The organism is Streptomyces sp. NPDC008139 (assembly GCF_042957025.1).
In the GTDB taxonomy this organism is placed as follows: domain Bacteria; phylum Actinomycetota; class Actinomycetes; order Streptomycetales; family Streptomycetaceae; genus Actinacidiphila.
Genome location: NZ_JBIBHM010000006.1, coordinates 374,494 through 430,991, shown reverse-complemented (window position 1 = coordinate 430,991; position 56,498 = coordinate 374,494). Strand labels below are relative to the sequence as shown.

Below are 56,498 nucleotides of genomic sequence, written 5' to 3'. Positions count from 1 at the left end.
GCCCCTTCGTGCGGCCTCACCTGTCGGGCCACGGAGCACCGGGCGTCCTGATCGGTCGGCAGGAGGAGCGGGCGGCGACGCTCGCCTTCGTCCGCGCTTCAGGGTCGGACGCGCCGTCGTACCTGTGGTGGCACGCGCGCGCCAGGGTGGGGAAGACCGCGCTGCTGGCCGACTGCGTGACGAGGCCGCCGCCGAACACCGATGTTCTGAACTTCTTCGTCGTCGAGGCGCGGCGCACCGACACCCGCACCGCCTTCGTCGCCGAAACAGCCGCGCAGATCCGGGCGTTCCTGCGCCGGAGCCGGGCGGCGGCGCCAGACCCCAGTGACGCGCAGGCATGGGCAGACCTCCTCGGCGCGGCCGCCGCGAAGAGTGCCCGGCACGGGCGGAAACTCCTTCTCGTGGTCGACGGCCTCGACGAAGACCCCGCGTGGGCTCCTCAAGGGCGGACGGACGGCGAGAGCATCGCCGCGCTACTTCCCGCCCGCCCCGACGTCAACGTGCGAATCGTCGTCTCCAGCAGAGGGGTTGCACGCCTCCCCGATGATCTCCCGGCAGGCCACCCGCTACGACTGCGCGAGTGCCTGCGGGAGTTGAGGCCCCGCGAACACATCATGGAGAACGACCAGGTGCCGAGGGCGGAGGCGGACCGGCTGCGCGCGAGCGACCTGGGCAGGGCGGTCACGAATCTGCTCGCGGTGACGGGCGGGGGCCTGAGCCTGGTAGATCTCGCGGAGCTGGCCGGAGCGCCGGTTGACGAGGTGAACGGCCTCCTCTGGAGCGCGGACGGCCGGTGCGTCGTATCGAGCGAGCCGGTGACCGATCCGACGGCCGAGACGTACGCGCTGAGCCACCCGGACCTCCTCCGGTCGGTCCGGCAGGAACTCGGGGACACCGGTGTGGCGCGCCAGACCGGGCTGTTGCGCACCTGGGCCGGGCATTGGCGGGCTGCGGGCTGGCCCGACGGAACGCCGCCGTATCTGCTGACGGATTACCTCCGGCTGTTGGACGACGCCGATGCGCGTACGGAGTACGTTCTCGACGCCCGTCGACAGGTACGGCTCGCCTCGGTGGTCGGTCACGACGTCGCACTCGCGCAGATGGACGCGCTCGGCCCGGAGCAGGGTGAGGGGGGCGGGAACCCGGAACGCCTCGGCCACGCCCTGCGGTTCGCCGCCTCGCGCGCTTCGATACTGCGCGAGGCACGTCAAGTGCCGTACCGGGCCTCGGTGCTCTACGTCCGGCTCGGCGACCCGGCGCGCGCCCGCGCGTTGGCGCATTCGGCGTCGAATCCCCTGGTCAGAGCGGCGCGACTGGCCCGAGTCGCCGCGGAGTTGAGCCGTACGGGCTCGGAAGGCGCCGCCGCGACCGCGCACGAGGCGGTGGATTGGTTGGCGCGCGCCAGCCGCGGCCGCACCCGCCCGCCCGAAGAAGCCGACGCGTACACGGAGATCGCCGAGGCCGCTCAAGAACTTCACACGCGCGGAGAGACCGGCACCGCGCGCGCCCTTCTGCGGGCGGTGGTCCTGAGCGGGGCGGCCGACGTCGAGACGCTGATCGCGGCGGTGAACGCCCTGGGCGAGGAGGACGAACCGAGCTGGCCGGACGCGGTGGAGGCGCGGGCCGACGAGCTGAGTACGGGTGGCCCGAAGGCACTGGCCGCAGCCGTGGACATCCTCGCGACCATCGCCGGCACGTTTCCCGCCCGCGCTCCTGACGCCAGGAACCGGATCAACGCGATCTGCGCCGACGTTGACTCGTCGTACGGACTGATGGCGGTCGACATCCTCGCGCTCGGCGCCTCGGCGTTGAAGAGCCGCAAGAGGGAGGCGCCCCCTTTGGTGACGCGGGCGCTGGACCATCTCACCGCCGCGCTGACCGCCCCGGAAGCGCTCTCCGCCGCCGACCGGGCCCACCTGCGGCGCGAGGTCTCGACCACGCTCGTCCGCCTGCATCAGGCCGTCGTCGACAACCGGATCGACCGGGATTCCCTCGTCCGGATCGAGGAGTTGGTGGCGGAGCACCGCGAGCGACTGCGTACCGGCGTACTGGGCGACGACCTCGCGGAGCGGATGGCGGTGGACAACGCGCTGGCCAGGGAGCGCAGGGCCGCGGAAGAGGCCGCGTTCCGGGTGATGGCGGAGGAGGACCGGAAGGCGACGAGGAGGTGGAAGGACGCCGACAGGAGAGCGAGCGACGCGGAGGCGGAGAAGATCAAACGGGAGTGGGAAGAGAAGAAGGACCAGGCTCGCGGGGAGTTGAGGCGGCAGGAGCGGGCGGGGCGAACGGCCGATTCCTCGGATTGGGCCGACACCACCCGGCGAACCAACAGCGCCAAGCGGCCCGGCACGCCCAAACCCCTACGGCGTCGCCCGCGCCACTGCGACCTCCCGAAGACCCGTGACGACCAGTCCGATGACGGCATCGAGCTGCCGCGACACGTGATCCTGCTCCGCCAGGCCGAGCGGCTGCTGGCGGACGGCAACCTCGTACTCGGTCGTGAGCGTCTGGAGGAGGCGCTGCGTCGCTCGCCCCTGGCCGCGGGACAGGTCGCCCGCGACGACGGTTGGACGCTGGCCCTGGCCCAAGCGCTCGGTGTCGTGGGGGAGTCGCCTGTGGCCGACCGGTTGCTGTCGTCCCTGCCGGGGCCGGAGAGTCGGCCTCGGCATCTGGCGGCAGTGTCGCTGGGGTGCTCCCAGGGCGGGCACGACACCGCGGCGGGCGCATACGCGAAGGAGGCGGCGCGACTCGGTGGTGACCTGCACGATCCCGCGCTGCGTGGCGCGATCGCCCAGGCCCTGGCCCACGCCGGCGAGGCGACCGCCGCGGTGGAGATGGCGGAGCGGAAGGATCCTGAGGACGCCGGTCCTCGCGGACGCCGGGAACAGCAATGGGCACAGACCAGCCGGTCGCTGACCGCGGTCGCGGCCGGGCTCGCCCGGCGCGCCCCCGACACGGCCGCGGGTCTGGTCGTACGCCAGGCGGAGAGCACGGGCGGCCGCCACCCGCTCATCCGGTCGGCGGAACTCCTGCTCGGCTTCCCGGACGTGCGGCAGCCCGGACCGGAGTGGTGCGAGGCGATGCGGCAGGTCCTCGACGAATTCGCGAAAGAGCCCCGGCAGCAATGGCACGCGCCGTCGTTGGCGGTCCTGGACCTGCTCGTACGGCTCGGCTGCTGTACGGCACCGCACACCCTGACCGACGCGACGGCGTACCTGCGGAATACGCTGTCGCCGGACCAGCTCCCCTATGCGGAGCTGGCCGTCCTCGACGCGGTGGCGGGCGACGTCGCCGAGGCCAGGCGGCTCGCCGGGGCGGCGCCGGATCCGACGGTACGGGTCGGGGCGCTGGCCGCCGTCGCGACGTATCTCGCGGGCGTCCCCGTTGCGCTCTCCGTCGATCCGTCGTCGCGGGACGCCGCGGTCCGCGTCTGCCTGGCGCTCGCCCATGCGACGGGTGACGGCACCGCACCGGACGAAACGGCGGCCCGCGCGCTCGTCGCGGAGCTGGTCGCGGGCGGGAACTGGCCGTACGCGATTGCGCTGCTCCCCCGGCTGGCGCCCGAAGCGCTGGAACCGTTGGCGGAGCTGGCCGGAGCCCACAGCCTCTTCGCTGCGGGAGTGGGTGGCCAAGGTATTTGGATGGGTGCGCAAGTGAGAGCTTGAGACGCCGTTGGGGCCGAGCGGGCCGTGGCGGTGTTGAGGGCGGTGGCGGATCCGTCGCGGTATCGGCTGCTGTGGGCGCTGAGCGGGCGGGAGTTGCCGGGGAGTGCGCTCGCGGAGCTGTGGGGGCGCATGTGGCGGCGACGCCGCGGCATTTTGGCGTGGCTGCGGGCGGCGGGGCTGGTCACGTCGCGGCGGGAGGGGACCGTATGTACTACCGCGCGTCAGTCGAGGCAGAACTCGTTGCCCTCGATGTCCTGCATCACGATGCACGAGTCGCTGCCGCCGTCGTACAGCAGCCGTACGCGTACCGCGCCGAGCGGGATCAGCCGCGCGCACTCGGCCTCCAGGGCGGCCAGCCGCTCCTCCCCCGCCAGGCCGGTGCCCACCCGTACGTCGAGGTGCACCCGGTTCTTGACGGCCTTCCCTTCGGGGACGCGCTGGAAGTACAGCCGGGGCCCCGCCCCCGAGGGGTCCACGCACGCGAACCACGACCCCCGCTCCTCCGGAGGCTGCGCGGCGTCGTACTCCCCCCACGTCCCGAATCCCTCCGGCGGCGCCGGCACCACGTATCCCAATACCTCGCACCAGAACCGAGCGACCCGCTCGGGCTCCGCGCAGTCGAAGGTCACCTGGATCTGCCGAATCGCCGCCATCACCCCACCCTAGCCGGGCGGCCCCGCCCGGCCCCTGGCCGCCCACCCGGCCCGGCGCGGCAAGCCAGGGCCCTTCGGGCCAGAGCCACCCGGGGACGGGAGCCCATCCCCGCCGGACGGGGAGTTGGCCACAGCGCGGGCCACCGTCCCCGCATGTGCGGGGCGCGGCAGATACCCGCATGCGGCACTGGCCGGATGACGGGGTCTTCCCCGCGGGTGCGGGGCACAGCTGACCGCCGACACCCAACCCGCGGGCGGCCGCGGGTCTTCCCCGCGTGTGCGGGGCACAGGTTGATCGGCCTGCGGGGGTGTTCCGGGCGGTGGCGGGGTTTGGCGAGAGTGGGGGAACAGTCAGAGCGGGTTGAACGGTCCCGGCGGGCGGCCAGGGGGCTGACTGGTGGAGAGAGTACGGGGGCCGGGGCCCGACCGGGCGGGGGTGGGCCGCGCCGGGGTCGGGCCGGGGCGGAGAGGGTCAGCCGGTGGCTTTCCAGTGGGTGTAGGGGGTGAGCATCTGGAAGGTGCGGGTGGGGCAGTAGAAGGAGCCGGCGGGGGAGTCGTAGTGGGTGTCGGCGTTGGCGGTGGAGGCGGGGGACCACGTGCCGTTGGTGCGGACGGCGATGTTGGCGGACTCGAAGGTGAGGTTGGCCATGTCGGTGCAGGAGGACGCCTGCCCGGAGGTGCCGACCGTGGAGTACAGCTCTTCGATGTCCCAGCCGTCGGTACGGCCGGACTGGTTGGTGCCGGACTGGGCGAAGAGGGTGTCCCACCGGCCGGTCGAGTAGTTGTAGAGGTCCGCGGACCAGGTGTTGGAGGCGGCGGAGGTCTTGACGACGCGGCCGGTGTAAGAGCCGGTGCCGCCGGTGTAGGTGGTGAGGAAGGAGCTGTTGATGGTGACGGAGGCGGCGAAGTTGACGCTGCGGCACCAGTCCCAGGCGGAGACCGAGCGCACGGTCCGCGTGTAGACGGTGACGAGTTCGACGCAGGAGCCGCCCGCCGGGTACATCGTCGGGGTGTAGATGGTGGTGCCGCTGTCGTGCACCGTGAGCTGGGTCGAGACGGACTGGGTGGCGCACGAACCGTCCGACCCGGACAGCGACTTGAACGCCGTGCCCTGCGCCGGGTGGATGTCGAGCAGCGGCCGTACGACGGCGCCCGTGGCCGGGGAGGCCGTACCGAGCGGGCCCTTGGCCGCGATCCCGGACGGCGTCCCGTACTGCGAACGGTGCTGCTGCGTCAGGGAGTTGAGCTGGCGGTGGACTTCGGCCGCGGGCAGCGCCCCGCTGACGGTACGGCCGGAGACCGTCGCCGAGCCGCACGCGGGGGCGGCGGCGGCCACGGCTGAGGGCGCGGGGGACGAAGGGGCCGCCGCGGCCGTGCCCAGGCCGCAGCCCAGGGCCAGCGCCGCCGCGGTCACGAAAACGGTCGCCGTCGATTTCGGCTTCAGACTGCTCACGAGGCTTCTCGGACTTCTCACGCTGATGCGATCCTCTCGGAGGGCCGGGTGGTGCATGGGACTCGCGTTACGCATGAGGTCATGCCCATGACAACCTGACCCGACCCGAAAGGGCCGTCTTCGGCCGGTAGTTGACCGTACGGTGGCGGGAAAGAGCCCGCCCCCGCACGGCCGTCCCCGTACAGCCGAGCCATCGCGTGGCCGGACCCCGTACGGCCGCCGCCGTCCGGCCGGCACCGTGCGGCCGTACGCACCGCGTAGCCGGCCCCCGTACGACCGCCCCCGTACAACCACCGCCGTCCGGCCGTACCGCCCCCTCAGTCCCCCGTCGGCACCAAGTCCCGCTCCACGGACGGGGCTTCACGCCCCGGCACCGCGGTCCGCCGCAGCACCGTCAGGGCGACGGCCACGGCCGCGACCAGCAGCGCGGCGCCCAGCGTCAGCCCGAACCCGTACCCGTCGGAGAGCGCACCGAGCGTCGCGCGTCCGCCCGTGCGGTGCTGCGCGGCGGTGCCCAGGGCGGCGAGGCCGAGGGAGGCGCCGATCTGGCGGGAGCTGTTGAGCAGGCCGGAGGCGGTGCCGGTCTCGTGGGGCGCGACGCCCGCCGTGGCGGTGGAGACGACCGGGCCGAGGCAGAGTCCGAAGCCGACGCTGGCGACGATCGAGGGGCCGAGGATGTCGGCGGCGAACGACCCGTCGGCGCTGATCATGCCGAACCAGCCGAGCCCGACGGCCGTCAGGATGCCGCCGGTCACGAGCAGGGTGCGCGGCGGGAGGCGGTAGCCCAACTTGATGGCGAGCACGGAGCCGCCGATCAGGCCGAAGGTGAAGGGCAGGAACATGGCGCCGGTCAGCGCGGGCCCCTTGCCGAGGATGCCCTGGAGGTAGAGCGACACGAAGTAGAAGGACGGGGTCATGGCGGCACCGACGAGGAGGTTGAACGCGTTCGCGCCGGAGACCGAGCGGTTGGCGAACAGGCCGAGCCGGATGAGGGGTTCGCGGGCCGTGGTCCGCTCGACGTAGAGGAAGGCGGCCAGCAGGACGACGGCGACGGCGAGCGTCGAGAGGGTGGTGCCCGAGGTCCAGCCGTGCCGGTCGGTGCGGACGACGCCGAAGACCAGGAGCGTCATGCCCGCGGTGGCGAGTACGGCGCCGAGCACGTCGGGGCGGCCGGCGCGCGCGTTCGGCGCGGTCGCGGTGACCCCGCGCCAGGCAAGTGCCAGCGCACAGGCGGCCATTGGCACGTTGACCAGCATGACCCAGCGCCAACTCGCGTACTGCGTGAGGACACCGCCGATCACGACGCCGAAGGCGCCGCCCGCCGCGTTGACCGCGCTCCAGATGCCGAACGCCTTTACCCGCGCCCGGCCTTCGGGGAACGTCCCGGTCAGCAGCGCCAGCGCGGCGGGGGCGAGGGCGGCGGCGCCGATGCCCTGGATCGTGCGGGCGGCGACGAGTTGGGCGGGGGTCTGGGCGAGGCCGCCGCCGAGGGAGGCCAGACCGAACAGGGCGAGCCCGAGCAGCAGCACCCGCTTGCGGCCGTAGCGGTCGGCCGCCTTGCCGCCGAGCAGGAGCAGGCCGCCGTACGTGAGGGCGTACGCGTGGATCACCCAGGTCAGGCCGACCGGGCCGAAGCCGAGGCCGGACGCGATCTGGGGCAGTCCGACGTTCACGACGGACACGTCGAGCGACACCATGAACTGGACGACGGCGACGACCGCGAGGGTCAGCCCCGGGCGGACGGCCGCCGGGACCCCGCTCGGCGGGGCTGTCGGGGGCGCCGGGATGCCGGTGCCCCCGCCCGGCCCCCCTGCCGGACCCCCGCCCGGACCTTCGCCCGGACCCCCCGGTTCGATCGGGCTGCTGCTCGGACTCTTCCTCATCCTCTTCCGCATCGCGGACTCCCCGTTCTCGGCGCCGACGCGCGCCGCCGCTCTCTGCCGTCCCGACTTTAGGAACGTGTTCCGAAAATAGCACCGGATGTGCCGGATGGGAATCGGGAGGGGGCGGACGGGGGTACGCCGGGCGGACGGGGGCGGGCACGGCGGGCACGGCGGGCACGGCGGGCGGGCACGGCGGGCGGGCGCGGCGAGCGGGCGCGGCCGGGGCGCGCTTCAGGGGTACGGACGGACACTCGCGCAGGTCACGGCGTACGTCGTACGGCCCGCGCGCGGCGGCGCGGCATGATGGGCCCATGCCCCGACCGCCCACACAGCCCGCGTCGCCCCAGCCGTCCGAGCAGCCCACACAGCCCGCGTCGCCCCAGCCGTCCGAGCAGTCCGCGTCGCCCGCGTCGCTCCAGCCGTCCGCGCCGTCCAAGCCGTCCAAGCAGCCCGCGCCGTCCAAGCCGTCAAAGCGCGCAAGCGCCGCCGCCCCCGCGCCGAACGGCCGCACCGGCCGCCCGCCCGTGACCTCCCGCGCGGAGATCCTCACGGCGACCCGTCGGCTCATCGACCGCGACGGCTGGGAGAAGCTGACGATCCGGCGGCTGGCCGCCGAGTTGGGCATCGGGGCGACGACGCTCTACCACCACATCCGGGACAAGGAAGACCTGCTCGTCCAGTTGCTCGAACACCACATCACCCAGCTCGAACGCCCCGAACTCCCCGCCGATCCGCGCGACCGCATCGTGGCGTCCGCCACCGCGTTGCACGACGCGCTCGCCGCCTGGCCGTGGGCGGCGGAGGTGCTGACCACGGACGGTTTCGTCGGGCTGCTCGACGAATCGGCGCTGTGGATGGTCGAGGGCATCGTGTCCGGGGCGGACGAACACGGCTGTACGCAGGAGCAGTCCGTGCACGTCTTCCGCAGCATCTGGTACTACACGGTCGGCGAGATCCTGGTGCGCGCGCACTCCGTACGGTGGCCGAGCGGCGGCGAACCGCCCGTGTTCCGCGAGACGTTCGACGCGGAGAAGGTGCCGCACCTGGCGGCCGTCAGCGGCCGGTGGCACGAACTGGCCATACGGGACACGTATCGCGACGGGCTGCGGACGTTCGTGGACGGGTTGCTCGCGGCGGGCGCGCCGGGGGCTCGGGGGCCGGGCGGGGGCGCGTGACCCGTGCCCGGTGGGAGCGCGTGACAACGACGTCCTGAACCGTTCGGTGTGCTGCCGCCTCGCCACCGTGCGGTGCCTTGTTCGCGTACTGTCAGCCCCGTACGCCCCATGCTCAACGCCTTGCTCAGGCTCCCCCCACTCTGAACAGACGTAGAGGAGAGGTATATTGCGCGCTCCCCGAGGTGTCAGACGAGGTGTCAGGCGACGGGTCGGCCGACGGGTCACGCGCCGCGTCACGCCCTGGCTCGGCGCCCTGGCGGGTGCCTCCGCGCTCGTGCTGCTCGCCAACGGACCGGCCGTGGCCGCCGTGCCGATCGGGCAGCCGATGAGCGGGTCGATGACGTACTACAACGACGTCGGGTACGGCGCGTGCGGGACGCAGATCGACGCGTCCACGCAGTATCTGGTCGCGGTGTCGTACCAATGGTGGACCTCGGCCAACCCCAACAACGACCCTCTGTGCGGCGGGATTTCGGTCCAGGTCACGTACAACGGCAAGACGCTCACGGTGCCGGTGGCCGACAAGTGCCCGACGTGCGACGCGACGCACATCGACCTGAGCCAGCCCGCGTTCGCGGAGTTCGCGCCGCTCGGGACGGGTGTCGTCACCGGCATCACCTGGCAGTTCGTCTCCTCGAACGGCACTCCCCCGCCGCTCGCCGCGCCCACCGGCCTGCACGCGACCGCCACCACCGACACCTCGGTCGCCCTGTCCTGGACCGGCGTCTCCGGTGCGGCCTCGTACACCGTCTACCGCGGCGGCGCCCGGGTCGGCACCACCGGCGGCACGTCCTTCACCGACACCGGCCTCACCGCGGGCACCGCCTACACCTACACGGTCGCCGCCGCCACCGCCTCCGGCACCGTCAGCCCCACCTCGGCCCCCCTGTCCGCCACCACCACCGGAGGCGGCAGCGGCACCCCCGCCTGCCCCGCCCCCTGGAGCCCGTCCACCTCCTACGTCCCCGGCAACGCCGTCTCCTACAACGGCCACAAATTCACGGCCACTTACTACTCCACCAACGCCGTCCCCACCGACCCCTCCTCCTGGGCCGTCTGGACCGACAACGGCCCCTGCTGACCCCCCAGTTGCCCGGCCGGCCGCCGCCTCCGCGCATCCCGTCCACCGGCCCCGACGCCGTCCGCGGGAAGCGGGCGGAGAAGGCGCCCGCCGGGCCGAACTCGAAAGGCGCGCCCAGCGCGTCCCCCACGGCTGACCCCACCACGGCACCGGCCGCACGCTCACGACGATCCATGTCGGCAGCGTAGAAGGCGGGAAGAGACGGGAGCCGCCTTCCCGTACCTCCCGGCGGGGAGGCTAGCCGGGAAATCGTTCGGCGTCCGGGGGCTGGCTCCCTATGCTCGACGGATGAATTGGGGCGGGGAGTTGCTGAATGTCGTGGATGTCGAGGCGACGTGCTGGGACGGGCAGCCGCCGCCGGGGGCGGTGAGCGAGATCATCGAGATCGGGCTGACCGTGGTGGACCTGGCGGCCGGGGAGCGGGTGGGGCGGCACCGGTTGGTGGTGCGGCCGGTGCGGTCGCGGGTGAGCGCGTTCTGCACGGAGTTGACGGGGCTGACGCAGGCGGAGGTGGACCGCGGGGTGTCGTTCGCCGACGCCTGCGGGGAGTTGGCGCGGGAGCACCTGGCGGGGGCGCGGGTGTGGGCGAGTTGGGGGGACTACGACCGGCACCAGTTCACACGGCAGTGCCGGGCGACGCAGGTCACGTACCCCTTCGGGAGGGCGCATGTGAACGCGAAGGCGGTGTTCACGCAAGGGTACGGGCTGCGCAAACGGCCGGGGATGGCGGAGGCGCTGCGCGTGGCCGGGCTGCCGCTCGAAGGGCGGCACCACCGGGGCGAGGACGACGCCTGGAACATCGCCGCCCTCGTCCTCGACCTCGCGCGCGCCGACGCGTGGCCGACGCGCGAGGAAACGTACGGACCCCAACAGCCGTAGATGAAGGGCGCGTTCAAGCCGCGCCTACGCGGTGCGGACCAGGTCGCTCTCGCCGTCCGTGAGGAAGGACGCCAGGGCCCGGCCCTCGTCCATGACCGCGTCGCGCTCCGCCCGCCGCAGCGGCCGGAGCGGGGTGACGGTGACGCCCTCCGCCTCCACCGTCCACGTGGCGGCGACGCGGCCGTCGACCAGGACGACGCGCTGACCGGCGACGGACAGGCCGCGGTGGGCGTCGTCCACGATCCTGGTCCGGTCGGCGTAGCCGAGAAGGGCGTTGTCGAAGGCGGGCAGGAAGCGTACGGGCGCGGGGGTGCCGGGGTCGGGGCGCGGGGCGTCGGGGAGGTCGAGCAGTTCACGGCCCTGGGTGTCGCGGAAGGCGACGAGTTCGGGGCGTACGGCGGCGACCGCGGCGGGGAGCCCCGCGAGGCCGGACCAGGCGCGTAGATCGGCGGTGGCGGCGGGGCCGTACGCGGCGAGGTAGCGGCGTACGAGCGCCTGCCCGACGAGGTCCTCCGCCGCGTCGTCGGCGGGCGGCGGGTCGATGTCGCGGCCGAGCCAGGACGAGAGCAGGACGTTACGGACGCCCGCCTTCGTACGCCACAGGCCGCGCGGGGGCCGCTGCGCCATGGGGAGCAGGGCGGCGACGACGAGTTCGCCGAGGGCGCGCCGGGGCGGGCCCGGCCAGCGGTCCGCGAGCGCCGCGACGATCTCGGCCATCGTGCGGGCCTGGCCGTCGGCCATGACGGCGCGGCCCGCCGCCGCCAGCGAGGCCAGGTCGATCCCGGCCAACTCGTCGCGGTACGTGCCCAGGACGCGCTGCCGCAGCATCGGATCGTGGCGGGCCCGCCAGGCCAGGGCGTCCTCGGCGGTGACGAGATGGACGGTACGGCGCATCAGATGGGTGCGCACCACCTCGCGGCCGGCCAACAGGCCGTCCAGAGCGGCGGGTTGGAAGCCGCGCAGCCGTGACCAGAGTCCGGTGAACGGCTCCTGCGGTTCCTGCGCCTGGACGCCGCCGAGGTGCGCGACGGCGTCCAGGACCGGCAGGTCCGAGCGCTCCAGCAGGAGTTGGCGGGCCAGGGTCGCCCGGTTCAGGGCGCGGCTGTCGAGCGGCGGCGTCACGTACGGCGTCACATGCGGCATGACGCGGCGTCAGCCGCCGTACGGGGCGGTGACGTCCAGGACCCACACGACCCCGAAGCGGTCGGTGAGCATGCCGTACAGCGGCGCCCACTGCGCGGGCGCGAGCGGCTGCGCGACCGTCGAGCCGTCCGCCAGCTTCTCCCAGAGCGCGGTGATCTCCTCGGCGCTGTCGCCGCGCACCGAGACGAAGAAGGCGTTACGGCCCTGGTCCCAGGGCAGGTGCGACGGGACGTCGTACGCCATGACGTGGAAGCCGTCGTCGGACACGACCTCGCCCCACATGATCCAGTCGGCCTCGCTCTCGGCCTGTACGGCGTCGGCGTCCTTGTACGTGACGGCGGTGAGGCGCCCGCCGAAGACGGACTCGTAGAAGTCGAGCGCCGCGCGGGCCTCGCCCCGGAAATTCAGGTGGGTGGCGGTCGTGACGGACATGTGTGGCTCCTTGCGCTGTCGGGTTCGAACCTTCGTGATGTGCGTGACCTGCATGACGTGCGTGACCTGCGTGTTTCCCGGTCTGTGCCCCACCCTCGCACCCGTACAGGACAGTTTCTGTCCGCTACTCGGGAGAGAATCGGACGTATGCAGAAAACGTCGGCCCGGCTGCTCTCCCTCCTGTCCCTGCTCCAGACCCGCAGGGACTGGCCGGGCGGCGAGCTGGCGGAACGCCTGGACGTCAGCGCCCGTACGGTCCGCCGGGACGTGGACCGGCTGCGCGAGCTGGGCTACCCCATCGCGGCCTTCAAGGGCCCCGACGGCGGCTACCGGCTCGACGCCGGGGCGCGGCTGCCGCCGCTGCTCTTCGACGACGACCAGGCCGTGGCCCTCGCCATCGCCCTGCGGATGGCCACGGGGGCGGGCGCGGGCATCGAGGAGGCAGCCGCCCGCGCGCTGGCGACCGTACGGCAGGTGATGCCGGCGCGGCTCCGGCACCGGATCGACGCCCTGGAGGTGACGGCCGTCCCGCCGCCCGGCGCCGCGACCGCCGACAGCGACGTCCTGACCGCGCTGGGCGCCGCCGTCCACGCCCGCGAGGTGCTGCGCTTCGACTACGCGAGCCCGCCGGAGCCCGAGGCCGGAGCCCCCACCGCCCCCCGCACACACGAGCCCGATTCCCCCGCCGCCCCCCGCACACACGAGCCCGAATCCCCCGCCGCCCCCCGCCGCGTCGAGCCCCATCACCTCGTCGCGCGCGGCGGGCGCTGGTACCTCCTGGCCTGGGACCTCGACCGCGCCGACTGGCGCACCTTCCGCGCCGACCGGATTGGCCCCCGCACCCCCACGGGACCTCGCTTCACCCCCCGCGACCTGCCCGGCGGCGACGTGGCCGCCTTCGTCACCGCCCGTTTCCGCGGCACCGAGGCCCCCGCGCGGGGCGCGGCCGACTGGCCCTGCCGCGGTGCCGTCGTCCTCGACCTGCCCGCCTCCGCCGTCACCCCCTACGCCCGCGACGGCCTCGTCGAACCCCTCACCGCCGACCGCTGCCGCCTCACCCTCGGCTCCTGGTCCTGGCCCGCGCTCGCCGCGGCCCTCGCCCAGTTCGACACCGCCGTCGAGGTCATCGGCCCGCCCGCGCTCAAGGACGCCTTCGCGACCCTCGCCCGGCGCTTCGCCGCCGCCGGTCAATAGCCCCCCGGCGGCCGGAAAACCGGAGACGGACACGGGCGCGGGCGCGGGCCGCGACACTGAACGGCTGTCCGCATCCCCGCCCGCGCCCGCCGCCTGCTGGCCGCGTACGAGACGACGGCCCGCGCCGACGCCGTACGCGAAGTGCCCCTGACTTTCGGCCTGTTGGCCGGAGGGCAGCGGATCGTGCTCGGTGCGGACGAGGCGGCGTTCAGGACCGGGGACGCGTACGCGAAGGGCGGCCGGGAACGGTACGGGCTGAACTCGCGCACCGGGGCGGACTTCGCGGAGTGCCTGGCCCAAAGCGCGGACGCCGCCGTGCCGTTGGCCGCGCGCGCCGCTCGTACGTATGTGGACGTGGCCTTCTTCCACCCCTTCGCCGACGGCAACGCCCGTTTCGCGCTGCCGGCGTTGACGTATGTGCTCGCCCGCGAAGGCGTCGTCCTGCGCGAGGTTGGCCGCTCCAGATCGCGCGTTACGCGGACGACGCGGCGGGAGCGGCCGATCCCGCCGTGCTCGCCGTGCTCGCCGTGCTCGCCGTGCTCCTCGCGGTCCTCGCGCGACCGTCGGCGAGCCGGAGAACGGCCTGACCCCAGCCGTACATCTCCCGGACACCGCACGTTCGCCGCGATGACATCGCGCGGCCATCTCATCGCGGCTCCTCGTGTGTGTTGCGGCACGTTCACCCGCGCCGGCCGGGCGTCGGCGGGTGGGGTGGGAGGGACGGTCGCCGCGCAGGTCAGAGGGGGGGCGAGAGGGGGCGGAAACGCGTTCGAAACGCGGGTGGGGGCGGGGTCGCTCGGGAGGCGGCGCGGAAAGGCCGCCCGTAAGATTGGTCGGCTTGTCTTGCTTTGTACGCCATGAGCAGGGTGCCGGGCCCCCGGACGGGGGACGAGGGACGAGGAGCGCATGGATCTGAGCGTGGAGAGCGACCCGCTGCGGGATGTGGACCTGCTGCTGGGAGTGCTGGACGCGGCCGAACGGCCGAGCGTTCCGCACGCCCACTTCGCGGGAGGGACGGCCGCCGGAGCGCGGACCCTGCTGGACGTGCTCGACGCGACCGTCCTCGCGCACCCGCAGGAGCCCGCGCTGGACGACGGCCGCACCGCGCTGACGTACCGCGCGCTGGCCGCCGAGGTCGACACGCTGCGGCGCGGGCTCGCGGCGGCCGGGATCGGGCCGGGCGACCGGGTCGGCGTGCGGGTGCCCTCGGGCAGCAACGACCTGTACGTCAGCATCCTGGCCGTGCTCGCGGCGGGCGCCGCCTACGTACCGGTGGACGCCGAGGACCCGGACGAGCGGGCCGAGTTGGTCTTCGGCGAGGCGCGGGTGGCCGCCGTACTGGGCGCGGACCGCGCCCTCACCCTGACCGGCGCACCTCACGCGCCGAATGGCACCCCTCACGCCACCGCCCTCTCCGGCCCCCCTCACGCCACCACCGTGACCAGCTCCCCTCACGCCACCACCCGCACCGGCACCCCTCACGCCACCACCGTGACCGGCACCCGTCACGCGCCGAATGACACGCCCCCGTCGAAAGCCCCGCGCCGCCCCTCCCCCGACGACGACGCGTGGATCATCTTCACCTCGGGCTCGACCGGCCGTCCCAAGGGCGTCGCGGTCACGCACCGCAACGCGGCGGCGTTCGTGGACGCCGAGGCCACGCTGTTCCTCCAGGACGAGCCGATCGGTCCCGGCGACCGCGTGATGGCGAGCCTGTCGGTGGCCTTCGACGCCTCGTGCGAGGAGATGTGGCTGGCCTGGCGCAACGGCGCCTGCCTGGTCCCGGTCCCCCGCTCGCAGGTGCGCGGCGGCAGCGACCTCGGGCCGTGGCTGGCCGAGCAGGAGATCACGGTGGTCTCGACGGTGCCGACGCTGGCCGCGCTGTGGCCCGCCGAGGCGCTGAACGAGGTGCGGCTGCTGATCTTCGGCGGCGAGGCGTGCCCGCCGGAGCTGGTCGAGCGGCTGGTCACCGAGGGGCGCGAGGTCTGGAACACCTACGGCCCGACCGAGGCCACCGTCGTCGCCTGCGCGGCGCTGCTGACCGGCGAGGGCCCGGTACGGATCGGGCTGCCGCTGGACGGCTGGGAGCTGGCCGTGGTGGACGAGGCGGGCGAGCCGGTGCCGATGGGCGGCAGCGGCCAGCTCATCATCGGCGGCGTCGGCCTGGCCCGGTATCTCGACGCCGAGAAGGACGCGGAGAAGTACGCGCCGCTGGAGTCGATGGGCTGGGCGCGCGCGTACCGCAGCGGCGACCTCGTGCGCGCCGAGCCCGAGGGCCTGCTGTTCCTGGGCCGCGCCGACGAGCAGGTCAAGCTCGGCGGGCGCCGGATCGAGCTGGGCGAGGTGGACGCGGCGCTCCAGGCACTGCCGGGCGTGGCGGGGGCAGCCGCCGCCGTACGCACGACCAGGCGCGGCAATCAGCTGCTGGTCGGCTACGTGGTGGCGGGCGAGGGCTGGGACCGGGCCGCGGCCGTCGCGCAGCTGTCCACGAAGCTGCCCGCCGCCCTCGTACCGCTGCTGGCGACCGTCCCCGGCCTGCCGACCCGCACCTCGGGGAAGGTGGACAGGGCCGCGCTGCCCTGGCCGCTGCCGGAGTCGGCGGGCCCCGCGCCCGGCGAGGAGGCCGCCGAGCCGCTGCGCGGCACCGAGGCGTGGGTAGCCGAGCAGTGGACCGAAGTCCTCGGCGTGCCGGTGGTCGAGGCGCGCGACGACTTCTTCGCGATCGGCGGCGGCAGTCTGGCCGCGGCCCAGCTCACGACGCTGCTGCGGACCCGCTTCCCCTCGGTGGCCGTCGTCGACATCTACCAGGCGCCGACCGTGCGCAAGCTGGCCAGGATGCTGGACCGTTCCGTACGGGACGACCGCCCGGCCCGCGAGATCGCGCCGGTGCCCGGCCGCGCCAAGGCCGTCCAACTGCTCGCGCTGCTGCCGCTGTTCGCGCTGACCGGGCTGCGCTGGACGACCGGGCTGCTGGCGCTGGGCAACACGCTGGCCTGGACCGGCCACTACCCGTGGGCGCCCACCGCGTCCTGGTGGCTGGTCGCCGCCGGGGCCGTCCTGCTCTTCAGCCCGCCCGGCCGCCTCGCGCTGGCCGCGGCCGGTGCCCGGCTGCTGCTGCGCGGGCTGACCCCCGGCAGCTATCCGCGCGGCGGCGGCGTCCACCTGCGGCTGTGGGCGGCCGAGCGGCTGGCCGAGGCGACCGGCGCGACCTCGCTGTCCGGGGCCTGGCTGATCCGGTACGGCCGGGCGCTCGGCGCGCGGATCGGCCCGGACGTGGACCTGCACTCGCTGCCGCCGGTCACCGGCATGCTCAAGCTCGGCCGGGGCTGCGCGGTCGAGGCCGAAGTGGACCTCGCCGGTTACTGGCTGGACGGCGACCGGCTTGAGGTCGGCCCGGTGAAGGTCGGCTCCGGCGCCGTCGTCGGCACCCGCAGCACACTCCTGCCGGGCGCCAGGATCGGCAAGCGCGCGCAGATCACGGCCGGGTCCAGCGTCACCGGGCAGGTGCCGACCGGGCAGAGCTGGGCGGGCGCGCCCGCCGTCAAGGTCGGCAAGGCCGAGCGGCGCTGGCCCAAACAGCGGCCCGCGCGCCGGGCCCGCTGGGCGGCGGCGTACGGCGCGAGCGGCGTCGGCGTGACGCTGCTGCCGCTGATCGCCGGGCTCGCGGCGCTGGCCGTCGCGGCCTGCCTGGTGCCCGCCCACAGCGGTCTCGGCGCCGCCGCGAAGGGCGCGCTCATCGCGCTCGTCCCCGCCACCCTCGCCTTCGCGCTGGTGTACGCGGCCCTGCTGATCGCCGCCGTACGGCTGCTGAGCCTGGGCCTGCGGCCCGGCTGGCACCCGCTGCACAGCCGCGTCGGCTGGCAGTCCTGGACGGTCATCCAGCTCATGGACGCCGCCCGCGACAAGCTCTTCCCGCTGTACGCGGGCCTGATCACGCCCGTGTGGCTGCGGGCGCTCGGCATGAAGGTCGGCAGCGGCGCCGAGGTCTCCACGGTGCTGGCGATGCCGAGCCTCACCACCGTCGGCGACGGCGCGTTCCTCGCCGACGACGTCCTCGTCGCCCCGTACCAGCTCGGCGGCGGCTGGCTGCGGATCGGCGCGGCCGAGATCGGCGAGCGCGCGTTCCTCGGCAATTCGGGGATGACCGCGCCGGGGCGCGCCGTCCCGGACCGCGGCCTGGTCGGGGTGCTGTCGGCGACGCCGAAGAAGGCCAAGGAGGGCCGCTCGTACCTGGGCATGCCGCCGGTACGGCTGCCGCGCACGGCCGACGACGCCGACCAGAGCCTGACGTACGCGCCGCCGGTACGGCTGGTGTGGGCGCGCGGGCTGGTCGAGGTCTGCCGCCTGGTGCCGGTGCTGGCCTCCGCCGCGCTGGCCATACTCGTCCTGTCCGTGCTGGCCCGGCTGGCCCGGGACGCGGGCGTCCTGGCGGTCGCGCTGCTGTCGGGGCCGGTGCTGCTGGCCGCGGGCGGCGCCGCCGCCCTGGTGTCGATCGCAGCGAAGTGGCTGCTCGTGGGCCGCTTCCGGGCGGTCGAGCGCCCGCTGTGGAGCGGTTTCGTGTGGCGCAACGAGCTGGCCGACACCTTCGTGGAGGTGCTGGCCGTGCCGTGGCTGGTCGGCGCGGTGCCCGGCACCGCGGTGATGAGCCTGTGGCTGCGCGGGCTCGGCGCGCACATCGGCCGGGGCGTGTGGTGCGAGAGCTACTGGCTGCCCGAGGCCGACCTCGTGACCCTGGAGGACGGCGTCAGCGTCAACCGCGGCTGCGTCCTCCAGACCCACCTCTTCCACGACCGGATCATGCGCATGGATACGGTGGTGCTCCGCACGGGCGCGACCCTCGGCCCCGGTGGCATCGTGCTGCCCGGCAGCGAGATCGGCGCCCGCAGCACCCTGGGGCCCGCGTCCCTGGTGATGCGCGCCGAGTCCATCCCCGCGGACAGCCGCTGGCTGGGGAATCCGGCCGAGGTGTGGTTCGAGGAGGAGCCGCCCGCGCGGCGGGGCGAGGCGTGAGAGGTCGTCCGCGGCCGGCCGGAGGCGGACGCGGTCCGTCGGCCCGCACGCCACGTGCTGGCGCGCCGGCACGTGTGCCCGGCCCGTCCGGGGGAACGACCAGGCCGTACGGGGGTGCGGCCCGGTGGGAACGATGAGCGAGGAACCGTTGAGCCAGAAGCGAGCAGCCGGGCCGGGGGCGGCGGACCCGTACTTCCCCGTGCACGGCGACAGCCGTTACGGCGTCCACCGGTACGAACTGGCCCTGGACTACCGGCCCGCGTCCAACCGGCTGCGCGGCACGGCGCGGCTCAGCGCGGTCGCGGGCGGCGCGCCGTTGCGTGAATTCGCCCTGGACCTGGCCGACTTCAGGCTCCAGCGGGTCGTGGTCGACGGTCGGCCCGCGCACTACACGCACCGGGCGGGACGGCTGCGCGTACGGCCCGCGAAGCCGGTCGAGGCGGGCGCGGCCTTCACCGTCGAGGTGACCTACACCGGCAACCCGCAGCCCATCAACAGCCAGTGGGGCGGCCTGGGCTGGGAGGAGCTGACCGACGGCGCGCTGGTCGCGAGCCAGCCGGTCGGCGCGCCGTCCTGGTACCCGTGCAACGACCGGCCCGCGGACAAGGCGTCGTACCAGATCGCGGTCACCGCGCCGTCCGCGTACACCGTGGTCGTCGGCGGGCGGCTGCTGTCCAGGACCACCAAGGCCAGCAGCACCACGTGGGTGTACGAGCAGGCGGCGCCCACGTCCAGCTATCTGGTGACGGTGTCGATCGGCCGCTACGAGACGGTCCAACTCACCGGCGGCGCCTCACTGTTCGCACCGCGCCGCCCGGTACCGCAGACCGGTTACGTACCGGCGGGGCTGCGCGGCCAATTCGCGGTCGACTTCGAGCGGCAGACCCGCATGATGGACTTCTTCGAGGACGTCTTCGGTCCGTATCCGTTCGGCGAGTACGCGGTGGTCGTCGCCGACGAGGAGCTGGACGTGCCGGTGGAGGCGCAGGGCATGGCCACCTTCGGCACCAACCACCTGGGGGGCAGGCGGCATTCGGAACGGCTGGTCGCCCACGAACTGGCCCACCAGTGGTTCGGCAACAGCCTGTCCATCGGCGACTGGCGGCACATCTGGCTCAATGAGGGCTTCGCCAAATACGCCGAGTGGCTGTGGTCGGAGCACACCGGCGGCCCGCTCGCCGCCGCGCACGCCGCCACCGCCCACGACCGCCTCTCCCGGCTCCCGCAGGACCTGCGCCTGGGCGACCCGGGACGCCGTCTGATGTTCGACGACCGCCTCTACCAGCGCGGCGGCCTCACCGTCCACGCCCTGCGACTGGCCCTCGGCGAGGGCGCGTTCTTCCGGATGCTCAAGGCGTGGACGACCATAAACCGCCACTCGACGGTGGTCACGGCCGACCTCGCCGCGCACGCGGCGCGCTACAGCGCCGACTCGCTCGACCCGCTCTTCACGGCCTGGGTCCACCGCACGCCGCTGCCCCGGCTCTAGGGCGTGTCCGCCGGAGGGCCGGGCGCGGGCCGGGATACGGGCGCGGGATACGGGCGCGGGCCGGCAGCCGGCGCGGGCGCCGGCGCGGGCGCGGGCGGGGGCGCGGGCGGGGAGCCGTCGCGGGCGGGGATACGGAGCCGTCGCGTCCCTGTCACAGGCGGGGAACAGCGTGTCACCGCCGGACAACCCTCCACCCCGCATTACGGTCATGTCAGGCGGGGAGCACGAAAGCGCCCCTGTCACCCGGCGCGGCCGAGAGCCGCGCGGGCCACGCATCCTGGGGGGATACGTTGAACCGCACCGCACACAAGATCAGGTCGTCCGCGGCGGCCGGGGGGATCGCCCTGCTGCTGTCCGTCGCGGGCTTCGGCCTCGCACCGGCGGCGCTCGCCGACAACGCGCCGCGCCCGCTCAGCCTCTCGCTGTCCGCCCCCGCTCCGACGGAGATCGGCCTGGCGGGACAGCCGGTGGAGTACACCGACACGGTCACCAACACCGGCGCCGACGCCACCGGCGAGCTGGCGATGCGTTTCCTCCTCGACGGCGGCCTGGGCCTGCCGTCCAACGCGGCGAGCCTGGAGTACCGCGCCGAGGGCGGCAGTTGGCGACCGGTGCCGCTGCACTACGCCGACGCCGTCTTCTCCGGCACCCTGCCCGGGACCTTCACGCTCGCGCCCGGCGCCTCGCGCAGCGTCCACCTGCGCATCGGCCTGCCCATGGGCACGGCCCACCACGGCGACAGCAACGGCGGCACCGACGCCCTGAAGGTGCGTACCACGGTGTCGCGTCCGGCCGGGGGCGCCGCCGCCGTCAAGGATGACCACACCATCGAGGTGGGCGCCCCGACCTCCGCGCTGAGGGGCGTGCCCGCCTCCATGACCGCGGGCGGCGCCCCGGCCACCTTCGGCGCCGAACTGTCCAACGCCACCGCGTCGGACTACAAGAACCTCTCCCACGTCCTGGTCACCAACACCTTCGCCACCGTCGAGGTCCGCCGCTCCGGCGGCTGGGTCAAGCTGACGCCGGAGACCACCGACGGCTACGCCGTCTTCGCCCTGGGCGGCAAGGACTCCTCGGTCGGCGCGCACACCGACACGGTCACCGAGGTGCGGCTGGCCTACGACAGGAACGCGGGCGGCACCAAGACCACGGTGAGCGACTGCGTCCTGGTCGACGCGGGTGCCAACCCCCTTTCCGGCAACGCCTTCTGCAACCGGCAGATCTCGATCACCGTCAAGTCCCCGGCCACTTCGACCCCGTCCGCCACCCCGTCCTCCACCCCGTCCGCCACCGCCTCTTCGACCCCGTCCGGCGCTCCGTCCGGCACCCCTTCCGCGACCCCGACGGCGACCGCTTCGGGGGCGGGCCCCGACACCGCCGCCCAGCTCGCCAAGACCGGCGGCGACGACTCCTCGACGATGGCCGTCGGCGCCGCCGCCCTCCTCCTGGCGGGCGGCGCGGTCGTCACCGCCGCGACCCGCCGCCGCGGCAGCCGCCGCTGACGGTCACGCGCGCGGACATCCCGGCCGCGTGGGCCAGGGCCGCCAGGGAGCGGCGGTGGTGCCCTCGGGGAAGACGACCACCGACTCCCCCGAGCGCAGCAACTCCGCCAACTCCCTGACGGTGTAAGGCAGTCGGCGTGCGTTCTCGCGGTCGATGAAGCGGGTTCCGGCCCGCTGGACGAGCGTTCCGACCACCGGCCACCGGCCCACCTCGCGCTTGGCGAGCAGGGTGGCGGGCGGCGTTCCCGTACGGCGACCGGTGGTCGTACGGCTGTACGTGACCGGGCCCGGTGTACGCGACCGGGCCCGGCGTACGTGACCGCGCCCGGTGTACGCGACCGCGCCCGGCGTTCGGCCGCCCGTCGCGCGACGCGCACCCTGGACAGAAGCGGCGGGCTCGGTCACTCTTCTGCACCATGACGGTACCCAGCCCCCTGATCAGCGCGGACTCGCCGCTGTCCGTGGCCGTCCCGGCCGTCGCCGAGCGGATCGCGGCGCTGCTGCGGTCGCCCTCGGACATGGCCGTGCCGATTCCCGGCGCGCAGTGGACAGTTGGGGAGGCGGCGGCGCATCTGATGCTGGCCAACGCCCTGATGGCGGACCTCGCCGCCGGGCGCGAGCGGTCGTACGGCGACGGGACACCGGGCGGCCTGGCCGCTGCCAACACCGCGTCCCTGGAAGCCTTTACGGAGCGCGACCCGGCGATCCTGGCGGCCGGGATCGTCCGGCACGCGCGGGCGTTCACGGACACGGCGCCGTCCATGGAGCCGGGCGCCCAACTGGCCACCCCGATGGGCCCCATGGACCTCGGCCACCTCGGCGCGTATCTGCTCGCCCACATGCTCGGACACGGCTACGACATCGCCGTCGCCCTCCGCCGCCCCCACATGGTCAGCCCCCAACGGGCCCTGCTCACCGTCCCGTTCCTCATGACGGCCATGCCCCGCGTCGTCGAACCCCGCACCGCCGCCGGGCACACCGCCTGCTACGACCTCCGCCTGCGCGGCGGCCCCCGCTTCACCGCCACCTTCACCGACGGGGCCCTCGCCGTGACCGACGCCCCGCCCCGCCGCCCCGACTGCACGATCGTCACCGAGCCCGTCACCTTCCTCCTCATCGCCCTCGGCCGCCGCACCACCACGAGCGCGCTCGCGCGCGGCGCGATCCTGGCCTGGGGCCGCAGGCCCTGGCTCGCGCCGCGCTTCCCGACGCTGTTCACGGCGCCCTGAGCCGGGGCCCTCAGGCGGGGCCTTGCGCCGGAGTCTTTGGGCCGTGGCCTTTGAGCCGGGGCGCCGACTCCGTGCTCAGGTAGCGCTCAGGCCGCGCCGACGAGGCCCGACTCGTACGCGATGATGACCAGCTGGACCCGGTCGCGGGCGTCCAGCTTCCCGAGCAGGCGGGAGATGTACGTCTTGACGGTCGCGCCGCTGATGAAGAGCCCGGCGGCGATCTCGGCTTGGCGCGGCCGAGGCCGACGAGGGTGAGGATCTGGCGCGGTCATCCCCGTGTGCGCGGGGGGCAGCAACTGGGCGCCGCCCAGGCCGCGGATGAACTGGGGTCATCCCCGCGTGCGCGGGGGGCAGGGAGAAGCCCGGTCCCGATCCACTGGAAGCCGGGGGTCATCCCCGCGTGCGCGGGGGGCAGGGAGTCGCGGGCGGCGATGTCGTCCCGACGAAGGGGTCATCCCCGCGTGCGCGGGGGGGCAGAAGCAGACCCGCGCCGCGCCCGTCGGCGCCCTGGGGTCATCCCCGCGTGCGCGGGGGGGCAGTTCTCCTTGCGATGGGTTGGTTGCGAGGCGGGGGGGTCATCCCCGCGTGCGCGGGGGGCAGCCACGGTCCGGATGCTCGCGAACCATGGCCGGGGGGTCATCCCCGCGTGCGCGGGGGGCAGCACCGCCAGATCTGCCAGGGGCGGTAATTGAAGGGGTCATCCCCGCGTGCGCGGGGGGCAGCACCGCCAGATCTGCCAGGGGCGGTAATTGAAGGGGTCATCCCCGCGTGCGCGGGGGGCAGGCGACGCCGCCGAAGCCGAGGGCGGCGATGAGGGGGTCATCCCCGCGTGCGCGGGGGGCAGTTGGTCCCGGACGGTCCGGTGATCGCAGGCTGGGGGTCATCCCCGCGTGCGCGGGGGGCAGGGGACAGCCGACGAAACACGGCCGCTGCTGGCGGGGTCATCCCCGCGTGCGCGGGGGGCAGGCTTGGTGACGTGGGGGTTTGTCGGCGGGTGGGGGCGGATTTCATCAGGTGGCGGGGATCGGGCAAATGCGGCGAACCGGCGCGCGTGGAGACGGTCCGCGTACAGCGTAGAGCTGAGGCGAGTGACCCGCCCCTACTGCATGGGCGGGAGCGGCTGAGGTCGTCATGAGGTTCATGGAGCGGGCCGGGGGCCCTGGGCGACGCGCGCCTCGGCAGCCGCCGTCCCGGCTGACGCGGGGTCACGACGCGCCGTGCCGTCGCCGCGCGATGCGCGATGCGCGATGGCGCGGCCGTCAGCGGGTGACGGCGACCGCTCACAAGGCGCGCCGCATGCAGACCAGTTGCTCCCGCTCGTCCCACGAGTCGGTGACGGTGAAGCCGAGCCGTTCGTACAGCGCGATGGCCCCGGTCCGCCACTTCCACACCGAGAGCCGGACCGTATCCGCGCCGTTCTCCGCCGCCTGCGCGAACGCCGCGCCGAGCAGGGCGGACGCGACGCCCCGGCCACGGAACTCGGCTTCGGTCCAGAGCCTCTTGACCTCGGAGTGCCCGTGGTCGGGACGCGTCAGCACTACGCAGCCCACGGCGGCGTCCCCCACGAGCGCCACCAGCACGACATCGTCGGCGAACGCGCTCCGAGGGTCGGTGATCTCGGCCCGGTACCGATCCGGCAGCCCGTCCACCCCCGCGACCGGCTCCCCCTTCTCGGCCTCGGTCCGCAGGTGGTAGGCCGCCAGCAGCCCGGCCAGCCCGTCACCGGCCGAAGGTGCCTGGTCCGGCCACCGGACGACGGCGACCTCAGGTTGATCACTCATGCCGCCAGCATCACACGGGGCGCCCTTTCGTCCGCACCCACCCCGTATCGAACGTCAGCGACCTCGGCACACGCAGTCGAGCCTTCCGACGTGCCCCCGCTCCCTCCGCGACCGCAGCTCCCGCCGTTCGCCCGCGCCCCGCCCGGTCGGAGAAACGGGAGGCTCCATGTCCCGTCCAGCGTCGGTGAGTCCCGACGAGCGGTCATCCCCGCAGGCGCGGGGACCAGCCCTGGGTAACGGTGTGGTGGACGACCACCCCGGGGTCATCCCCACAGGCGCGGGGGAACAGCTCACCAGAGTGAGCGGCGGGTCGAGGCGCCCGGGACCATCCCCGCGCGTACGGGGAGCAGGCAGGGGTGTACGGCTTTCCGTTCAGGGTGGAGGGGTCATCCCCGCGTGTGCGGGGAGCAGGACGCGCGCAACTCCGGCGTGGCCCCGGACCTGGGGTCATCCCCGCGTGCGCGGGGAGCGGCTTGCTGACGTCCCGAGTTGCCAGGCGCAGAGCCCGGGTTGAGCCAGGTGCCGAGGGTCAGGCAGGGGCGGCGAACGGCGACGCGACGAGGCCGAAGGCGCCTACGTACAGGATAGGCCGAGGGTGCGGCGGGGACTCAGTGGGCGGGGCCAGGCACCGCAGAGTCGCCCCACGGCGCAGGGGCAGGGGCAGGGACGAGGGCCCAGACGACCTTGCCGGGGGCGCCGACGCGCGGGGCGACACCCCAGCGGCCGTGGGTGACGGCGTCTACGAGGAGGAGCCCGCGCCCGCGTTCGGCGGCAAGATCAGGGGTGGGGGCGTCGAGGAGGACGGGTAAGGAACCGCCGGCGGCGTCGTGGACTTCGAGGAGCAGGCCGTCGGCGAGCCGATGGGCGCTGACGCCGAACTGCTTGCCGGGAACGTGCCCGTGGCGCTGCGCGTTGGCGGCGAGTTCGGCGAGGACGAGGCAGGCGGCCTCGGCCACGTCGCGTTCGGCCCGCCACGCGGCAAGGGTTCGCATCAGCGAGTGACGGGCGCGCCGTACTCCCAACGCCGTTGGGGGCCACAGCTCTTGTGGATCGGTGTACGGCTGCGGGGGCGGCGGCGCGCCACCGCCCTTCGCCTCTACGGCAACTCCCGACATAGCGCCTTACCGTCTCTCCGTGCGTGATCGAATTCTCACTTTCCGTACACAAGCGTGAGGCGGGAGCCATACGATCGCCAGGGGTCCGCCGTTGACCCCGCGAACAGCAAGGGGTACGGGCCCGGGTACGTGGCCGCCGCCGCGAAACCCGCAGGCGGGGGCGCCAATCGGCCCTGGCCACAGGCTCGTTGCCCACGGCGGAGGCAAGGCGAAAGGAACGGGCGCTCGGATGATCGACGGAGCCGAGGACGAACTCAGCCCACGCGCGATGCTCGCGGCCGAACTCACCAGACAGCGGGAGCGCGCCGGTTGGACGCTGGCCGAACTCGCCGATCGTTCCAAGTACGACCCGTCGTATCTCCAACGGCTGGAGAAGGGCGTCCGGCTCGGCTCCCTCGACGCCATCGACGCGCTCGACCGGCTGTACGGAACCGGCGAACTCCTCAGCAAGTTGTGGCGTGCCGCCAAGCGTGAGGCGGGGCAGAGCCGTTACCAGGGCTTCAAGGACTTGGAGGCCGAGGCGACGAGCATCCAGGAGTTCGCCGTCAGCACCGTCCCAGGGCTTTTGCAGACACCGGGTTACGCCGAGGGGCTGTTGCGGACGCACGGCCCGGAGAGCGAGGAGCTGCTGGCGAAACGGGTCAGTGACCGTATCGCCCGGCAGGACCGGCTCACCAGCGCGAAACCGCTGAACTACCGAGGTTTGCTGGACGAGTCGGTCCTCCGTCGACCAGCCCGTGACGCGAGCGTCTGGAGCGAGCAGTTGGAGCGCCTGGCGGAAGCCGCCGACCAGCCGAACATCACCCTGCAAGTGGTGCCGTTCGGCGTCGGGATGCACAACCTCCTCAGCAGTTCGCTGCAACTGCTGTGGCTCCCCAGCGGGCGAACGGTCGCCTATTTCGAGAGCAGTTGGAGCGGCCACCTCGTCGAGGAAACGGAGGAGGTGGAGCACTTTCGCTTGTCCTACGATCGTCTCCGGGACTCCGCACTGTCGCCCACTGAGTCCCTCGACCTACTGCGATCCGCGCTGGAGGACCACTAGTCATGCAGAGCACCGCACTGAACCTGAACGCCGCCGAGTGGCGCAAGTCGTCCTACAGCGGCGGGGCGGACCCGGACAGTTGCGTCGAGGTCGCCGACAACTTCCCCGGCACCGTCCCCGTACGCGACTCCAAAGACCCCCACGGCCCCGCCCTCACCTTCCCCGCCACCTCCTGGTCCGCCTTCATCGACGCCCTGAAGTCCGGCCAACTCCCCGCCGTCTGAACGTCCGAGGACCAGTGATCATGCCAAGCACCGGACCGAACCTGAGCGGCGCCGCGTGGCGCAAGTCGTCCTACAGCGGTGGGGCGGAGCCGGACAGTTGCATTGAGGTCGCCGACAACTTCCCCGGCACCGTCCCCGTACGCGACTCCAAAGACCCCCACGGCCCCGCCCTCACCTTCCCCACCACCTCCTGGTCCGCCTTCATCGACGCCGTGAAGTCCGGCCAACTCCACACCGTCTAGCGGTCCGCCCCGGCGCGGGGCCGGGGCGGTGCGTCAGAGGACGGCGAGGCGGTCGACCAGCAGTTCCGTCCTGCGTTCGGTGTCCCCCGGCGGGAGCCGCCCGGCGCGGGTCAGGGTGGCGAGTCCGTGCAGGGACGCCCAGAACAGCTCGGTGAACAGCCCCGGGTGGACGCCGTCCCCGGCCACCTCGCCGAGGGTCTCCAGCAGAGCGGCGAACGCGTCCTTCAGGGGCTCCGGCGTGTCCTCGTGCGCGAAGGCGAGGCCGCCGTCGAGGTTGAACATGGCGTCGTAGACCGCCGGGTTGCGTTCGGCGAAGTCCAGGTAGGTGCGGGCGAGGGTGGTGACCCGGGCGCGCGGGTCGTCCACGGCGGAGGTCGCGGCCCGTATCGCGACGGCCATCTCGGCGGCGCCCTGGAGGGCGACGGCGCCGATGATCTCGCGCTTCCCTCGGAAGTGGCTGTAGAGGACGGGCTGGCTGTACTCGATGCGCTCGGCGAGGCGGCGCGTGGTGACCGCGTCCCAGCCCTGTTGCTCGGCGAGTTCGCGGGCCGTCGCCACGATGAGGCGTTCGCGGCCCGCCCGTTCCCGCTCCTTGCGTTCCTGTACCGACATGACTCGATTCTAGCACCGCTAGACAATCGAGCGGTAGAAGGTCTAGCGTTGCACCAACAGCTAGCAACGCTAGATCCCTGGGAGGGTCACCATGCTCAACGCACTTGAGGTCATCACCACCGTGGTCGTCGGCGTGATGGTGGGGGTGGAGTTCTCCGTCGCCTTCGTCATGAACCCGATCTTCAACGCGCTCCCCGACGACAGCGGCCAGCTCGCCCGCGCCCACGGGGGTCGCATGCTCGGCGCCGTGATGCCGTTCTGGTACATCGGCTCGCTCGTCCTCGCCGCCGTCTGGGCCGTCGCCGGACGGCACCACGACGGTGTCGGCCTCGTCATCACCGGTGCCGCGCTGCTGATCGTCAGCGTGATCATGTCGATCCTGCTGCTCGTCCCCATCAACAACCAGAGCAAGACCTGGACCCCCGAGAATCGGCCCGCCGACTGGAAGCAGCAGATGAATCGCTGGGACCGCTTTCACTACGTCCGCGTCGCCGTCATCATCGCCGCCTTCGCCTTCCTGGCCGCCGCCCTCCTCTGACCGGGCCGCCCCGCCGCCGCGCGGGCGCGCGCCGAATCCCGCCCTTCCCCGCACGCGCGGGGCACGGGACGCGGGGAGCCGTGGAGCACCGCCCTCAACCGCCCTTCCCCGCACGCGCGGGGCACGGCGACCAGTGGCCGGTGCGTCGGCCGTTCGCGCCGAGGAGGGGGGCCATCCCCGCGTGCGCGGGGAGCAGCGGATGCCGCCTTTGGCGTACGACAGACCCTTGGGGACCTCCCCGCACACACGGCGGGGCAAGCAGGCTGCGGCGCTGGGTCCTGCCGGTGGATCATCCCCGCGTGCGCGGGGAGCGGGCCTCGTCGGCCGCCCATTTTCCGTACGGGCGGGCATCCCCGCACGCGCGGGGCGGTACCTCGGCAGCCACGACGAGCGGCAGGCGCGGGGGGCATCCCCGCGAGCGCAGGGGGCGGGCGGTGCGGACCCAGCCCTCGGCGCTGAGGAGGGGGTCATCCCCGCGCGTGCGGGGGGCGGGCCCCGCGCACGCTCGGTTTCACGATGGCCGAGGGGTCATCCCCGCGCGTGCGGGGGGCGGCGGGTGGTGGACTTCGTCCGCCACTTCACCGAGGGGTCATCCCCGCGCGTGCGGGGGGGCGGATCTCCTCCCGGGTCAGCCAGGGCATCGGGTAGGGGTCATCCCCGCGCGTGCGGGGGGCGGAGGACGTCACCGGCGGCGTACACCACGCCCAGGGGGTCATCCCCGCGCGTGCGGGGGGCGGGCTTTCTTGCTCGTGATGCCCATGCTCTCGAAGGGGTCATCCCCGCGCGTGCGGGGGGCGGGGTTGGTGAGCTGGGGGTTTGTCGGCGGGTGGGGGCGGAATTTATGAGGTGGAGGGGATCGGGCAAATGGGGCACCGGGACCGGGGGGCGGGCGTACCGCCTCAGCACAGGGTAGGGCCACCCGGGGGAGCCGTAGGGCGTCGTGGGGGGCTGCTCGCAGAGGAGTCGGCGGTCAGCGAGGGGACCAGGACGGGGTGGAACCGCCTTCGGGGACGGGCGAGGGCGGCGGGAGGCGCCGGGTGATGCGGTCGAAGAGGTCGGTGAGGGGCTCGCCGATGTCGCGGCCGAAGTCGGTGAGGCCGTAGGTGACTTGGGGAGGAGTCGTCGGCTCGACCGCACGCCAGATCAAGCCGTCCTGGACCAGGGCGCGCAAGGTCTGCGCCAGCATCTTCTCGCTGATGCCCCGGATGCTGTCGCGCAGCTCGTAGAACCGGAGGTCGTTGGTCCGCAAGGAGATCAGCACCCAGATGCCCCACCGGCTGGTCACGTGGTCGACCATGTCGCGCGCGGGGCAGTCGGTGTGAAACACCTCATAGCGATGGTCCGTCGCGACCGGCTTCAGCTGCACGCCTTCCTCCATGCCCGGAGCTTACCTTGGGGTATGTCCTTACGGAAAGTAAGCCCGGCTCCTAGCGTCAATCCCCGTAGCCACAACGGATAACGCAGCAGGAACGAGGAGCCGAACATGATCGTGGTGACCGGTGCGACCGGAAATGTGGGACGACCTTTGACGCAGGCACTGGCCGAGGCGGGCGAGCAGGTGACGGCGGTGTCGCGGCGACCCCCGACCGAAGCGGCGCAACTTCCGGACGGCGTAAGCCACTTGTCGGCCGACCTGACCGAACCGGCGAGCCTCGCAGCGGCGTTGGACGGAGCGAAGGCGCTGTTCCTGCTCCTGTCCGGCGACTTGCACGCCCCCGAAGCCAGGCCCGCCGACCTCATCGGCCTCGCCGCGGCCCACGGCGTACGCCGGGTCGTCCTGCTGTCCTCGCAGGGCGTGTCGACCAGGCCGCTCGACCCGTCGCGGGTCGCGATGCGCGCGGTGGAGGACGCGTTGCGGGGCTCCGGCCTGGACTGGGCGATCGTACGACCGGGCGGCTTCGCGTCCAACGCGCTGGCCTGGGCGGAGTCCGTACGTACGGAGAGGACGGTCGCCGCGCCCTTCGGCGACGTGGGGGTTCCGGTCGTCGACCCGGCCGACATCGCCGAGGTCGCGGCGGCCTGCCTCCTGGACGACCGGCACAGCGGCGGGGTGTACGAACTGACCGGGCCCGAGGTCATCACCCCACGTCAGCAGGCCGCGGCCATCGCCGCCGCGCTCGACTCGCCCGTACGGTTCCACGAACTCACCCGCGACGAGGCCCGGTTGGCGATGACCCGCTTCGTACCGGCCGAACTCGCCGACGACACCCTCGACATCCTCTCCGCCCCGCATCCAGCCGAGTTGGCCATCAGCCCGGACGTCCAACGCGTCCTCGGCCGCGCCCCGCGCCCCTTCCGTGACTGGGTCACCCGTAACATCGCCGCCTTCCGCTGAGGCGCCGAGTCCCGGTCAGCCCGGCCGGACCTCCCAAGTCGGGCTCAGGAGCGGGGTGTTGTAGATGATGATGTCGGCGTGGTCGGCGGGGTGGGCCGTGGCGGCGTAGAGCCGTTGGGCGGGGAGGTAGCGGTCGTGCCAGGACCGTTCGATCTCGGCGGCGGCCGTCAGCGCCGCGTCTCGGCTCCGGGCGGCGGCCGTCAGCGCCGCGTCTCGGCTCCGGGCCCGGTCCACCGTCTGCTCGAAGGGGACGGACACGAGGACGCGCAGGTCCCACCGGTCGAGGAGTTCGGGGCGGAGGAGGAAGACGCCGTCGAAGAGGAGTACGGCGTCCGCCGGAGCGGTCGCAGCCGGTGGCGACAGCGCGGTGTCGGTCTCCGCGTCGTAGGCCGTCGTTCGGAACCTCCGGTCTCCGCCAGGTCCCAGCGGGTCGAGCAGGAACCGGCACAGCGCGGCGCGGTCATGGGCGTCGAAGTAGCAGCCTTCGGCGGTGTACCGGCCGCGCCGGTAGCGCTGTGCGCGCGGGACGAGGAAGTCGTCCACCGTCGCCCGGATGACCTCGCGGCCCTGCGCCCGCAGCACGACGGCGAGTTCGTCGGCCAGCGTCGTCTTCCCCGCGGCCGGCGGCCCGTCGACCGCGACCCGCACCGGGTGCCCGGCCGTGACCGCCCCGGCCGTGACCGCCCCAGCCGTGACCGCCCCGACCGCCCCGACCGCCTCCGCCAGCCGATCGATGAGCTCCCCACGGGTGCCTCGCTCCATCGCCGCCCCTCCCCACGTGCTTGCGGTCATTGCACGTTACGGTGCCGCCGCGTCGGGTCGGCAGCGCGGCGTACGTGCCCGGCCCGGGCGGCCGGGAATGCCCGGCGCACCTGCGGGGAGCACGGGCCTTGTCACCCGCATTCGGGTGACTTCCCGGGCGTCGTCCCCCCACACGCGGAGGGGCGGCCTGATGCCGTTCCCGGTCAGCCTCCAGCCGAGGCCGCGGCAACGCAGAACTCATTGCCCTCGGGGTCGGCCATCACCACATGGTGCCCCTCGAACTCCTCCAGGACGACCCCGCCCGCCTTCACCAGCCGCTCGGACTCCGCCTCGATCCGTGCCCACCGCTCGTCGGGGCTGCCGTGTCCCGGCACCCGGACGTCGATGTGGAGCCGGTTCTTGGCGGTCTTCGGCTCGGGGACCTTGAGGATGCAGAGCCGGGGGCCGACGCCGTCGGGATCGCAGAGCCACGCGCCGTCGTCCGCGGAGTCGTCCTCCGGAAGGTCGAACTGCGCGAGCCACTCCTCACGGCTCGTGAAGGGAGCGGGCGGCGGCTCGTCCACATACCCCAGGGCCGTCTTCCAGAACGCGGCGAGGAGTTTCGCGTCCGCGCAATCAAGGGTCAGATCGATTCTGGCTGCCATAACAGGACCGTAATGCCCACCTCAGACAATCGCGGCTGACGCGGACGAGGGACAGCCCCGGATACCTCGCCTTCCCCGGAGCGGGGTCTTCCCCGCATTACGCGGCGGGGCGCGGACCCGGTCCAGGACGCCCGCGCACGCAGGGGTCATCCCCGCGTGCGCGGGGGGCGGCGCAGCCGCTGGGCAGCCTGCGCAGGTCGGGCGGGTCATCTCCGCGTGCGCGGGGGCGGAGGTCCGCGTGGGGGAACATGCCGGACGCGTAGGGGTCATTCCCGCGTGCGCGTGGGCAGCGCGGGTCGTCGGCGCGCAGCCCGGGGCGGCCCGGGGTCATCCCCGCGTGCGCGGGGGGGCGGGTTGCTCCCGCCGCCGGAGAGCATCACCATCGCGGGTCATCCCCGCGTGCCGGGGGGCGGCCAGCAGGGCGTCCGGTCGGCTCCGAGGGGAGGGGGCATCCCGCGTGCGCTCGGGCGGCGCGGGTCGTGGGCGCGCAGCCCGGACGGCCTGGGGTCAACCCCGCGTGCGCGGGGAGCGGAGTGGCTGACCTGGGGGATTGTCAGCGGGTGGGGGTGGATTCGGCCAGGGGACGGGGGCGGGCGAATGGGGCACGTGGCCGCCTGGTGGGGGACGGTGCCGCCCGGGGAAGCGTGTGGGCGGGGCGGCGGGCCGTGGGGGCGTATTCGGGGGTGCCCGCGAGGGCGGTGGCGCAGGCGGCCCGCGGCGCCGAGTCGCGTATGACCGGCACCCGGCACCCGGCACCGGCACCCGGCACGGGCTCGGCGGAGGGCTCGGCTGCCACGCCGACGGGTGACCGTGAGCACGTGCCGCGCGCGCCAGCGCTGCCTTGGGGTGGTCGGTAGGGTGGCCGGCTGTGGAGGACATGGTGGGGGTCCCGGCGGGACGGGTGACGGTGTCGGACCGGCGGACGCAGAAGAGCTGGCAGGTCGAGGTCGCGGCGTTCGAGATGGCGGCGGTGCCGGTGACGCAGGAGGCGTACGCGGAGGTCACCGGCCGGAGGCCGAGCAGTGTGGAGGGCAGGCGGCTGCCGGTGGAGGGGGTTTCGTGGTGGGACGCGGCGGAGTTCTGCGACGCCCTGTCGCGGCGGGAAGGGCTGACGCCCGCGTACGCGTTGGACCGTGAGGCCGAGCGGGCGGAGTGGGACGCGGCGGCGGACGGTTACCGGCTGCCGACCGAGGCCGAGTGGGAGTACGCCTGCCGGGCGGGGACGACGGGGCCGAGGTACGGGCAGCTCGACGCCGTCGCCTGGCACCAGGGGAACTCGGACGGGCGTGCGCACCCCGTCGGCGGCAAGGAGCCCAACGCGTTCGGCCTGTACGACATGTTGGGCAACGTGTGGAACTGGTGCTGGGACGTCTACGACGCCGAGGTGTACGGGACCTACCGGGTGCTGCGCGGCGGCGGCTGGGCCGACGAGCACTGGAGCTGCCGCGCGTCCGTACGGCGCCGCAGCCATCCGACGTTCGGGATCGACGACGTGGGGTTCCGCGTCGCTCGTTCTACGGTGCCGCCGTCGCCGCCCCGGCCGTAAGGGCCGTAAGGGCCGCAGGACTTTCGACCTCCACGGTCGCCCACGTCCGGACACACATCGCTGTTCCCGCAACGCACCGCCTGCGGGCCGGGGTTATCCCCGCACGCGCGGGGAGCAGACCTATAACGGCGTTATAGCCAGACGGGAAGAGGGGTCATCCCCGCTTGCGCGGGGAGCAGTCGTGCAGCTCGTCGATGATCGCGCCGTGCAGGGGGTCATCCCCGCTTGCGCGGGGAGCAGGTGGCCCGCGTAGCTGGCACGGGCTGGGTTGAGGGGTCATCCCCGCTTGCGCGGGGAGCAGGGCAATGTTCTGATCCACCAGATCAGCGTCGCGGGGTCATCCCCGCTTGCGCGGGGAGCAGGCTCGCTGACGTGCGGGGTTACCAGGGGGCAGGGGCCGATTGAACCAACTGTCGAGGATCGGGCAAATAGGGCAAGCGGCTCCTGAAGGCGGGCCGCACGGCCCCGAGCACAGGATATGGCCGCGGCAGGCGGCCGCAGGGGACAAGGCTGGACCGAGCGCCAAGACGTGGGTCCGGGCGACTCACGGGGGCTGGGTCCAAACAATCAGCGTGCGGTGAGCCGCAGTTCGTTCCGCCGCACCGAGTGGGCGGGGGCGCCCGAAGTTCCGTCGGACGTCATCCGGCGCGCTGGCCGAAGGTGACGCCGGGGCTGAGGCTCAGGGCGAGGACGGTGTCGAGTGCGGTCTCCAGCGGAAGGCTGTCCCGCTGGATCTGGGCGAGCAGGAGTGCGCCCTGCAAGGCGCAGAGGAGGGTGACGGCCAGGTCGTCCGGATCGATGCCGGGCCGGAGGCGCCCGGCCGCGTGCAGGGCGGCCAGCCCTTGGCCGATGACGGTGGACCAGCGGCCGAACCCGACCGAGACCCGAGCGCGGGCCCGCGCGTCGCTCTCGGCGAGCTGACCGCCGAGGGACCCGAGCGGGCAGCCGCCCCGGCCGTCGAGGCGTCCGGCCTCGGCGACGACGAGGTCGCGCCAGGCGCGCAGCCCCTCGACCGTGTCGAGCCCCGCCTGCTCGGTGGTAGTGACGATGGCGTCGGCCTGGCGGTCGATCACCGCCTGCACGAGCGCTTCCTTGTCGGCGAAGTAGTGGTAGAGCTGCGAGCCGCTGACCTGGGCCGCGGCCTTGACGTCTTCGAGGGTGGTGCCCGCGACGCCGCGTTCGTGAACGAGTTCGGCGGCGGCGTCGACGATACGGGCCCGGGTCCGCAGCCCCTTGGGCGTCAGCTTGGCCGTCGGGCGCGTATCGGTAGCCATGACGCCACGCTAACACCGTTTTGGACTTGAGAACCCATTTTTTGGACGCGAGAGTGGAATCTGCGACCCAGAAATCACTGGGCCCATCGCAGCACGAATCGCAGCACGCAAGGGGCGCTCTCATGAACGACATCGCAACCCCGGTCGCCGACCGGGCCGCCGAGGTCCAGGCGCAGGCCGCCGGGCGGCTGCCCGCCGAGGTCGGAACCGCCTTCGAGAACGAGAGGCGGCGGCTGATGGCGGCCGGTGTCCCGGACGGCGTCGCCGGTCCGGGCACCGCCATGCCCGACGGCGACCTTCTGGACGCGACCGGTCGGCCGACGAGCCTTTCGGCCGTACGGGCGGGGCGCCCGGCCGTCGTCGTCTTCTACCGCGGCGCCTGGTGCCCGTACTGCAACCTGACCTTGCGCACCTACCAGGAGGCCCTGGTCGACCAACTCCGAGCGCGGGGCGTCGCCCTGATCGCGCTCAGCCCGCAGAAGCCGGACGGCTCGCTGACGATGACCGAGAAGCTCGGCCTGTCGTACGCCGTACTGTCGGACCCGGGGAACCGGATCGCCGCGCGGCTCGGCATCGTCTTCACCCTCGCCGACAGCGCGCAGGACGCCCAGGCGTCCCTCGGCGTCCGCCTCACCGACGTCAACGCCGACGGGTCCGCCGCTCTCCCGCTCGCCACGACCGTCCTCGTCGGCGCCGACGGCTCCATCCGCTGGATCGACGTCCACCCCGATTACACGACGCGGTCGGAACCCGCCGAGATCCTTGCCGCCGTCGCGGCCCTCGAATAGCCCTCGGCGGAGCCGCGCCCTGAGCAAACACGTCATCCCCGCACGCGCGGGGGGCCGCCATGCGCGGGGCACAGCGCCAAGTAGCCCCCGGGGCCATCCCCACACGCGCGGGGGGCAGCGGACGTTGACGCCCGAGCAGGTGACGGGCCAGGGGCCATCCCCGCACGCGCGGGGGGCAGCGCTTGAACCGGTCGGTGGTGAAGCCGGTCCCGGGGCCATCCCCGCACGCGCGGGGGGCATTCTCGCTGACGTGCACGTTTGGCAGCGGGTGGAGGCGGATTGAACCAACTGCCAAGGATCGGGCAAATGGGGCGAACCGCCACGCGGGGGGAGTGCGTGCCGGGGCCGGGTACAGGGTAAGGCGGGGTGGCGCCGTGTGTGGGGGGACGGGAGAGGCCGGGCGGGGGCCCGGCCTCTCTTGGTGGGGGTCAGGACAGGAAGGTCTCGCAACGGCCGCCGACGTTGGTGTTGTTGCCGGTGCCGGGGTGGGCGGCGTCGAGGCCGGGGCCGCAGTCGAGGGTGTCGTTGCCGGTGGTGGAGCGGATGGTGTCGGAACCGTCGCCCGTGGAGACGACGTTGTTGCCGGCGCCCGCGTCGACGCGGTCGTCGCCGTTGCCGGTGGTGATGCGGTCGTTGCCGCTGCCCGCGAGGACCACATTCGCACCGTCGCCCGCCGAGACGACGTTGTTGCCGCCGCCCGCGTCGATACGGTCGTCGCCCCCACCCGTCGTGATCTGGTCGTTGCCGCTGCCCGCGAGGACCACATTCGCACCGTCGCCCGCCGAGACGACGTTGTTGCCGCCGCCCGCGTCGGTGTACGAAGGGCCAGTGCCTGGCAGCGAGATGCGGTCGTTGCCCGCGCCGGTGAGGACGCAGTCGCTTCCGCCGCCGCCGTCGACGGTGTCGTTGCCGCCTCGGCCGAGGATGAGGTCGTTGCCGGGGGTGCCGGTGAGGCGGTCGTTGCCGGTGGTGCCGAGGATGACGTTCTGGATGTCGATGCCGGTGCAGGGGCCGAAGGTGACGGAGCCGGTGTGGCGGATGCCGGTGAGGCCGGTGGGGGTCTCGGTGTAGGTGAGGGAGGCGCCGCGGGCGACGGTCGCGGCGACCGGGGCGAGGACGGCGGGCTCGCCGTCGACCGTACGCACGGTGGTCGTGCGGCCGGAGCCGGTGATCTCGTAGGAGCCGCACCCGAGGGAGAGCGTGGCCGCGCCGCCGGTCAACTGGACCTGGGCGGGGGCGGATCCGGGGCCGACGTACACCAGCACGCCCGCGGGGTCGCGGGCGTCGGAGACCAGGACCGTACGGCCGCCGGTGGCGACGACACGGCCGGCGGTGGTGCCGCCGAGGGCCACGTCGGAGAAGCCGTCCAGGGGCAGGAAGGCACCGCCCGCCGCGCAGGCGATCGTGCCGCCGCGCAACGCGTGCCCGTCGTCGTCGCTGTCGTCGGACCAGAAGACCGGCTTGCGGCCGTCGACGCACTCGGAGCGCGGGGCGAAGGCGAAGCCTTCGTTGTTGAGGTTGGGCATCGCGGCCGGGCGCTCGTAGTGGTCGGCGGCGGCGAAGTCACCGCCGGCGCCCACGGCGAAGGTCGCCGTACGGCCGTTGCAGGTGTCGTCGCACACGACCCACAGCCGGTCGGCCTCGGCGTCGAACTGGAGCTCCATGACGCTCGGGAAGCCGCTGGCGAAGGCGGCGACGCGGGTGAAGCCGCTGCCGGACTGGTCGAGGGCGTACGCGTAGACGCTGCCGTTGCCTTCGAGGCCGACGAAGAAGAGGCCGTCACCGTGGTCGGGGTAGGCGGCCGGGGCGTACGCGGCGCCCGTGTGCTGGTCGCGGAAGCCGTGCGAGGTCAGGTAGCTGTCGGGGACCCAAGTGATGCCCTCAAGACCGCTGTTGGCGCCGACCGGCGGCAGGTCCGCGGTCAGATTCCACTCGCGGGTGGCGCGCAGCGCGCCGGACCCCGTGCCGGGCGGGTCGAAGCGCAGCACCTCGGGACGGCTCACGCCGCTGACCGCGTTGTCGCGCTCGGTCGAGACGAAGACGCCGCCGGAAGGACCCGCGCCCGTCAGGGCGACCCCCTCGGCGTCGGGGTCACCGGTCCCGTCCGGGTAGCGCAGCGCCTTGCCCGCGCTCCACCCGTCGGCGGTGTCCGGCGCCCACTTGGCGCCGTCCCACTCCAGCCGGTACAGCGTGGAGGGGCCGTTCTTGACCGCCCACAGCACACCGGGAGTCGGCCCGCCGGAGCCCTCGTACGCGAGACCGCTCAGGTTCGTACCGAAGACGTTCGCGTCGTCGACCGTGGTCACCGAGGAGCCGCCCGGCCACGGGGAGGCCGCGACCTGACCGGCGCACGCGTTGGCCGCGCCCTTCGTGGAGGCGGCCGTCGTCGCGAAGTCGCCCGTGCCGTCGGGGCAACGCCCGTACGTGGTCGCCGCGTGGGCGGTCCAGGAGTACGCGTCGATCAGCGTCGTGCCGTCGGGCAGGAAGAGGCGGGCGGAGTCGGCGCCGCCGAGACCGAAGGCCGACTCGACGTCGAGCGCGAGGAAACCGCCCGGCGCGACCGACGTACCGGCGGGGACCGTGAAGACGTGGGAGTCGTCGTTGTCCTTGACGAGCCAGCCCGATATGTCCACGGACACGGGACTTGTGTTGGTCAACTCGACCCAGTCGCCCGGCGTTCCGCCATTGGACTCGACCTCATTGATTTTCACGGCCGACGAGGGCGCTCCGCAGTCGTTCGCGGCGCCCTTGGTGGACGCGGTCGTGGTGACGAAAGCGCCGGTGCCGTCGGGGCAACGGCCGTACGTGGTCGCCGCGTGGGCGGTCCAGGAGTACGCGTCCACCAAGGTCACGCCGTCGGGCAGGAAAAGCCGCGCGGAATCCGCGCTTCCCAGCCCGAAGACGGGGTCGACGTCGAGCGCGAGAAATCCGCCGGGCGCGATCGACGTACCGGCCGCAATCGTGAACACATGCGAGTCGTCATTGTCCTTGACGAGCCAACCCGACACATCCACAGCAATCGCACCCGAATTGACCAACTCGACCCAGTCGCCCGGCGTTCCGCCATTGGACTCGACCTCATTGATTTTCACGGCGGAAGGCGCCGCGTCGGCCGCCGAAGAAACGGCAGGCGAAACCGCCGAGGCGGCGGGCGAGGACGTGAGGAAAAAGGGAATCGCGGTCAGGAACGCGACGCCCAGAGTGATTGACGCACGCCATCTCTTATGCAAGGTTTGCAAGACTGAGGGTCCCTCTTCGGTCGGCACGGCGGGAAATGAGCAGGGGTCCCGCGAAGCCTCCGGCAGCCCGGCGAATGGCGGGCGAACCGCGGGCGAACGCCAGGTGAGCCTTCGGTTCCGCGCCGACCATCACGATCTTGAAACAATTCTGGTCAGACATCAGAAGGCTCAATAGTCTCCGGGTGCACGGCAGTTAACAGTGACTGCCACGTTCCTCGGGGAGCATGCATTGGCCATACACGAGCACGAGGTCGACCGTCGCACGTTGTTCAGAGTCGGCCTGGGCGGAGCGGTCGCCGCCGTCGTCGGTACCGAACTGGCCTTGCCCGGAGCGGCCGTTGCCGCGCCGTCGCCGCAATTCCCGTGGATCATCGACTGCGACACGTGGGGCGCCCGGCCGCCGTCCAGCCCGATCCAGATCACCGGCAACACCACGAACAAGATCATCCTGCACCACATGGCGTTCCCCAACGTCACGGACTACTCGCGCGCCCACGCGGTCCAGCTCGCCAAGGACTGCCAGGACCTGCACATGGACACCAACGGCTGGGCCGACACCGGCCAGCACTTCACCGTCAGCCGCGGCGGCTACGTCATGGAGGGCAGGCACCGCAGCCTGGAGACGCTGGTCACCGGGGAACACCAGGTCACGGCCGCGCACTGCCCCGGTGAGAACGGCAACGCGATCGGCATCGAGAACGAGGGCACGTACATCACGGAGACGCCGCCGCCCGCGCTGCTCGACTCCCTGGTGGAGCTGTGCGTCGCGGTGTGCCGGCAGTTCGACCTGCACGCCTGGGACATCTTCGGACACTGGGACTTCCGGCTCGGCACCGAGTGTCCCGGCGCCGCCTTCTACGCGCAGTTCCCGACGATCCGCTCGCGCGTCCTGACCCGGATGCGCACGCCCCGGCGGGACATCCCCGCCCGCCGCTGGCCGGACATCTGGCGGTTCGTGGACAGCCAGGTCGTCGGGGTCGCGCAGTACCTGCTCAACAACGCCGGGTACACCGCGCTGACGCCCAACGGCGTCTTCGGCACCGACATGAACGCCGTGGTCGCCGACTTCCAGACCACGCACGGCATTCCGGTCACGCCCGACGCCACTTTCGACACCGCCACGTGGGAAGCGCTGGCGCCCGTACTCGACAAGCACGCCACCGGGCTGCCGGTGAGCGGCCTCCAGTCGATCCTGGCCCTCAAGGGCTTCGCCGGTGTCACGGTCAACGGCACCTTCGACCACGCCACCCAGAAGGCCGTCCAGGACCTCCAGCGGCTGCACGGCCTGCGCCCCAACGGCAAGGTCGACCTGAGCACGTGGTGTGCCGCGGTCGGCGGGTCCGTCCGCGAGGCGTTCTGCTAGCGCAGGATTCGCGGGGCCTGTGCTCCGTTAGGGGCGCGGGGAACTGCGCGGCAAACCACGATGCTCCCGCAGGTCACCGCCGGTCCAGGCGGGGCAGTTCGGTTGTCTTCGGACCACCGGGCCGGGGGGGGCTGGTCGCGCCGTTCCCCGCGCCCCTACGGGGCACGTTCTGGCGGAGGTGGGTCAGGGCACCGCCCCCTACGGGGCACGTCCTGGCCTGAGGTCTCAGGGCAGGCAGAGGATCAGGATGCACAGGCCCTGGTGGGCGGGCGGGGTCGTGGGGGACGTGCTCGGCGGCGCGGGGTCGGCGGGGGTGGTGGCCGGGGGCGCCGTCGTCGTCGTGCCGGGGTCCGCGGGGGTGTCGGCGGCGGTGCCGGTGCCGTGGTTCGCCGCTTGCGTGCCGGTCGACGGGGGCGTCGAAGGAGCCGTCGAAGTGGACGGGGCCGGGCCTGTGGCCGGGGAAGTGGCGGGCAGCGGGGCCGTACCGGCGTTGGTGGCGGCCGGGTGGGTCGCCTCGGCCGTGGGGAGCGCCGGGGTACGGGTGTGCCGCTGGGTGGCGGGCGCGCTGTCGTGCGGGGCCGAAGTCGGGTCCGTGGCCTGCGAGTTGTCCGTGCGCAGCGTCACCGGCGTCACGGTGTCGTACGACGAGGACGCCGTCGTGCCCCGGCCGGAGCCGTGGTTCTGCATGGACGCGACGGTCACGCCGCCGCCGAAGAGGGCCACCGCCGTGGCGACGCCCGCACGGCGCCGGTTCTTCTTCCACCGCTCCAACTGCCGCCGCCGGGCGGCGCGTCCGCCCTGCAAGCGGGGCACGAGCGAGGAGGGCCCGAGGACGGACGCCGTCCCCTCCTCGTCAGCCGCAGCCGCAGCCCTAGCCGAAGGCGCAGGCGCGGCCTCAGGGGCGGCCGGGAAGACGGAGGGCTCCGGTATGTACGCGGCGGGCTCGTACGGGTCCGCGTACGAGACCGGCGCCGCGTACGAGCCCGGGTCCGCGTACGAGCCCGGCGCCGCGTACGAGCCCGGGTCCGCGTACGAGCCCGGGTCCGCGTCCGTCTCCGGGGCGTAGGCACCGCAACCCGGGCACACCAGAGCCCCGTTGACGGAGCGTCGGCACGTGTAGCAGTAGTCCATTCGTGGTCTTTCTCCGCTGGCTTCGCGGCCGAGGGTGGGCCGCAGGGATGTCCACGTCCCCCGCGAAGGGGCAGCCGACCGAAACTAACAGCTGTAACGGGAGGGGTTGCAAGCGACCTGTGTGTTTTTTGAAAAGCCGCGCCGTCTCCTGGGCGGCAATATCCCGACGTGCCCGCCAAATGCGGACGTACCGCACCCGCGTCAACCCCGTGAAGTGCGGCAGGCGGCGGCGCCCACGGTGCCGTTCGGGCGCAATGCGCCCGCGCACCGGCAACCCGATGCCCTTACCTACGTTTTCGTTCATCTCATCGACGGAGAAAACCAATAGCGTGATGCGCCATGGAGAATCAGCAAACCAGCACCGCCTCGGGGATAACGCGACGCGGCCTCATCGTCGGCGCCGTCGCCGCCGGACTCACCGCGACCGCCGGAACCGCGAGCGCGCAAACGAGCCGACAGGGCACATCGGGACAGGTCGGGAGCACACCGGCGTTCACTCCGCCGGAATCGGCCAAATACCCCGGTTACGCCGAATACAAGCCGCCGAATTACCAGTTGGCCGTTCCGGGGGAATCCCTCGTGGCGGGCCGCGCGGACTACCCGGTCGCGCCCGGTATCGTCCTCACCTCCTTCGACACATTCGGCCGCACCGGCTGGACGCGGGTCCATGTGCTCAACGCCGATCTCGGCAACGCGTCGGTCGGCGTGGACCTCGTCGCGGACAAGGTGAGCGACCCGCGTCCGCTCGCCCGGGCGGCGAACGCGCAGCGCGCCGTGGCCGCCGTCAACGGCGACTATTTCGACATCACCGAGACCTTCGCGGCCGAGGGCCCGGAAATCCAGGACGGCACGCTCCGCAAGGGCACGAACAAGACGGCGACCGTCGCGGCGATCGGCGCCGACCGGGTGGCCCGGCTGGCCGACCTGGTGCTCACCGGTACGGTCACGGTCGCCGGGACGCGACGGCCGCTCACCGCCCTCAACTCGCCCTCGGTGCCCGCCGACGGCGTCGCCGCGTACACCCCGAAGTGGGGCGCCGGGCGCCGCACGCTCATCCAGGACGCGGGCCCGTACACCGAACTCGTCGTCGCGGGCGGGAAGATCACCGCCGTCAACGCCCAACTCACCGATGCCGCGGTGCCGGACGGCGGTGTGGTCGTGCTCGGTCGGGGCGCGGCGGCGGCCCAACTGGCCGCCGCCAAGCCGGGCGACGCCGTCACCGTCGACTTCGCGCCGCGGACGAACGCGCCCGTCGCGCTGCGCACCGCGCTCGGCAGCGGCGAGGTGCTGGTGCGCGGCGGCACGGCGATCGACTTCCCGCCGAGCACCGGCAACGACGCGGCCAAGCCGCGCACGGCCATCGCGTGGCTGGACGGCGGCCACCGCCTGCTGCTCGTCGCGATCGACGGCTCGGCCAACTTCTCCGCCGGGCTCAGCTTCGACGACACCGCCAAGCTGCTGGTGCGGCTCGGCGCCACCGAGGCGTTCATGCTCGACGGCGGCGGCTCCACCGAGATCGTCGCCCGCAGGCCCGGCGACACCGGGGTCGGGGTCGTCAACACCCCCTCGGACGGCGGCGAGCGGCCCGTGCCCAACGGCGTCGGCCTCTTCGCCGCCCGCGAGGGCTCGGGGCGGCTGCGCGGTCTCGACGTACGCCCGCGCGCCGACCGCGTCGTGCCGGGGCTGACCGTGGACGTCGCGGCGGCGGGCTACGACGAGACGTGGGCGCCGGTGCCGATCGACGAACACCGCGACCCCGTACGGTGGTCGGCCTCCCCCGGCTCCCTCGGCACCGCGCGCGACGGCGTCTTCCGCGCCAGGAAGCCCGGCGCGGGAACGCTGCGCGCCCGTACCGGAGACGCGGACGGCGCGCACGAACTGCGGGTCCTCGGCGACCTGCACCGGCTGGCGTTCACCGAGCGGGCCGTCACCATCGACCCCGGCGCGACCGCGTCGGTCAGCCTGACCGGATACGACGCGGACGGCTTCGACGCGCCCGTCGCGCCGCGTGACGTCCAACTCGCCTACGACAAGGCCCTGATCACGGTGGCCGCGCAGCCCGACGGCAGCCTCCGGATCACCGGTGACGCGGGCGCGGTCGGCAGGGCCACCGTCCTGACGGCGACCGTGGGGGACGTGACGGCGCGGCTGCCCGTGACGGTCGGCCTGGTCGACGTGTCGCTGGCCGAGTTCGAGCCGGCCGAGAACTGGACGGCGCTGGCCGCGCGGGGCACGGCGTCGGTCGCCTTCGTCGCGGCCCCCGACCGGCCGGGCGCGGCGGCCGACAACCACGCGCTGCGGCTCACGTACGACTTCACCGGGCAGACGAGTACGTCGGCGGCGTACGCGGTGGCCGGCGGCGGTCCGATCACGCTGCCCACGGGCACGAAGCGGCTCGCGCTGTGGGTCAACGGTGACGGCAACAACCACTGGCTGCGCTGCATGATGTACTCGCAGGGCACCACCAATGTGCCGTTCACGCTCGCGCTGACCGTGGACTGGACGGGGTGGCGGCGGGTCGTGGGGGACCTCCCCGCCGGGTACTCGGAGCCGGTCACGCTGCTGCGGATCTACATCGCGGAGACGTCGCAGACCAACAAGAACGCGGGGCGGCTCGACTTCGACGGGCTCGCCGCGCAGGTCGGGCAGCGGCCGGACACCTCGCAGGCCCCGCAGCCCGACCCGTACGTGGTCGAGCAGGGCGGACTGCCGGACCGGCGGTGGACCTTCGCGGTCCTGTCCGATCTGCACGTCAGCGCCGCGGCCGGACTCGACTCCTTCTCCGGGCGGCAGGCGGTGACCGCGCTCGGCCAGGCCGTCGCGACCCGGCCGGACTTCCTGCTGATCAACGGCGACTTCGTGGACAACAACAACCCCGAGGACTTCGCACTCGCCAACGGGCTGCTGCGCGACCACGTACCGGCCGGGCTGCCGGTGTACTGGACGCCCGGCAACCACGAGGCGGGGCTGTCCGCGACCGGCGGCCTCGACGCGTTCCTCGCCGTGACCGGCCGCCCCAACCGGCAGGTCTTCGACCACAAGGGGACCCGTTTCATCCTGCTGGACTCGCACACCGGCGACATGCGGACCTCGGACTGGGACCAAGTGCCGCTGCTCCAGGCCGAGTTGGCGAAGGCGGCCAGGGACCGGTCGGTGACCGGTGTCGTGCTGTCCTTCCACCACCCCTTGCGGGACCCCTCGGGCGCGGGCGCCTCACAGCTCGCCGACCAACTGGAGGCCGGGCTCCTCCAGAAGTGGCTGGCCGACTTCCGGGAGACCTCCGGCAAGCCGGTGGCGCTCTTCACCGGCCACGCGCACACCGCGTCGGTCACGCGGACCGACGGCGTCCTGGAGGTCACCACCCCGGCCGTGGGCAAGACGCCGTACAGCTCGCCCGACCAGGGCGGCTTCTTCGGCTGGATGCACGTCGGCGTCGACCCCAGGCCCGCGCGCATCCGGGCCGGGCAGCCGAGCCCGCGGACCCGCGAGTGGCTGCGGGCCGAGAGCCGCCCGGTCATCGACGGGATCGAGCTGACGGTGGACGGTCCCGTGCCCGTCGGCACGTCGGCCGCTCTGGCGGCCACCGGCATCACCAGCGAGTTCGGACTGCGCTTTCCGCTGCGCTTCCCCGCCACGGTCGTCTGGTCGGGGGACGCGGGCGTCCTGGTGACCGACTCGCCCTCCGAGGCCAAGGCCGCCGAGCGCCGTCGCGGGACCCTCGCGGTCCTGGACCCGACGACCGCCACGCTCACCGCGCTGCGGCGCGGGACGGTCACGGTGACGGTCGCCTCGGGCGGCCTGACGGCGTCGGCGACGGTGACGCTGAAGTAGGCGCCAGGGCCCGCGTACGCCGATCCGTACGCGGGCCCGTCACGCCTGGTGAGGTCCCGCCCCCGCGGCGGGGCCTCACTTCACCTCGTTGCCGTCGACGTCCAGGGAGTGCTCCTGCCAGTACTTGTCCCACGTGTCGTCCACGTGCCGGGGGACCTTGCCCTTCGGGTAGCGCACGAAGCCCTTCGGCGGCTCCTCCTTGTCCGACACGCAGGCCCCGCCGCCCGCCGGGGGCCCGACCGACGCCACCGGGTACTCCCCGCCCGAGCACATCGCGTCCTGCACGCTGCACGCCGAGCCGAGCCCCATGAAGGCGACGCCCGCGAGGGACAGTCCGATCAGGGTGAGCCGGGGGCCGGCGGGAATCCGGGGCCGACGGGGATGGTTGGTCTGCACGGCGCTGCCGCCTCTCGCGTAGGTGATCGTCGCTCCTGGATCAGTGTGGCCGCGCGGATGTGTCCGAATCATCCGTGCTCGTACTCAGGTCGCGGTGGGTACGGAGTGCGGGGGCGGCGGGCGGGCGTGAGTATGGACGGAAACGTGGGAGGCGTGCTGTGCCGCTGGAATCCGAGCCGTTGCGGAAGCTGGGCTTCCTGACCATCGGGCTGTTCGACGAGGCCGATCCCCGGCGGGGGCACGAGTCGACGCTGGAGATCATCGAGCTGGGCGAACGGCTCGGCTTCGACAGCGCGTGGGTGCGGCACCGGCACCTCCAGTACGGGATCTCCTCGCCGGTCGCCGTGCTGGCGGCGGCGAGCCAGCGCACCCGCAGGATCGAGCTGGGCACCGCCGTCATCCCGCTGGGCTGGGAGAATCCGCTGCGGCTGGCCGAGGATCTGGCGACGGTCGACATCCTGTCCGGCGGACGGCTCAACCCCGGCGTCAGCGTCGGCCCGCCCACGCATTTCGAGCAGGTCGGGCCCGCGCTCTACCCGGACACCGCCGACGCCGAGGACTTCGGCTACCCGCGCGTCCGGCGGCTGCTGGACTTCGTACGCGGCGAGCGCGCCACCGACTTCAGCGGCGTCGAGGGCATCGAGGTCTTCTCCGACCGCGTCCAGCCGCACTCCCCCGGCCTCGGCGGCCGTCTCTGGTACGGCGGCGCGAGCCTGCGGTCGGCGCGGTGGGCGGGCGAGAACGGCATGAATTTCCTGACGAGCAGCGTCGTCAAGGCGGAGGAGTCGGAGAAGGCGGCGGAGTCGGAGAATCCGGAGGAGTCAGCGAAGGCGGCCGAGGCGGCGGTGACGGGGCCGGCGCCGGACTTCGCCGACATCCAGCTCTCCCACATCAGGACCTTCCGCGCCCACCACCCCGACGGCGACCGGGCCCGCGTCTCGCAGGGCCTCGTCGTCATCCCGACCGACAGCGCCACGCCCGCGCAGCGCGCCCGCTACGAGGAGTACGCCCGCAAGCGCCTGCCGCGCACCATGGCTCCGCAGGGCCCGGCGCGCATGCTCTTCTCCCCCGACTTCGTCGGCCCCTCGGCCCAGCTCGCCGAACGCCTCCACGCCCACGCCGCCTTCCGCGAGATCGACGAGGTCGCCTTCGCGCTGCCCTTCACCTTCGCCCACGAGGACTACGTCCAGATCCTCACCGACCTCGCCGGCGCCCTGGGCCCGGCGCTGGGCTGGCGCCCGGCTCAGTCCTCGTAGCCGTACTCAGTCCTCGTCGCCGTGCTTCGTCAGCAGGGCCGCGATGCGGGACTCGTGGGCGGCCTGCCAGGTGTCGGGGGACTCGGCGGCCTCCTTGGCCAGGACCGCGCGGGCGGAGGTGAGGATCCCGGGGGCGCGGGCGGCGGGCATGGTGCTCCTCCGTACGGGCGTCCCCCGCGCGGGGGTCGCGGCTGCGGTCAGGGCGGGGCCTATCCGGCCGACAGTAAGCGGGGGTCCGGGCGGGCCCGCGCGGGCCCGGCGCCGCGCCGAACCCGCAGGTCCGCCCGGCGCCGCACCGAACCCACGCGAGCCCGGCGCAGCGCCGGGCGGACCCGCCGCTACATCCGGGACGCCACGTCCGACCGGAGCTGCGGCAGCATCGCGTAGAGCTTGTCGCCGGGGCACTCGGTGACGTTGAAGTCCCGGTGCCCGAAGATCTGCGTCGGCGCGAGGCCGTACTTGTAGCAGATGTACGAGCAGAGGCTGACGAGGCTGGCGTAGAGGATCGACGGCGGCGCGACCGAGGTGTACGTGCCGTTGTTCTCGATGCCGATGCCCTGCGTGTTCTGGCCGACGGTGTGGGCGCCGACGACCATGTTGCTGCCCGCGAGCAGCCGTTCCAGGCTGCGGTGGCGGCCCTCCATGATGATGCCGGTCCGGCTGATGGTGAAGTGGTTGCCGGTGTCGATCCAGCCGTTGGTGTCCATGTGCAGGTCCTGGATCTCGTGCGCGATGGCGAACGAGCCGGACGTGCCCGAGTCGGCGGTGTTCGCGAACGCGGTGTGGTGCACGACGATCTTGTTGGGGTTGTTCCCGGCCAGGCTGACCGGGGAGGACGGCGGGCGGGCGCCCCACGCCGTGGTGTCGAACATGTTGGGCTCGGGGACGATCCGCGCAGCGGAGGCGGGCGCGGCGGAGGCGGGCGCGGCGCCGACGATCACGGCTCCCGCGCTCGCGCCGAGCACGGCGGCCGAGGCGAGGAAGCGGCGGCGGGACAGGGCGGCGGGGGACTCGGCTGGGCCGGACTCGGCGGTGCGGGACTGGGCGGTGCGGGGCATGGCGAAGTGCTCAGGGACCGACATGTGTGCTCCCGTGGTGGGGGTGAGGGAGAGCGTCAAATTCCGTGCGGGCAGCTGCTGTTGGAACTTAATGCCAAGTAACCACCGCAGAACAGAGTGCGGATGAAACTTTCCTCCATACGGCGGAGCCGGGCGCGGGGCGGACACGGGGCCGGTGCGGGGTCGGCGGGCGCGCGACACGGTGGCCACTCTCGGCCCCGCGGCATTCATTCCCCCGCCCGATTGAATCTGTTCAATGAATCCGACAAGTCCACCCCCTTGACGTCTGATGATTATCGGCCATAGCGTCCGCCCGGAACTTAAAACGTTTCATACGAGGAGACGCGCACCATGACCGACGACGCCAGCCACGCCGACGACAGCCGCCCGGACACCGGTGTCGCCCGCCGCCGCGTCCTCCAGGCCGGAGCCGCCGCGGGCGCGGCCCTCACGTGGGGCGCCGCCACCGGCACCGCGCACGCGGCCGAAGGGACGAGAGCGGCGGGCAGCGCCTCCGCGCACCCGGCCCCGTGCCGACCCGGCGCCCCCGGCTCCGCCTCCTGGTTCAGCGCCCCGCCCGCCCCCGTCCGCCCCAAATTCCGCTGGTGGTGGCCGGACGGGCTGGTCGAGCCCGCCGAGATCCGCCGCGAGATCGACCAGATCGCGGACGCCGGTTTCGGCGGCGTCGAGATCGCCGCGGTCCACCACAGCGTGGACGGCCCGGCCGTCCTGGACACCGCGCACCACGGCTGGGGCAGCGCGAGCTGGGTCGCCGGGATGGAGGCCGCGCTGGAGCAGGCCGACCGCCGCGGCCTGACCGTCGACCTCACCGCGGGCCCCGCCTGGCCGACCGCCGTCCCCACGATCACCCCGGACAGCCCGGCCGCCGTACAGGAACTCGCCTACGGTGTCGCCGCGTTGGCCGCCGGGGCCCGCTACGAGGGACCCGTCCCCGCCCCCGTCGTCGCCGCCGACCCGGCCGCCACGAAGGCCACGCTGCTCGCCGTGCAGGCGGTCCGCGTCGACACCGCCAACAGCACCCGCAAGGAGACCGGCCTCGACCCGGCCACGCTGGTGGACCTCACGCGCACGGTCACCAACGGCGCCGTCGCCTGGACCGCGCCCGACGACGGCGGGTCCTGGCTGCTGTTCGCCCACTGGCTGCGCGGCACCGGCCAGACCCCCGAGGCGGGGCCGCACACCGCGCCGACCGCGTACGTCGTGGACCACTTCAGCCCCGCCGGCACCCGCGCGATCACCGACTTCTGGGAGTCGGACCTGCTGACCCGCCCGGTGCGCCGGCTGATCGCCCGCGCGGGCGGCGCCCTCTTCGAGGACTCCATCGAGCTGGAGTCGCGCGCCCTGCTGTGGACCCCGGCGCTGCCCGCCGAATTCGCCCGCCGCCGCGGCTACGACCTGCTGCCGTACCTGCCCGCGCTGCTGCTCAACAAGAGCAACCAGGTCTACGCGTACGGCGCCGCGCTGACCGTCCGCGTACGCCACGACTTCTGGCAGACGGTCTCGGAGCTGTACAACACCCACCACGTCACCGCGATCAAGAAGTGGGCGAGCACCTTCGGACTGAAGCTGCGCGCGCAGCCGTACGGGCTCCAGACCGACGCCATCGCGACCGCCGCGCTCCTGGACATCCCCGAGGGCGAGTCGCTGGGCTTCAAGAACCTGGACGACTACCGGTGCCTGGCCGGCGGGCGGGACATGGCGGGCAGCACCATTCTGTCCTGCGAGTCGGGCGCGTACACCGGCGGCGCGTACAGCACCACCTGGCAGAAGTTCCTGCGCACGATGGGCGGCGCGTACGCGGCCGGGGTCAACCAGACGGTGATCCACGGCTTCTCGTACGCGACCCTGCCCGGTGTGGCCTGGCCGGGATACGCGGCCTTCACCCCGTACCACGGCGGTGTCGGCTACGGGGAGTCGTGGGGGCCGCGGCATCCGACATGGCGTCACATCGCCGACATGTCGGGCTACTTGGCCCGTGTGCACCAGGTCCTGCAAGCGGGGAAGCCGCGCCAGGACGTGGCGATCTTCCGGCAGACCGGCTACACCGCGACCGGCATCGGCGCGTCCTGGTTCACCTCGACCGGCATACCGCTGGGCTGGAACCACCAGTTCATCAGCGAGCCGCTGCTGAGCCTGCCGTCGGCGCGGGTGACCAACGGGGTGCTGGCGGCGGGCGGACCCGCGTACCGCGCCCTGTTCGTGGAGGCCGACTTCTTCGCCGGTTCCACCTGCACGCTGCCGGTCGAAGTCGCCGAGAAATTCCTGGCGTTCACCAAGGCCGGGCTGCCGATCGTGCTGCTCGGCGACTGGAGCACCGCGACCGTCCCCGGCCTGGACACCGGCGGCCAGGACGCCCGACTGCGCGCGGTGCTGGCCCAGTTGCTGGCCCAGCCGCGCGTCCGGCAGATCACCGACAAAACCGCGGTGGGCGCCGCGCTCGCCGACCTCGGCGTGACACCGCTCGTCTCGTACGCGACCAGTTCCACGCTGCTCAACGCCCACCGGTACGCGGACGGCGTCGACTACTTCTACTTCTGCAACGGCAAGCACGCCGAGACGGTCAAGCCGCCGGTCGCCGCCGTCGACCACGAGGTGACCCTGCGCCGGGGCAGCACCCGCCACGTCCCGTACCTGCTGGACCTGTGGACCGGACGCGTGCGGCGGATCGGCACGTACACCGAGAACGGCGACACGGTCACGCTGCGCGTCGCGCTCCAGCCCGGCGAGACCATGGTCGTCGCACTCGGTGTGCCCGGCCTGTTCGGCGACCGCACGGGCAGCGGCCCGCACGCGGTGTCCACCACCGCGGACACCGTGCTCTTCACCGACGGGCGGCTGACCGTACGCGGCTCCGCCGACGGCGAGTACGTCACCGAGCTGTCCCAAGGCCGCCGCACGGTGCGCAGCCGGATCTCCGGCGTGCCGCAGCCCACCCAACTCACGGGCTGGCGGCTGGACGTCGAGGACTGGCAGCCGGGCGCCACCGCCACCGAGACGACGGTCGTGCGCCGCGCGCTCACCCTCGACGCGCTCGCCGCCTGGCCCGACATCCCCGCGCTCGCCGACGTCTCCGGCATCGGCCGCTACCGCACCACCGTCCGCCTCGGCCGCGCCTGGACCGGCGGCCACGGCGCGCTGCTCGACCTCGGCACGGTCTACGACACCTGCCGCGTGACGGTCAACGGCCACCGCCTCGACCCCGTCGACCACATCAACCCCGTGGTGGACCTGGGCGGTTGGCTGCGGCAGGGCGACAACACCATCGAGGTCGAGGTCGCCACCACCCTCGGCAACCGGCTGCGCGTCAGCGATCCGGGCGTCTACGGCGGATCGCCGCGCCAGCCGTACGGCCTGGTCGGTCCGGTGCGCCTGCTCCCGTACGGGGAGGCGCGGATCGGCTGACCGCGCGCGTCAACGGCCTCAGGAGCAGCGGTAGGTGAAGGTGTACGACCCCGACTGCCGCTGCGGGGAGAGTACTTCGAGGGTCGCGGTCGCCTGGAGCGTGCCGCGGCCGTCGAAGGACCACAGCAGCACGACGTCCGTGCTGCGCCGCCCCTTCGCCACCCGCTGCCGCAACTCGTCGGACAGCGTGCCGTCGCTGCGCCGCCACCGGTAGCGCACCGTCCCCGCGTCCCCGCTGGTCCGCAGCGTGCCCACCACCTTCGCCGTACTGTGGCAGCCCTGGACGGCGGTGTCGTTGCGGACACTGACGCCGTCGACCTTCACCGAGCCCGGCCAGTGCTGCCACAGCAGATACGCCACCACCCCGAGCAGCACCAGCAGCGCGAGCAGCCAGCCGCCCAACGCCCGTTTCCCGCGCGGCTCCTCGGGCGGCAGCACCGGCTCTCCCGGCCGCACGGTGCCGTGCCACACGGCGGCGGTCCGCTCCGTGCCGACGGACGGCTCGGGCCCTTCGGGCACCCCGGGCCCGAAGCGGCGCAGCCCGGACGCGAAGGTCTCCGCCTCCGGGACCTCACTCGACCAGGAGTCGGGGTCGAGTACGGTCGCGCCGCCCGGCTCCTCGGTGCCGCCCGCACCGCCCCCGGCGCTCGCGCCGTCCGTACCGCTCGCGCCGCCGAAGCCGAGGTCGCTGAGCCGGAAGGTGCCGTCGTCCGGCGCGGCGGGAGCGGGGGCGGGGGCGGGGGCGGCCTGCGGCCGGGTGCTGAAGTGCAGGCGTGGGTCACGGCTCTGGTCGCGGTCACGGTCGTGCGGCATTCGTCCTCCCGGACGGAGAGCGGGAGTTCAGTTGAGGGCGGCGGCCCGGCAGGTGCGGGACGACAGCGTTTGCGAGGAGTTCTGGCCTTGGTCAGCCGTCGGGCTGGTGGCGACGGTAAGACCCCAGGTTGGGGTGATGTCCCTGCCACCGAAGGTGTGTGTGTAGGGACCGGAAGGCGAAGGTTGGCCTGCCTTCAAGGCCACTGTCTCCTGAGCAACCACAGTGCTCGTGCCGTTGGCATCGATATGGAACCACGTGAGGGTCAGCGTGCCGTCGGCGGCACCGTCGCTCCGTATCGCCACCGACGCCTGGGCCGTGTCCGGGCCACTGCACGCCATCGAGCCGATGGCCACCAGGGAGATGTGCAGCCTCGGCTCGGGAGCCGTGGTCGGCGGCGTCGTGGGCGGCGTCGTGGGCGCCGTGGTGGGGGGCGTCGACGTCGGCGCCGACGTCGTCGGGGGATCGACCGGCGCCGTCGTCGTCGTACCGCTCGGTGACGCGCTGTCCGAGGCGGACGGGGACGGGGACGCGGACTCCGACGTCGAGGGGGACGCGGACGGGGAACCGGATGTCGGGGTGCCGGTCGCGGGGGCCACGGGCCGGCCGGAGACCAGGGAGGTCAGGGCCGAGGGGGTCGAGGCGGTGGTGACCTCGTCGGAGGGGCCGTCGCCGCCGGTGGCCACCGCGGCCACGACGAGCCCGGTGGATATCAGGACGGCCGCGACCGCGCCCGCCACCAGTTTGGCGCGCCGCCCGAAGCGGGCCGGGCGTACCGGGCGGTGCCGCTCCAGCGCGACCAGGGCGTCACCCGGTGCCGCCGCGCCCGGAGTCGGCGCGGGGGCCGCGCCGGAGGCGACGCCCGCCCCCTGCCCGAGCTGCGTGTGCGCGAAGGCCGTCGTCCCCGAGGCGGCGCTGCCGCCGCCGAACGGCAGCAGCAGCGGCAACAGGGCCACGAGCGCGGCGAGTTTGCGCTGCCCGCGCTCCTCCCAGTCCTCGCCGTACGCGGCCCCCGCCACCGCCTGGAGTTCCGCGACGAATTCGGCCGCGCTCTGCGGGCGTTCCTGCGGGGTCTTGCCCAGGCCGCGGGTGACCAGACCGCGCACCGGCTCCGGCACCCGCTCGTCGGGGATGGGCGCTTCGGCGTGCTGCACGGCCAGTTCGAACATCGTCGAGCCGGAGTACGGCTTGCTGCCGGTCAGGCACTCGTAGAAGGTCGCGGTGGCCGCGTACACGTCGGTCGCCGGGGTGGCGGGGCCGCCCGCCCACTGCTCGGGCGCCATGTACGACGGCGTGCCCGCGACCGCGCCCGTCTCGCCGCTGCGCACCGCGACGCCGAAGTCCACCAGCTTGGACACGCCGTCCGTGGTGACCAGCACATTCGCGGGCTTGTAGTCGCGGTGCACCACCCCCGCCGCGTGCGCGGCGGCCAGGCCGAGCAGTGAGCCCTTCAGCACCGCGAGCGCCGGTTCCGGATCGGTCGCGCCCTCCTGTCGCAGCAGCGCGTGCAGCGCGATGCCGTCGACCAGCTCCATCACGATCGCGGCGTTCCCGCCGTCCTCCACGTACTCGTAGAAGCGCGCGATGTACGGCGAATGCAGGCCGCCGAGGAGTTCCGCCTCGGCGCGGAAGGCGGTTCGAAAGCGCGGGTCGCCGCCGAGCGGTCCCGCGAGGTACTTGACCGCCACCGCCGTTCCCGTGGCGACGTGCGTGGCCAGCACGACCCGGCCGGACGCGCCCGCGCCGAGGTCACGTTCGTGGGTGTAACCGGGCACGCTCCACGGCCCGTCGCCGCCCGTACCGCCGTAGCCCGTACCGCCGTAGCCCGTACCGCCGTAGCCCGTACCGCCGTAGCCCGTACCGCCGTGGCCCGTGTCGCCGCCGCTCGCGCCCGTGCCGCCGTAGCCCTTGGCCGGGTCGTACGCCGGTCTGCCGGAGCCGTCGTTTCCGTCCATCGCGTGCCGTCCCCCTCATCCGCCCCTGCCCGCCCCCCGGCGGCCGTCGCCGCGCTCACGCGCGCTCGTAGGCGTCGACGCAGATTACTGCGGCCGGGGTTCCCCGGCACCCCTCGCGGGACGGCCGTACGCCCATGAGGGCGGCGGGGGCATATCGGGACAGTAGGCTGGGCCGAACAGCGTCGGGCCCGTCGAGCAGGCGCAGGGGAGGTACGCCATGAGCGCGGAGATGGTCGTGCCCGCATGGATGCACGCTCCGATCACCGCCGAGCGGTACGCCTCCTGGTCGGAGGAGCAGTGCGCCGGGATCGAGATCGTGGACGGGATGGTCGTCCTGGGCCCCAGCGCGTCCAAGCGGCACAACCGCCTGGCGAGGATTCTGGCGAACGGGCTGGACGCCGCCTCCGGGGCGGACTGGAACGCGGACACGGACTTCGACGTGCGGCTCCAGGACGTGCCGCTGAGCAACCGCCGCCCGGACGTCGTCGTCTACCGCGCGGACACCATCGACGTCACGCCGACCCGGCCCGAGCACGTACTGCTGGTGGTCGAGGTGGTCTCACCGGGCTCCGAGACCACCGACCGGATCGTGAAGGTCGACCAGTACGCGAAGGCCGGCATCCCCTTCTACTGGCGCGTCGAACAGACCGCCACGGGCGTCCCGTTGGTCTACACGTACGTCCTCGACCCCGCGGGCACGGCCTACCGCGACGGTGACGTGTTCACCGGCACGGTGAAGGCCGTGGTCCCCTTCGCCGCGGAGATCGACCTCGGCTCGGTCTGACCGGCGGCGCCGGACTCACGCGGTGGCGTGCATGTGGTGGAGCAGAAGGAGTGCGGCGACGGCGTTCGCTCAGTGTCTCGGACGCTACCGCGCCCGGTCGCAGGCGCTGCTCGGCACTGCGGCGGGAACGCGGGCTCGGTGTTTCGCTCGGGACGACGGTGTGGGGTGAGCCGACCGTCGGCCCGAACTCCGCGGGGCGGGCGGGGTCAGGTCAGGCGGCCGGATTCCAGTTCGTGTTCGAGGCGTTGGCCCTCGATGTCGGGGTCGGGGATGTATTTGGAGAACCACTGGGGGTGGTACCAGACCTTGGAGCGGACGATGGCGAGGACGGCGGGGACGAGGGTGAGGCGGACGACGAAGGCGTCGAGGAAGACGCCGGCGGCGAAGCTGAAGCCGATGGCCTTGATGGTGGGGTCGTCGGTGAACATGAAGGCGACGAAGATGAAGAACATGATGAGGGCTGCGGCGGTGACGACGCGGGCGGACAGGCCGGTGCCGCGCTGGACGGCCCGGCGGGCGTCGCCGTTCTTCGTGTACTCCTCCTTGATGCGGGAGACGACGAAGACCTCGTAGTCGCTGGAGAGGCCGAAGATGATGGCCAGCATGATGATCGGCAGGAAGCTGATCGTCTCGGTCGGCGTGATGCCGAAGATCCGCTGGCCCCAGCCCCATTGGAAGATCGCCACCTGGGCGCCGAGGGCCGCGGCCATCGACAGCAGGAAGCCGAGGATGGACTTGATCGGCACCAGGATGGTGCGGAAGGCGAAGGTCAGCAGGATGAAGGCCAGGCCGACCACGACGATCAGGAAGACCGGCAGCGCGCTGGACAGTTTGGCCGAGACGTCGATGTTGGAGGCCGTGGTGCCGCCGACGAGGATGTCGGTGCCGGTCTGACCTTCGAGCTGCTGCCGGTCGTCGCGCAGGGTGTGCACGAGGTCGGCGGTGGCGGGGTCGTTCGGCCCCGTCTTGGGGATCACGCGGATCAGCGAGACCCCGTTCTTGGAGGCCAGCGGCGTCACCTTGACGACGCCCGGCACCTTGGTGAGCCGCGCCGCGATGGCCGCGGTGTCCGCCGGGCTGCTGGTGTTCTGCGCGACGATCAGCAGCGCGCCGTTGAAACCGGCGCCGAAGCCCTCGGTGGTGAGGTCGTACGCCTTGCGCTGTGTGGTGCTCTTCGGCTGGGAGGCGCTGCTGGGCAGGCCGAGCCGGATGTCGAGGGCGGGGATGGCCAGCACGCCGAGCAGGGCGACGCCGCCGATCAGTACGAGGATGCGGTGGCGTACGACGAAGCGGGCCCAGCGGGCGCCGTTGGGGCTGTCCGGGTCGGCGGCCGAGCGACGGGCGACCCGCTCCGCGCGGGCGCCGAGCCAGGGCAGCCGGGTGAAATGGGCGACCTTGGTCCCGGCGAAGCCGAGCATCGCGGGCAGCAGGGTCAGCGCGATGAGCAGCGCGACGGCGACCGAGGCCGCGGCGGCCAGACCCATGACGGTGAGGAACGGGATGCCGACGACGGTGAGCCCGCACAGCGCGATGATCACGGTGAGCGCGGCGAAGACGACG

At 73.3% G+C, this 56,498-nt stretch carries 43 protein-coding genes, 1 pseudogene and 3 CRISPR repeat arrays (1 of these 47 running past the window's edge); of the genes and pseudogenes, 21 read left to right on the top strand and 23 right to left on the bottom strand.

All coding sequences use genetic code 11. The annotated features are described in order from the left end of the window. Nucleotides 1–8 precede the first annotated feature (8 nt). Nucleotides 9–3,665 carry a hypothetical protein gene (locus ACFZBB_RS15430; RefSeq protein WP_391122012.1) on the top strand — a complete coding sequence of 1,219 codons (3,657 nt, stop codon included), beginning with the start codon at nt 9–11 and terminating at the stop codon, nt 3,663–3,665. 221 nt (nt 3,666–3,886) lie between these two features. On the opposite strand, the gene ACFZBB_RS15425 is transcribed toward ACFZBB_RS15430, so the two are convergent. From ACFZBB_RS15425 to ACFZBB_RS15415, 3 genes are all read right to left on the bottom strand, one after another. After that, complete coding sequence (locus ACFZBB_RS15425; RefSeq protein WP_355339936.1) at nt 3,887–4,318, bottom strand: VOC family protein; 432 nt, start codon at nt 4,316–4,318, stop codon at nt 3,887–3,889. Nucleotides 4,319–4,790: 472 nt separating this feature from the next. After that, nucleotides 4,791–5,771, bottom strand: coding sequence for a hypothetical protein (locus ACFZBB_RS15420; protein ID WP_391122009.1), 981 nt, complete (start codon nt 5,769–5,771; stop codon nt 4,791–4,793). Nucleotides 5,772–6,088: 317 nt separating this feature from the next. Beyond that, nucleotides 6,089–7,654, bottom strand: coding sequence for an MFS transporter (locus ACFZBB_RS15415; protein ID WP_391122006.1), 1,566 nt, complete (start codon nt 7,652–7,654; stop codon nt 6,089–6,091). Between the two features lie 311 nt (nt 7,655–7,965). Here ACFZBB_RS15415 and ACFZBB_RS15410 point away from each other — a divergent pair, with 311 nt between their 5' ends. Beyond that, complete coding sequence (locus ACFZBB_RS15410; RefSeq protein WP_391122004.1) at nt 7,966–8,829, top strand: TetR family transcriptional regulator; 864 nt, start codon at nt 7,966–7,968, stop codon at nt 8,827–8,829. A 166-nt stretch (nt 8,830–8,995) separates the two neighbouring features. Then, nucleotides 8,996–9,910 (top strand): cysteine/serine endopeptidase inhibitor, encoded by a 915-nt coding sequence (locus ACFZBB_RS15405; RefSeq protein WP_391122001.1) that lies wholly within the window; start codon nt 8,996–8,998, stop codon nt 9,908–9,910. A gap of 10 nt (nt 9,911–9,920) precedes the next feature. Here the strand turns inward: ACFZBB_RS15405 and ACFZBB_RS15400 are convergent. Then, a pseudogene (locus ACFZBB_RS15400) lies at nt 9,921–10,085 on the bottom strand (ADP-ribosylglycohydrolase family protein); the annotation flags it as partial. Nucleotides 10,086–10,198: 113 nt separating this feature from the next. On the opposite strand from ACFZBB_RS15400, the gene ACFZBB_RS15395 reads away from it, so the two are divergent. After that, the gene (locus ACFZBB_RS15395; protein WP_391121998.1) at nt 10,199–10,789 is read left to right on the top strand and encodes an exonuclease domain-containing protein; all 591 of its coding nucleotides are present in this window, start codon (nt 10,199–10,201) and stop codon (nt 10,787–10,789) included. Between the two features lie 24 nt (nt 10,790–10,813). Here ACFZBB_RS15395 and ACFZBB_RS15390 read toward each other — a convergent pair whose 3' ends face one another. Further along, entirely contained in the window at nt 10,814–11,932 is a 1,119-nt protein-coding gene (locus ACFZBB_RS15390; RefSeq protein WP_391121995.1) for a DNA glycosylase AlkZ-like family protein, read from the bottom strand. A 9-nt stretch (nt 11,933–11,941) separates the two neighbouring features. Continuing rightward, a complete protein-coding gene (locus tag ACFZBB_RS15385) occupies nt 11,942–12,364 on the bottom strand; it encodes a VOC family protein (protein WP_391121992.1) in 423 nt (140 codons plus the stop codon). A gap of 147 nt (nt 12,365–12,511) precedes the next feature. Here ACFZBB_RS15385 and ACFZBB_RS15380 point away from each other — a divergent pair, with 147 nt between their 5' ends. The 4 genes from ACFZBB_RS15380 (at nt 12,512) to ACFZBB_RS15365 (ending at nt 21,559) form a co-directional block, all read left to right on the top strand. Further along, nucleotides 12,512–13,558 (top strand): WYL domain-containing protein, encoded by a 1,047-nt coding sequence (locus tag ACFZBB_RS15380; protein ID WP_391121990.1) that lies wholly within the window; start codon nt 12,512–12,514, stop codon nt 13,556–13,558. A gap of 906 nt (nt 13,559–14,464) precedes the next feature. Beyond that, nucleotides 14,465–18,568, top strand: coding sequence for a Pls/PosA family non-ribosomal peptide synthetase (locus ACFZBB_RS15375; protein WP_391121987.1), 4,104 nt, complete (start codon nt 14,465–14,467; stop codon nt 18,566–18,568). A gap of 133 nt (nt 18,569–18,701) precedes the next feature. Next, nucleotides 18,702–20,057 carry a M1 family aminopeptidase gene (locus ACFZBB_RS15370; RefSeq protein WP_391121984.1) on the top strand — a complete coding sequence of 452 codons (1,356 nt, stop codon included), beginning with the start codon at nt 18,702–18,704 and terminating at the stop codon, nt 20,055–20,057. Nucleotides 20,058–20,347: 290 nt separating this feature from the next. Further along, the gene (locus ACFZBB_RS15365; protein ID WP_391121981.1) at nt 20,348–21,559 is read left to right on the top strand and encodes an LPXTG cell wall anchor domain-containing protein; all 1,212 of its coding nucleotides are present in this window, start codon (nt 20,348–20,350) and stop codon (nt 21,557–21,559) included. Nucleotides 21,560–21,562: 3 nt separating this feature from the next. Here the strand turns inward: ACFZBB_RS15365 and ACFZBB_RS15360 are convergent, their stop codons facing one another. Further along, a complete protein-coding gene (locus ACFZBB_RS15360) occupies nt 21,563–21,964 on the bottom strand; it encodes a 1-acyl-sn-glycerol-3-phosphate acyltransferase (RefSeq protein WP_391121978.1) in 402 nt (133 codons plus the stop codon). A gap of 11 nt (nt 21,965–21,975) precedes the next feature. Between ACFZBB_RS15360 and ACFZBB_RS15355 the strand changes: the two genes are divergently transcribed. Continuing rightward, nucleotides 21,976–22,788 carry a maleylpyruvate isomerase family mycothiol-dependent enzyme gene (locus ACFZBB_RS15355; protein ID WP_391121975.1) on the top strand — a complete coding sequence of 271 codons (813 nt, stop codon included), beginning with the start codon at nt 21,976–21,978 and terminating at the stop codon, nt 22,786–22,788. A gap of 86 nt (nt 22,789–22,874) precedes the next feature. Here the strand turns inward: ACFZBB_RS15355 and ACFZBB_RS15350 are convergent, their stop codons facing one another. From ACFZBB_RS15350 to ACFZBB_RS15340, 3 genes are all read right to left on the bottom strand, one after another. Beyond that, nucleotides 22,875–22,964 carry a hypothetical protein gene (locus ACFZBB_RS15350; RefSeq protein WP_391122276.1) on the bottom strand — a complete coding sequence of 30 codons (90 nt, stop codon included), beginning with the start codon at nt 22,962–22,964 and terminating at the stop codon, nt 22,875–22,877. 88 nt (nt 22,965–23,052) lie between these two features. After that, nucleotides 23,053–23,755: direct repeats of the CRISPR family, unit length 29 nt; unit sequence GGGGTCATCCCCGCGTGCGCGGGGGGCAG. A gap of 313 nt (nt 23,756–24,068) precedes the next feature. Further along, complete coding sequence (locus ACFZBB_RS15345; RefSeq protein WP_391121972.1) at nt 24,069–24,569, bottom strand: GNAT family N-acetyltransferase; 501 nt, start codon at nt 24,567–24,569, stop codon at nt 24,069–24,071. A gap of 608 nt (nt 24,570–25,177) precedes the next feature. Continuing rightward, nucleotides 25,178–25,684 (bottom strand): ATP-binding protein, encoded by a 507-nt coding sequence (locus ACFZBB_RS15340; protein WP_391121969.1) that lies wholly within the window; start codon nt 25,682–25,684, stop codon nt 25,178–25,180. 229 nt (nt 25,685–25,913) lie between these two features. Between ACFZBB_RS15340 and ACFZBB_RS15335 the strand changes: the two genes are divergently transcribed. Genes ACFZBB_RS15335 through ACFZBB_RS15325 form a run of 3 tightly spaced genes read left to right on the top strand, consistent with a single transcriptional unit; the run spans nt 25,914 to nt 27,192 of the window. Then, on the top strand, nt 25,914–26,726 hold the full coding sequence (locus ACFZBB_RS15335; protein WP_391121966.1) for a Scr1 family TA system antitoxin-like transcriptional regulator: 813 nt from the start codon (nt 25,914–25,916) through the stop codon (nt 26,724–26,726). A gap of 2 nt (nt 26,727–26,728) precedes the next feature. Next, nucleotides 26,729–26,950 (top strand): DUF397 domain-containing protein, encoded by a 222-nt coding sequence (locus ACFZBB_RS15330; protein ID WP_391121963.1) that lies wholly within the window; start codon nt 26,729–26,731, stop codon nt 26,948–26,950. A 20-nt stretch (nt 26,951–26,970) separates the two neighbouring features. Further along, complete coding sequence (locus tag ACFZBB_RS15325) at nt 26,971–27,192, top strand: DUF397 domain-containing protein (RefSeq protein ID WP_391121960.1); 222 nt, start codon at nt 26,971–26,973, stop codon at nt 27,190–27,192. A 33-nt stretch (nt 27,193–27,225) separates the two neighbouring features. On the opposite strand, the gene ACFZBB_RS15320 is transcribed toward ACFZBB_RS15325, so the two are convergent. Further along, on the bottom strand, nt 27,226–27,804 hold the full coding sequence (locus tag ACFZBB_RS15320) for a WHG domain-containing protein (protein WP_391121957.1): 579 nt from the start codon (nt 27,802–27,804) through the stop codon (nt 27,226–27,228). Nucleotides 27,805–27,895: 91 nt separating this feature from the next. On the opposite strand from ACFZBB_RS15320, the gene ACFZBB_RS15315 reads away from it, so the two are divergent. Further along, complete coding sequence (locus ACFZBB_RS15315) at nt 27,896–28,342, top strand: DUF1772 domain-containing protein (protein ID WP_355339867.1); 447 nt, start codon at nt 27,896–27,898, stop codon at nt 28,340–28,342. Nucleotides 28,343–28,685: 343 nt separating this feature from the next. Beyond that, nucleotides 28,686–29,140: a CRISPR direct-repeat array (repeat unit 29 nt; unit sequence GGGGTCATCCCCGCGCGTGCGGGGGGCGG). A gap of 172 nt (nt 29,141–29,312) precedes the next feature. Here the strand turns inward: ACFZBB_RS15315 and ACFZBB_RS15310 are convergent. Continuing rightward, a complete protein-coding gene (locus ACFZBB_RS15310; RefSeq protein ID WP_391121953.1) occupies nt 29,313–29,720 on the bottom strand; it encodes a winged helix-turn-helix transcriptional regulator in 408 nt (135 codons plus the stop codon). Nucleotides 29,721–29,825: 105 nt separating this feature from the next. Here ACFZBB_RS15310 and ACFZBB_RS15305 point away from each other — a divergent pair, with 105 nt between their 5' ends. Continuing rightward, a complete protein-coding gene (locus tag ACFZBB_RS15305) occupies nt 29,826–30,677 on the top strand; it encodes an NAD(P)H-binding protein (protein WP_391121950.1) in 852 nt (283 codons plus the stop codon). A 15-nt stretch (nt 30,678–30,692) separates the two neighbouring features. Here ACFZBB_RS15305 and ACFZBB_RS15300 read toward each other — a convergent pair whose 3' ends face one another. Then, entirely contained in the window at nt 30,693–31,469 is a 777-nt protein-coding gene (locus ACFZBB_RS15300; protein ID WP_391121947.1) for a cytidylate kinase family protein, read from the bottom strand. 173 nt (nt 31,470–31,642) lie between these two features. Then, nucleotides 31,643–32,083: a VOC family protein gene (locus ACFZBB_RS15295; protein ID WP_391121944.1), complete on the bottom strand. Its 441-nt coding sequence runs from the start codon at nt 32,081–32,083 to the stop codon at nt 31,643–31,645. Nucleotides 32,084–32,960: 877 nt separating this feature from the next. On the opposite strand from ACFZBB_RS15295, the gene ACFZBB_RS15290 reads away from it, so the two are divergent. After that, nucleotides 32,961–33,629 carry an SUMF1/EgtB/PvdO family nonheme iron enzyme gene (locus ACFZBB_RS15290; protein ID WP_391122273.1) on the top strand — a complete coding sequence of 223 codons (669 nt, stop codon included), beginning with the start codon at nt 32,961–32,963 and terminating at the stop codon, nt 33,627–33,629. 89 nt (nt 33,630–33,718) lie between these two features. Then, a CRISPR array of direct repeats spans nt 33,719–33,991; the repeat unit is 29 nt; unit sequence GGGGTCATCCCCGCTTGCGCGGGGAGCAG. Between the two features lie 276 nt (nt 33,992–34,267). On the opposite strand, the gene ACFZBB_RS15285 is transcribed toward ACFZBB_RS15290, so the two are convergent. After that, nucleotides 34,268–34,903, bottom strand: coding sequence for a TetR family transcriptional regulator (locus ACFZBB_RS15285; RefSeq protein WP_391121941.1), 636 nt, complete (start codon nt 34,901–34,903; stop codon nt 34,268–34,270). Nucleotides 34,904–35,025: 122 nt separating this feature from the next. Between ACFZBB_RS15285 and ACFZBB_RS15280 the strand changes: the two genes are divergently transcribed. Next, entirely contained in the window at nt 35,026–35,691 is a 666-nt protein-coding gene (locus tag ACFZBB_RS15280) for a redoxin domain-containing protein (RefSeq protein WP_391121938.1), read from the top strand. A gap of 428 nt (nt 35,692–36,119) precedes the next feature. Here ACFZBB_RS15280 and ACFZBB_RS15275 read toward each other — a convergent pair whose 3' ends face one another. Further along, nucleotides 36,120–38,957, bottom strand: coding sequence for a lamin tail domain-containing protein (locus ACFZBB_RS15275; protein ID WP_391121935.1), 2,838 nt, complete (start codon nt 38,955–38,957; stop codon nt 36,120–36,122). A gap of 202 nt (nt 38,958–39,159) precedes the next feature. Here ACFZBB_RS15275 and ACFZBB_RS15270 point away from each other — a divergent pair, with 202 nt between their 5' ends. Next, on the top strand, nt 39,160–40,293 hold the full coding sequence (locus tag ACFZBB_RS15270) for a peptidoglycan-binding protein (RefSeq protein WP_391121932.1): 1,134 nt from the start codon (nt 39,160–39,162) through the stop codon (nt 40,291–40,293). A 225-nt stretch (nt 40,294–40,518) separates the two neighbouring features. On the opposite strand, the gene ACFZBB_RS15265 is transcribed toward ACFZBB_RS15270, so the two are convergent. Continuing rightward, the gene (locus tag ACFZBB_RS15265; RefSeq protein WP_391121929.1) at nt 40,519–41,424 is read right to left on the bottom strand and encodes a hypothetical protein; all 906 of its coding nucleotides are present in this window, start codon (nt 41,422–41,424) and stop codon (nt 40,519–40,521) included. Between the two features lie 339 nt (nt 41,425–41,763). Between ACFZBB_RS15265 and ACFZBB_RS15260 the strand changes: the two genes are divergently transcribed. Beyond that, entirely contained in the window at nt 41,764–45,255 is a 3,492-nt protein-coding gene (locus tag ACFZBB_RS15260; protein WP_391121926.1) for a phosphodiester glycosidase family protein, read from the top strand. A gap of 75 nt (nt 45,256–45,330) precedes the next feature. Here the strand turns inward: ACFZBB_RS15260 and ACFZBB_RS15255 are convergent, their stop codons facing one another. Then, nucleotides 45,331–45,651: an SCO0607 family lipoprotein gene (locus ACFZBB_RS15255; RefSeq protein WP_391121923.1), complete on the bottom strand. Its 321-nt coding sequence runs from the start codon at nt 45,649–45,651 to the stop codon at nt 45,331–45,333. Between the two features lie 158 nt (nt 45,652–45,809). On the opposite strand from ACFZBB_RS15255, the gene ACFZBB_RS15250 reads away from it, so the two are divergent. Next, nucleotides 45,810–46,907: an LLM class flavin-dependent oxidoreductase gene (locus ACFZBB_RS15250; protein WP_391121920.1), complete on the top strand. Its 1,098-nt coding sequence runs from the start codon at nt 45,810–45,812 to the stop codon at nt 46,905–46,907. Between the two features lie 6 nt (nt 46,908–46,913). On the opposite strand, the gene ACFZBB_RS15245 is transcribed toward ACFZBB_RS15250, so the two are convergent. After that, nucleotides 46,914–47,057, bottom strand: coding sequence for a hypothetical protein (locus ACFZBB_RS15245; RefSeq protein WP_391121916.1), 144 nt, complete (start codon nt 47,055–47,057; stop codon nt 46,914–46,916). A 188-nt stretch (nt 47,058–47,245) separates the two neighbouring features. After that, on the bottom strand, nt 47,246–47,989 hold the full coding sequence (locus ACFZBB_RS15240) for an N-acetylmuramoyl-L-alanine amidase (RefSeq protein ID WP_391121913.1): 744 nt from the start codon (nt 47,987–47,989) through the stop codon (nt 47,246–47,248). Nucleotides 47,990–48,316: 327 nt separating this feature from the next. Here ACFZBB_RS15240 and ACFZBB_RS15235 point away from each other — a divergent pair, with 327 nt between their 5' ends. Next, on the top strand, nt 48,317–51,388 hold the full coding sequence (locus ACFZBB_RS15235) for a glycosyl hydrolase (RefSeq protein WP_391121910.1): 3,072 nt from the start codon (nt 48,317–48,319) through the stop codon (nt 51,386–51,388). Nucleotides 51,389–51,406: 18 nt separating this feature from the next. On the opposite strand, the gene ACFZBB_RS15230 is transcribed toward ACFZBB_RS15235, so the two are convergent. Together ACFZBB_RS15230 and ACFZBB_RS15225 are read right to left on the bottom strand one after the other, a co-directional pair. Next, nucleotides 51,407–52,201 carry a hypothetical protein gene (locus tag ACFZBB_RS15230; RefSeq protein ID WP_391121907.1) on the bottom strand — a complete coding sequence of 265 codons (795 nt, stop codon included), beginning with the start codon at nt 52,199–52,201 and terminating at the stop codon, nt 51,407–51,409. A 27-nt stretch (nt 52,202–52,228) separates the two neighbouring features. After that, on the bottom strand, nt 52,229–54,154 hold the full coding sequence (locus tag ACFZBB_RS15225) for a protein kinase (protein WP_391121904.1): 1,926 nt from the start codon (nt 54,152–54,154) through the stop codon (nt 52,229–52,231). Between the two features lie 217 nt (nt 54,155–54,371). Here ACFZBB_RS15225 and ACFZBB_RS15220 point away from each other — a divergent pair, with 217 nt between their 5' ends. Further along, nucleotides 54,372–54,938, top strand: coding sequence for a Uma2 family endonuclease (locus ACFZBB_RS15220; RefSeq protein WP_391121901.1), 567 nt, complete (start codon nt 54,372–54,374; stop codon nt 54,936–54,938). Between the two features lie 206 nt (nt 54,939–55,144). Here the strand turns inward: ACFZBB_RS15220 and ACFZBB_RS15215 are convergent, their stop codons facing one another. Further along, nucleotides 55,145–56,498, bottom strand: partial view of an MMPL family transporter gene (locus ACFZBB_RS15215; protein WP_391121898.1) — the 3' portion only. 833 nt of this gene lie beyond the right edge of the window; only the last 1,354 of its 2,187 coding nucleotides appear in the window; its start codon lies beyond the right edge, outside the window — the gene reads right to left on this strand; the stop codon is at nt 55,145–55,147.

What these genes read in the sequence shown, in the direction of transcription:
- ACFZBB_RS15300 (WP_391121947.1), bottom strand. Translation starts at nt 31,469, where the DNA reads ATGACCGCAAGCACGTGGGGAGGGGCGGCGATGGAGCGAGGCACCCGT.
- ACFZBB_RS15345 (WP_391121972.1), bottom strand. Translation starts at nt 24,569, where the DNA reads ATGAGTGATCAACCTGAGGTCGCCGTCGTCCGGTGGCCGGACCAGGCA.
- ACFZBB_RS15385 (WP_391121992.1), bottom strand. Translation starts at nt 12,364, where the DNA reads ATGTCCGTCACGACCGCCACCCACCTGAATTTCCGGGGCGAGGCCCGC.
- ACFZBB_RS15325 (WP_391121960.1), top strand. Translation starts at nt 26,971, where the DNA reads ATGCCAAGCACCGGACCGAACCTGAGCGGCGCCGCGTGGCGCAAGTCG.
- ACFZBB_RS15260 (WP_391121926.1), top strand. Translation starts at nt 41,764, where the DNA reads ATGGAGAATCAGCAAACCAGCACCGCCTCGGGGATAACGCGACGCGGC.
- ACFZBB_RS15425 (WP_355339936.1), bottom strand. Translation starts at nt 4,318, where the DNA reads ATGGCGGCGATTCGGCAGATCCAGGTGACCTTCGACTGCGCGGAGCCC.
- ACFZBB_RS15310 (WP_391121953.1), bottom strand. Translation starts at nt 29,720, where the DNA reads ATGGAGGAAGGCGTGCAGCTGAAGCCGGTCGCGACGGACCATCGCTAT.
- ACFZBB_RS15265 (WP_391121929.1), bottom strand. Translation starts at nt 41,424, where the DNA reads ATGGACTACTGCTACACGTGCCGACGCTCCGTCAACGGGGCTCTGGTG.
- ACFZBB_RS15245 (WP_391121916.1), bottom strand. Translation starts at nt 47,057, where the DNA reads ATGCCCGCCGCCCGCGCCCCCGGGATCCTCACCTCCGCCCGCGCGGTC.
- ACFZBB_RS15315 (WP_355339867.1), top strand. Translation starts at nt 27,896, where the DNA reads ATGCTCAACGCACTTGAGGTCATCACCACCGTGGTCGTCGGCGTGATG.
- ACFZBB_RS15375 (WP_391121987.1), top strand. Translation starts at nt 14,465, where the DNA reads ATGGATCTGAGCGTGGAGAGCGACCCGCTGCGGGATGTGGACCTGCTG.
- ACFZBB_RS15240 (WP_391121913.1), bottom strand. Translation starts at nt 47,989, where the DNA reads ATGTCGGTCCCTGAGCACTTCGCCATGCCCCGCACCGCCCAGTCCCGC.
- ACFZBB_RS15340 (WP_391121969.1), bottom strand. Translation starts at nt 25,684, where the DNA reads ATGTCGGGAGTTGCCGTAGAGGCGAAGGGCGGTGGCGCGCCGCCGCCC.
- ACFZBB_RS15225 (WP_391121904.1), bottom strand. Translation starts at nt 54,154, where the DNA reads ATGGACGGAAACGACGGCTCCGGCAGACCGGCGTACGACCCGGCCAAG.
- ACFZBB_RS15220 (WP_391121901.1), top strand. Translation starts at nt 54,372, where the DNA reads ATGAGCGCGGAGATGGTCGTGCCCGCATGGATGCACGCTCCGATCACC.
- ACFZBB_RS15355 (WP_391121975.1), top strand. Translation starts at nt 21,976, where the DNA reads ATGACGGTACCCAGCCCCCTGATCAGCGCGGACTCGCCGCTGTCCGTG.
- ACFZBB_RS15395 (WP_391121998.1), top strand. Translation starts at nt 10,199, where the DNA reads ATGAATTGGGGCGGGGAGTTGCTGAATGTCGTGGATGTCGAGGCGACG.
- ACFZBB_RS15330 (WP_391121963.1), top strand. Translation starts at nt 26,729, where the DNA reads ATGCAGAGCACCGCACTGAACCTGAACGCCGCCGAGTGGCGCAAGTCG.
- ACFZBB_RS15295 (WP_391121944.1), bottom strand. Translation starts at nt 32,083, where the DNA reads ATGGCAGCCAGAATCGATCTGACCCTTGATTGCGCGGACGCGAAACTC.
- ACFZBB_RS15390 (WP_391121995.1), bottom strand. Translation starts at nt 11,932, where the DNA reads ATGCCGCATGTGACGCCGTACGTGACGCCGCCGCTCGACAGCCGCGCC.
- ACFZBB_RS15380 (WP_391121990.1), top strand. Translation starts at nt 12,512, where the DNA reads ATGCAGAAAACGTCGGCCCGGCTGCTCTCCCTCCTGTCCCTGCTCCAG.
- ACFZBB_RS15370 (WP_391121984.1), top strand. Translation starts at nt 18,702, where the DNA reads ATGAGCGAGGAACCGTTGAGCCAGAAGCGAGCAGCCGGGCCGGGGGCG.
- ACFZBB_RS15305 (WP_391121950.1), top strand. Translation starts at nt 29,826, where the DNA reads ATGATCGTGGTGACCGGTGCGACCGGAAATGTGGGACGACCTTTGACG.
- ACFZBB_RS15230 (WP_391121907.1), bottom strand. Translation starts at nt 52,201, where the DNA reads ATGCCGCACGACCGTGACCGCGACCAGAGCCGTGACCCACGCCTGCAC.
- ACFZBB_RS15335 (WP_391121966.1), top strand. Translation starts at nt 25,914, where the DNA reads ATGATCGACGGAGCCGAGGACGAACTCAGCCCACGCGCGATGCTCGCG.
- ACFZBB_RS15415 (WP_391122006.1), bottom strand. Translation starts at nt 7,654, where the DNA reads ATGAGGAAGAGTCCGAGCAGCAGCCCGATCGAACCGGGGGGTCCGGGC.
- ACFZBB_RS15285 (WP_391121941.1), bottom strand. Translation starts at nt 34,903, where the DNA reads ATGGCTACCGATACGCGCCCGACGGCCAAGCTGACGCCCAAGGGGCTG.
- ACFZBB_RS15290 (WP_391122273.1), top strand. Translation starts at nt 32,961, where the DNA reads ATGGTGGGGGTCCCGGCGGGACGGGTGACGGTGTCGGACCGGCGGACG.
- ACFZBB_RS15320 (WP_391121957.1), bottom strand. Translation starts at nt 27,804, where the DNA reads ATGTCGGTACAGGAACGCAAGGAGCGGGAACGGGCGGGCCGCGAACGC.
- ACFZBB_RS15235 (WP_391121910.1), top strand. Translation starts at nt 48,317, where the DNA reads ATGACCGACGACGCCAGCCACGCCGACGACAGCCGCCCGGACACCGGT.
- ACFZBB_RS15410 (WP_391122004.1), top strand. Translation starts at nt 7,966, where the DNA reads ATGCCCCGACCGCCCACACAGCCCGCGTCGCCCCAGCCGTCCGAGCAG.
- ACFZBB_RS15280 (WP_391121938.1), top strand. Translation starts at nt 35,026, where the DNA reads ATGAACGACATCGCAACCCCGGTCGCCGACCGGGCCGCCGAGGTCCAG.